This window comes from Acinetobacter sp. 1294243 (assembly GCF_000588015.1).
GTDB classification, from domain to species: Bacteria; Pseudomonadota; Gammaproteobacteria; order Pseudomonadales; family Moraxellaceae; genus Acinetobacter; species Acinetobacter pittii.
In genome coordinates, this window is the sequence record NZ_JFXG01000009.1 from 1 (window position 1) to 57,671 (window position 57,671).

Here is a 57,671-nt window from a genome sequence, read left to right on the forward strand (position 1 = left end):
AGAGAATTGAAGAACAACTTGTGTGGATTTTTACTGGTTGATTAATCGAAATAATTTTCATTGATTGATTGGTTTAAATTACTCGAAGTTTATTTGAGCGAAATTTAAGTCAGTAATTGATGAGCCAGAATTGGTACCTTGTCTTTAAATAAGGTACAAAATGATTTTAACTGAAGAGTTTGATCATGGCTCAGATTGAACGCTGGCGGCAGGCTTAACACATGCAAGTCGAGCGGAGAGAGGTAGCTTGCTACTGATCTTAGCGGCGGACGGGTGAGTAATGCTTAGGAATCTGCCTATTAGTGGGGGACAACATTTCGAAAGGAATGCTAATACCGCATACGTCCTACGGGAGAAAGCAGGGGATCTTCGGACCTTGCGCTAATAGATGAGCCTAAGTCGGATTAGCTAGTTGGTGGGGTAAAGGCCTACCAAGGCGACGATCTGTAGCGGGTCTGAGAGGATGATCCGCCACACTGGGACTGAGACACGGCCCAGACTCCTACGGGAGGCAGCAGTGGGGAATATTGGACAATGGGCGCAAGCCTGATCCAGCCATGCCGCGTGTGTGAAGAAGGCCTTATGGTTGTAAAGCACTTTAAGCGAGGAGGAGGCTACTTTAGTTAATACCTAGAGATAGTGGACGTTACTCGCAGAATAAGCACCGGCTAACTCTGTGCCAGCAGCCGCGGTAATACAGAGGGTGCAAGCGTTAATCGGATTTACTGGGCGTAAAGCGCGCGTAGGCGGCTAATTAAGTCAAATGTGAAATCCCCGAGCTTAACTTGGGAATTGCATTCGATACTGGTTAGCTAGAGTGTGGGAGAGGATGGTAGAATTCCAGGTGTAGCGGTGAAATGCGTAGAGATCTGGAGGAATACCGATGGCGAAGGCAGCCATCTGGCCTAACACTGACGCTGAGGTGCGAAAGCATGGGGAGCAAACAGGATTAGATACCCTGGTAGTCCATGCCGTAAACGATGTCTACTAGCCGTTGGGGCCTTTGAGGCTTTAGTGGCGCAGCTAACGCGATAAGTAGACCGCCTGGGGAGTACGGTCGCAAGACTAAAACTCAAATGAATTGACGGGGGCCCGCACAAGCGGTGGAGCATGTGGTTTAATTCGATGCAACGCGAAGAACCTTACCTGGCCTTGACATAGTAAGAACTTTCCAGAGATGGATTGGTGCCTTCGGGAACTTACATACAGGTGCTGCATGGCTGTCGTCAGCTCGTGTCGTGAGATGTTGGGTTAAGTCCCGCAACGAGCGCAACCCTTTTCCTTATTTGCCAGCGAGTAATGTCGGGAACTTTAAGGATACTGCCAGTGACAAACTGGAGGAAGGCGGGGACGACGTCAAGTCATCATGGCCCTTACGGCCAGGGCTACACACGTGCTACAATGGTCGGTACAAAGGGTTGCTACCTAGCGATAGGATGCTAATCTCAAAAAGCCGATCGTAGTCCGGATTGGAGTCTGCAACTCGACTCCATGAAGTCGGAATCGCTAGTAATCGCGGATCAGAATGCCGCGGTGAATACGTTCCCGGGCCTTGTACACACCGCCCGTCACACCATGGGAGTTTGTTGCACCAGAAGTAGCTAGCCTAACTGCAAAGAGGGCGGTTACCACGGTGTGGCCGATGACTGGGGTGAAGTCGTAACAAGGTAGCCGTAGGGGAACCTGCGGCTGGATCACCTCCTTAACGAAAGATTGACGATTGGTAAGAATCCACAACAAGTTGTTCTTCATAGATGTATCTGAGGGTCTGTAGCTCAGTTGGTTAGAGCACACGCTTGATAAGCGTGGGGTCACAAGTTCAAGTCTTGTCAGACCCACCATGACTTTGACTGGTTGAAGTTATAGATAAAAGATACATGACTGATGATGTAAGCTGGGGACTTAGCTTAGTTGGTAGAGCGCCTGCTTTGCACGCAGGAGGTCAGGAGTTCGACTCTCCTAGTCTCCACCAGAACTTAAGAGAAGTTCGGATTACAGAAATTAGTAAATAGAGATTTCGGTCTTGGTTTATTAACTTCTGTGATTTAAGTATCACGGTATTAAGCATGACCTGACGAAGGCGTGTTTATTCATTAACAGATTGGCAAAATTGAGTCTGAAATAAATTGTTCACTCAAGAGTTTAGATTAAGCAATTAATCTAGATGAATTGAGAACTAGCAAATTAACTGAATCAAGCGTTTTGGTATATGAATTTAGATTGAAGCTGTACAGTGTTTAAGTACACAAACAACAGATAGTAGCGATGAAGAATCGCACGGACAACACTCACTTGTAGGTGTTGACGACTGTTTGGGGTTGTATAGTCAAGTAATTAAGTGCATGTGGTGGATGCCTTGGCAGTCAGAGGCGATGAAAGACGTGATAGCCTGCGAAAAGCTCCGGGGAGGCGGCAAATATCCTTTGATCCGGAGATTTCTGAATGGGGGAACCCACCTACTTTAAGGTAGGTATTGCAACATGAATACATAGTGTTGCAAGGCGAACGAGGGGAAGTGAAACATCTCAGTACCCTTAGGAAAAGAAATCAATTGAGATTCCCTCAGTAGCGGCGAGCGAACGGGGATCAGCCCATTAAGTTATGTGTGTTTTAGTGGAACGCTCTGGGAAGTGCGAACGTAGAGGGTGATATTCCCGTACACGAAAGGGCACACATAATGATGACGAGTAGGGCGAGGCACGTGAAACCTTGTCTGAATATGGGGGGACCATCCTCCAAGGCTAAATACTCCTGACTGACCGATAGTGAACCAGTACCGTGAGGGAAAGGCGAAAAGAACCCCTGTGAGGGGAGTGAAATAGATCCTGAAACCGCATGCATACAAGCAGTGGGAGCACCTTCGTGGTGTGACTGCGTACCTTTTGTATAATGGGTCAGCGACTTATATTCAGTAGCGAGGTTAACCGTATAGGGGAGCCGTAGAGAAATCGAGTCTTAATAGGGCGTTTAGTTGCTGGGTATAGACCCGAAACCAGGCGATCTATCCATGAGCAGGTTGAAGGTTGGGTAACACTAACTGGAGGACCGAACCCACTGTCGTTGAAAAGCCAGGGGATGACTTGTGGATAGGGGTGAAAGGCTAATCAAGCCTGGTGATAGCTGGTTCTCCCCGAAAGCTATTTAGGTAGCGCCTCGGACGAATACCATAGGGGGTAGAGCACTGTTTCGGCTAGGGGGTCATCCCGACTTACCAAACCGATGCAAACTCCGAATACCTATGAGTACTATCCGGGAGACAGACTGCGGGTGCTAACGTCCGTAGTCAAGAGGAAAACAATCCAGACCGCCAGCTAAGGCCCCAAAATCATAGTTAAGTGGGAAACGATGTGGGAAGGCATAGACAGCTAGGAGGTTGGCTTAGAAGCAGCCACCCTTTAAAGAAAGCGTAATAGCTCACTAGTCGAGTCGGCCTGCGCGGAAGATGTAACGGGGCTAAAACTATGTGCCGAAGCTGCGGATTTGACATTAGTCAAGTGGTAGGGGAGCGTTCTGTAAGCCGATGAAGGTGTATTGAGAAGTATGCTGGAGGTATCAGAAGTGCGAATGCTGACGTGAGTAACGACAAAACGGGTGAAAAACCCGTTCGCCGAAAGACCAAGGGTTCCAGTCCAACGTTAATCGGGGCTGGGTGAGTCGACCCCTAAGGCGAGGCCGAAAGGCGTAGTCGATGGGAAATTGGTTAATATTCCAATACTTCTGTGTAATGCGATGAGAGGACGGAGAAGGTTAAGTCAGCCTGGCGTTGGTTGTCCAGGTGGAAGGATGTAGGTATGTATCTTAGGCAAATCCGGGGTACTCTATACTGAGATCCGATAGCAAGCTGTACTTGTACAGTGAAGTGGCTGATACCATGCTTCCAGGAAAAGTCTCTAAGCTTCAGTTACACAGGAATCGTACCCGAAACCGACACAGGTGGTCAGGTCGAGTAGACCAAGGCGCTTGAGAGAACTCTGCTGAAGGAACTAGGCAAAATGGTACCGTAACTTCGGGAGAAGGTACGCTGTTGTTGGTGATGGAACTTGCTTCCTGAGCTGACGACAGCCGCAGAAACCAGGCCGCTGCAACTGTTTATTAAAAACATAGCACTCTGCAAACACGAAAGTGGACGTATAGGGTGTGATGCCTGCCCGGTGCTGGAAGGTTAATTGATGGGGTTAGCGTAAGCGAAGCTCTTGATCGAAGCCCCAGTAAACGGCGGCCGTAACTATAACGGTCCTAAGGTAGCGAAATTCCTTGTCGGGTAAGTTCCGACCTGCACGAATGGCATAATGATGGCGGCGCTGTCTCCAGCAGAGGCTCAGTGAAATCGAAATCGCTGTGAAGATGCAGTGTACCCGCGGCTAGACGGAAAGACCCCGTGAACCTTTACTGCAGCTTGACACTGAACTTTGACCTTACTTGTGTAGGATAGGTGGGAGGCTTTGAAGTTGGAACGCTAGTTCCAATGGAGCCGTCCTTGAAATACCACCCTGGTAATGTTGAGGTTCTAACTCTGTCCCGTTATCCGGGACGAGGACCGTGTCTGGTGGGTAGTTTGACTGGGGCGGTCTCCTCCTAAAGAGTAACGGAGGAGTACGAAGGTGCGCTCAGCGTGGTCGGAAATCACGCGTAGAGTATAAAGGCAAAAGCGCGCTTAACTGCGAGACCCACAAGTCGAGCAGGTACGAAAGTAGGTCTTAGTGATCCGGTGGTTCTGTATGGAAGGGCCATCGCTCAACGGATAAAAGGTACTCTGGGGATAACAGGCTGATACCGCCCAAGAGTTCATATCGACGGCGGTGTTTGGCACCTCGATGTCGGCTCATCTCATCCTGGGGCTGAAGCAGGTCCCAAGGGTATGGCTGTTCGCCATTTAAAGAGGTACGCGAGCTGGGTTTAGAACGTCGTGAGACAGTTCGGTCCCTATCTACCGTGGGCGCTGGAAATTTGAGAGGATCTGCTCCTAGTACGAGAGGACCAGAGTGGACGAACCTCTGGTGTACCGGTTGTGACGCCAGTCGCATCGCCGGGTAGCTATGTTCGGAAGGGATAACCGCTGAAAGCATCTAAGCGGGAAGCCTACCTCAAGATAAGATTTCCCTAGGAATTTATTCCTCTAAAGAGCCGTTCGAGACTAGGACGTTGATAGGTTGGATGTGGAAGCATAGTGATATGTGAAGCTGACCAATACTAATTGCTCGTGAGGCTTGACTATACAACACCCAAGCAGTTGTATATGAAGCATCAATCGATTCATAAACATGCAAAGCAACTTGATTTAGTTATACTACTAGCTAAAATGAACAACGAAAAATCAGACCAATCAGCCCATCTGTAAAGATTTGGAAAACGCAACGTATCACACAGTGAATAAAACGAAGCAAGTATCCATACCAGTTGTGCTGGCGACCATAGCAAGAGTGAACCACCTGATCCCTTCCCGAACTCAGAAGTGAAACCTCTTAGCGCTGATGGTAGTGTGGGGTTACCCATGTGAGAGTAAGTCATCGCCAGCTCATTATTCTAAACACCCCCGTTCTAATGAATGGGGGTGTTTTTTATTGTGATAAAAAAACTAAATCCCCGAGTAACTTTAGAATGAATTATGATATAAATCACATTATTTAAAATGATAATAAGAGTATTAATCATGAAATTTTCAGAATTTAAAATATTTTCCTTCATATTGTTTACAATACTCAGTTGTAGTTCTATATATGCTAATGAAACTGTGAAAAGTTTGTATAGTACAAAAGCCTTTTTAAATATTTGTGTAAGTTCTAGAGGAAACCCTGAATTAATAAATAAACAAGCAAAAAATATGGGATTTATCCAAATGCCTGATGAATATGCTGCACATTTTTTAAAAGATTATAATGGTCATGCATGGATGATAAGTTCCTCTGAAGGAAAATTTGTTATTACTCAACTCGATAATGGCGTATGTTCATTATTTATAAATAAAGGAAATTCAACTGAAATTCAGAAGAATTTAGAAAGCTGGTTACCTCCAGAATCTACGGGCCTAACTTACAAAAAAGAAGTATTTAAAGGTAAGAATTTGACCACGACAAATTATATTATTTCTAAAAATGGGAAGCCTTTAGAGACATGGATATATACTAGTTCATCTGAAAAGAATGCTTCATTAGTTGCGGTTATTTCCCATCAAATGAATTAATGAAAGCAAGTGGAAGTAGAGAAGAGCCAATTTAATTAATAAAGGGCTCTTCTAAAATTGATTATTTCAGTTGTCTACGCGCATGCTTTAGAGCAGTTCGAAGACCTTCTTCTAAAGTCGGGTGATAAAAGGGTTTCTCTAGAATATCATTTAGCGTTAATTCTTCACTGATTATCCAGCTTAATAAATGAGCCATATGTTCAGTTGCTTCTGTAAATAGCTCAGCACCGAGAAGCATTTGGCTTTCCCGTTCAATATAAACTTCAATAGCACCTTTATTTTTTCCAAGAACTATAGCTCTTCCTTGTCGTTCATAGGAGGCTTCGCCTGTAATAAAATCTATACTTTCATCTTTTAATTGCTTATAACTTTGACCTACGATCGCCATTTCAGGATGACTAAAGACAATTCCTAATGGAGTAAGCGTCTTAACTGAGTTTACCTGTGGATAATTTAAACAGTTATAAACAACTTTTTTACCTTCATGTGCTGCTTCATGTTGTAGTGGCGTTGAGGTGTAAGCGTCACCGACAACAAAAATTGGATATGTATCTAGCTGCTTAGTTTTAGCATTTACAGGTAATAACTTAATATCTTTGAATGAATTATCGATATTTTCTAGTTTTAAAGTATCAATTAAACTTGTACGGCCGGTTGCAGCTAAAACATATTCAACTTCGAGAGTTTTCTCTGTTTCATCAAGCTGGTAAGTTAATACAGCGTTTTCCTGACTGCATTTAACTTCACTCGGTAAAGTCTCGAATAGAATTGTTAATTCTTTTCCTAGCTCTTTTTGAGCAAGCTGTTGAAGTCTAGAACTAGTTAGAATTCCAATTCGTTTACTGCGAGCGAAGATAGTTGTTTCTACACCTAGGCGATGCATAGCTTGTGCGATCTCAAGAGCGATTACACCGCTACCAATTACAGCAATAGATTTAGGAAGTGTTTTTAACTCAAATATTTGGTCTGTTGTTATAAGCCGGTTTCCTAATTCTTGCTTCCAAGTTTGATCATAATTAGGGGTTGAACCAACCGCCAGAATAAAACTTTTTGATTTGTAATGTTTTCCGTTAACTTCTACAGTTTGTGCATCAATAAAATGTGCTTTGCCAGAAATTTTATGCTCAGTCGGCCATTGATCTACATCTTTTAAAGTTGCTTGTGTAAATCTGTCACGTAAAGTTTGTACATGCTGCATTACTTGATCAGTATTAATATTTGCAGATACATCTAAAGCAACCTCTTGAGCATTTTGAATGTCAAACATACGGTTTGCTGTAGAGATGAGAACTTTACTTGGCATACAGCCTACCCGGGCACAAGTAGTATCCCATGGTCCATCATTTATAATTAAAATATTGTTGGTATGTTTAACGGCTTCTTTGTATGCGCTAATACCAGCAGTACCTGCGCCAATGATAATAATATCGAACATTGTCATTAAGCTATTTTAATAGATATTTAGAATATATAGAAAAACCCTCTTAAACAGAGGGTTTCGTCCTAATTATTTAGCTTTAAAATGTAAATTTTTGCATAAAAGGTGTTTTTAGGGTTGTTGAAACAGTCCCATTTTGATTAATAGATTGACCTTCAATGCTTATCCCATTAATAACATGCTTAAAGTCTAATGTAGTTCCATTCAAGCTTTGTTTGAAAGTAAAAATATTTTGTCCTTCTAAATAAATACTACCATTAAATTTCTGTGCATTCGTTGTTGGTGATTCATTTTCAACTCGGCTTCCTTCAAGGCTAGTAATACTTGGTAGGCTCAATATTTGGTGATTATTAGCCATTACTTTATACGTCGCATTGTTCGTATTACCAGGAGTTGAGTTCACAACAAATGAAATTGGCTCTGCAAAAGGGACATTAGGATTGTCATTAATGAGTACGTTGAAACCAGAACCACCTTGAACTACACAGAGATCACCATCAATTGATGTATTATCTTTATAGACACTCATTGCACCCGTGGTTACTTCTTTTTCAGTTGGTTGGCCAGTCTCTGGATCTTGAACTAGAGCGGTTGTCGTAATTTTATAATCACTTGTGGCAGCATTAATTAATACGAATCTTTTTTGCTTGGTTTGTTCAAGTCCCCATGACTGTTGGAAAGGATAAGCAAACGCACCTGTAATAGTTACATCTTGAAAGTTTTTATCATTATTTTCATTTTCAAAAATATAAATTCTGGTATTTGATTGATAGTCCTGTAAGTTCGGAGATATATTGTCGTTTGCCAGTTTAATATTTTTTAAATCATCTGCTGTAATATCAAAATCCCAATCATTATATCCAGTGAGTAAAGTTTTTATTTCTTCCCCTTTAAATACATAGCAGGCGCGGTAGTCTGTAGTACTCTTGATAAAACATTTATCTCGATAGTGATCGGAGTACTTAGTTAGATCTACTTTTCGAATGTCTAAGGTTAACTTAAGTGGTCCTTGAGCGAAGGTATCTAGTGCATGATCAATATAACCTTTTGATAGCTTTTCATCATTAAGATCATAGGCACCAAATAGATATTTACCTTCTTGTTTTACATTATTTAAAACTAAGGTTGCTAACTCCTGATCTGGTGATGGAGTGGTTGGTGTTGTTGTAGAACCAGAATTTGAATTTTGATTATAGTAGCCATCATTGCCCCCCCCACCACAAGCTGTCAAAAAAGCAGCCAAAGTAACTCCACATACTCCTTGAGTAAGTTTCATGATTATCCCCATTAAAATGATAAGTTATTTAAAATAATTTTTTAGATTTATAAAATAACATATATTTCATGAGGTTGCTCATGATATTTATAGGCAGAGTAACTGATTAAATGCGTGTACCCATCGTTACTCCGACAGTAGGTTTTACCTGCATTGAGGAGCATGCGCTAATGATTAAACAGCTTAAAAGAATGAAAATAAATTTATTCATAGAAAATTAATAAATGAATCAAAAGATATAAATACTCTAAATTAATATTATTTTTAGTTCTGTTGAGTTCGTGCAGAGATATGCAAAATAATTTATCAAAAAACCCTACTTTAAAAAAGAAAATAGGGTTTTAAAGAGTGCCAATTTCTTAAACTTAGTCGTCTAATAAATCCATTTGTTTTGCTAATTGATATAGATTATTTGAACGGTTTCCTGTACGGCAGAACATGAGTACAGGTTTTGGCAATTCATTATAATGATTAGCAAAAGTACGTACATCTAGCTCAGTAATCTGTCCAGCTACAACAGGTTGATAAACATAGTCTAAGCCTACTTGACGTGCTGCTTCTTCAATCTGAGCGCTTGTAGGTTGTTCTGGGCCGCCTTCCATATCTGGTCGGTTATTAATAATAGATTTAAATCCTTTTTCTACAACTTGGCCAACGTGTTCTGGACCAATTTGACCTGCGAAACCAACATTATCTGACATTTCGTCACTCCAAAATTTAACAAAACCTCTTATGCTGTATCATAGCATTAAGCTTAACCTGAGATACAAGACACTAAAACGTTGTTCCTACATAGATAAAACTTATGTCATAGAACAGCTCTAGATTTTTAAAAGGCGATCAGGATGTTTTTTGTAAATTCATTACTTCGACCATAATGCCACGGAGCACATATGCACGCTTATACGGTTGAGCCTTTATATGTTCCATGTGATCAGGAAATGATCGCAGCTGACTTTTATATTCCAAAAACAAATAATAAATCTGCGGTAATTATCATGGCGCATGGTTTTGCCGGATTGCGTCAATTTAAACTTATTCAGTATGCCCAGCGATTTGCTCAAGCAGGTTACGCTGTTATTTTATTTGATTACAGATATTGGGGTGGCAGTACTGGCAAGCCTAGAGAAATGGTCTCCATCAATTCACAATTAGAAGATTGGAAGACAGTGATTCAGTATGCTTCGACTTGTAAACTCGTAGATAACCGAAGGATTGTGCTTTGGGGAACTTCTTTAAGTGGGGGATATGCACTAAGCCTGGCTTCTGAGTTAAAGAATATTCAAGCGGTTTTAGTACAAATTCCTTATGTAGATGGCGCTGAAACTGCCAAGCTCTATCCTTTGCAGCGCTATCCCCAAGCATTAAAGCTATCGAGTCAGGATTATATGGGATCAAAGATGGGGCTTAATCCAAAGAGATTACCTGTTGTTGATCAACATAACCTATGCTTTATGCCTACGGCTGATAGTTATTACGGCTATTTATCGATTGTAAATCCTGATTATTATTGGAGTGGGGAAGTTCCTGCTCGTGTCTTTTTTAATCTGATGCGATACCGTCCAATCCAAGTTGTGCGCCAGATTAATATTCCTGTTTTATTTATTGCTGCTCAAAAAGATTCGCTTATTCCTATTGAGTCAAGCCGTGAAGCTGCGACAAATATTGCGCCTTTTGTGAGTTATCATGAATGGGATATGAAACATTTTGATATCTATCACGGTTCATGGTTTGAAAAAGCAGTGACAACCCAATTAGAATTTTTACATCAGCATATAGGAGTGATGTAAATGATTATTGTATGTGCATCGTGTGGTGCTAAAAACCGAGTTCCGGAAGAAAAACTTCCAGAGCAACCAAGCTGTGGGCAATGTCATCAGCCATTACTACCGCTTGCACCTATTGAGCTAAATGAGCAAAATTTTAGTAACTACATCACGAATAGTGATTTACCTATTCTTATAGACTTATGGGCAGAATGGTGCGGACCTTGTAAAATGATGGCTCCACATTTTGCGCAGGTCGCAAAACAAAATCCAGGCGTTATCTTTGCCAAGATTAATACCGAAGAATCTCCTCGCTTGAGCCAAGCTTTTCATGTGAGAAGTATTCCGACACTTGTCTTAATGAATAAAACGACAGAGGTCGCGCGTATTAGCGGTGCATTACGTGCGCCTGAATTGCAACAGTGGCTCGATCAACAACTTCAAACGAATTTCGGGAGCTAAGGGGTCAGAAGCTTATACCAAACCAGAAGGAATTTTATCCTTACAAACGATTGCCATGCCAGCAGATACAAACTGGAGTGGTGATGTATTTGGTGGATGGATTGTGTCACAAATGGACTTAGCTGGAGCAATTCACGCAGAACGTTTCAGTCGTGGTCGCTGTGCTACGATTTCTATTAATCAAATGACCTTTTTGGTTCCGGTAAAAGTTGGCTTTGTCATTAGCTGCTATACCAAGATCTTAAAAGTTGGAAATACTTCTATTCAGATGCAAATTGAAGTTTGGGATAGTCATGATGACTCTCGTGAACCAATACGCATTACTGAAGGAGTCTTTACCTTTGTAGCAGTAGATGTAAAAGGTAATAAGCGTCAAATACCTGAAGAAGCGAGACAAAAGTTTTTGGAAACTCAATAAGAATCAGAAAGCCTGAATATCCGTATTCAGGCTTTAATCTTTATTCAAAAGAAAAATGAGTTTTTAGAAATTAAAACATCGTATTTGTATTTTTGCTTTGCTCAGGAATATTTTGTATCACATCCCAATGCTCTACGATTTTTCCATTTTCAACACGGAATATATCAACAATCGCTCTTCCTCGATCTTTTTCGTTTTCAGTGGAATGAACATGTAAAACGACAAGATTACCTTCAGCAATCGCACGTTTAATCTCATTTTTAGCTTGAGGATTCTTTTGGAATTTTTCAGTGAAGAAATTAACGAAAGGTGCTTTACCATCTGGCACATTAGGATTGTGCTGAATGTATTGTTGACCAATATAGCGGTCTGCATATTCTTTGACTTTATGTTTTAAAAACACACCTTCATAAAAGTCGGTCACTATTCTTTTGTTTTGAGCACTTACTTTATCAATAGCTTCTGATTTAGCTGAAGTTACTTTACTGGTTTTAATGCTGGGTTCAGTCGCGTGAGAACTTACAGTTGTAAATATTAAACTGGTAAATAAAGAGGAAAGAATTAATATTTTTTTCATTTTTAACCTCAAGATACAAAATATTAGTTTTATATCTTGAGGTAAATAACCGTCTAAAAATACTTTAGATTAGTTATTATTTCTTACGTTTAGGTAACCATGCCCAGAGCATTTGGCATTGAATTGGTTCATTGCCTGCATCATCAATCACAGTAACAGGAATCACAAGTTCGCCTTTCTCATTATCTGCAATAAACTTTTGTTGTTCAACAGACAATGTTGCTGTAGCAGTCAAACCGCCTTCAACCACTTTTAAATAATCTACATGTAATGATTTGATTAATAAAATTCGATTATCGGGAATATGTAAACCGGTTAGAAAACCTGTTGCAGTTTCTGCTAAAAGAGCCATAGCCGCAGCGTGGACGCCTTTAATATGATTCTGCATATTTTTTTGGTTATCTAAACGGACAGTAACGTGGTTTGAGTCTACTTCCAGATAGCGGATATTTGCTGTACCCACCATTGGTACGATACGACCAAACGCCTTGCTCCAAAGCGTGCTCCGAATGCCTTTAGGGAATTTTGAAGTTGCTTTTACCAGTTTTGATAGACGGTTGGATTGAGACATGGGATTACCTTAGCTTTAAATGGCCGACAAGATATTAATCTTTAAAGTTATTAAACTGTAATGGCACACCGAATTGTTGTTCACGTAAAAAAGTCATGACTTGTTGTAAGGTGTCACGCTTTTTATCAGTCACACGAATTTTGTCGCCTTGAATAGAAGATTGCACTTTAACGCCACTTTCTTTAATGGCTTTATTAATTTTTTTTGCAGTATCAGAGTCAAGACCATCTTTAAGTTTAATGACTTGTACAAAGTTTTTGCCTGAAGCCGCAGCTTTTTGTGGATCAAGTGCTTGAACATCAATTTTACGTTTATAAAAATGATTTTCTAACATGTTATAAACTTGTTCACACTGGAAATCACTTTCGGTACTGATTTTGATTTCTTTATTTTTTTCATTTAATTCGATAGAAACATCGTGACCACGGAAGTCAAAGCGTGTTGCAATCTCTTTTTGTGTGTTTTGTACAGCATGATTAACTTCAAATAACTCTAATTCAGAGACAATATCGAAAGAAGGCATAGTTTAGACCTTTACAAAGTGAAAGAATATTTGAGATGCTAAGAGGGTTTTCTTCATTTGCCAAGTGTTGTTTACATCAAAGGAGTGCACAATGATCCGTAAACAAGAAATTACAACATTTGAATTCCCAGAAAATGCTGTTATCTGGGATGTCCGTGATACTAATGCTTATGCAGAAGGGCATGTTAAAGGTGCGGTGAATCGCCCAATTAATGATTTGAATGCTGATATTTTGAACCAGGTCTCTGCGGGTCAGCCGATTTATATTTTATGTGGTGGTGGTAGCAAAGCTCCTCGTGCAGCTGAGAAACTAGAAGGATTGGATGCCTCGCGTGAATATGTCGTGCTGATGGGCGGGACACGTGCAGCTCGTGATGCTGGCTTGCCTCTAGAGCAGGGCGCATAAAAAAAGCACCTTCGGGTGCTTTTTTATTGAAATGAATTATTGCGGTTTAAAATAAGGCTTTTTAGGTTTCACTTTCTTTTGGAACCGTTGAGGATTCAATTTTTGTAATAGGCGGTCTGGTACTGGACAAGCTTCTCCTAATATTTGAGCAACTAAGATTTCACTGCATAGCGGGGCAAATAAGAAGCCTTTAGAGCCAAGCCCAGCAAAAGTAGCAATTCGGCTATTATCCTGCATTTTTCCAACTAGAGGAAAATAATCCAAGCTTTGTGCCCGTATAGATGCACGCCCTTGCCATGCCGAAGTTGATGGTAACTTTTCAGCATATTCAGGGAATACACTGTGGATTAATTCAAAGTTATGCACATGGTCTTCGGGAAGTACATCTTGATCTTCACGATTTGGGTAGAAAGACGCGCCTAAAATCATCTGTGAGGCGTCAAGTTGCATGCAATAGCCGCCATAGCTATAAGCTTCATTTAAAGGCAGAGGAGCAAACGTATTATCAACCCAGCTCACTTGTCCACGTATTGGTTTTAACTGCGGATAGCTGTCAAATAAGGCAGCACTTTCTCGAGCACAGCACACAACGACATGATCTGCTTCTGCAATAATTTGATTATTGGTTTGCAATTGAACTTTATTTTCAGAAGAAACAAGTGCTGTGACATGGGCAATTTTGAGATTGATATATGGATGCTGCAAAATTTCATCACGTAATTGATGTGGTGAAACGGAACCAGCCTCAGTTAGTAATATGCTTGAGTAATCAGTTTCAAGTGAGTTCGCTGAGTTAGTAACAACTTGAGCTGGATACTGATTTACCAAATCGAGAAGTTCATCTGCATTTTTCAATGCAATTTGTTGAATTTGAAGTGGACGGAATGCTTTGAAATTTTTATAAAAATTTAAAGCATGTTGCCAACTTAAGGTCATGAGATGTTCATGACTTTGTTCAATTGGGCATAGTTTCGGATTAAGTAATGCCAAAGGGTTTCCAGAGGCACCCGATAATGCATTGTTTTGCTCGTATAAGGTCACTTGGTGGCCACGTGTTGCAAATGCCCACGCCGTGCTTAAACCTGCTACACCAGCCCCTATAATCGCAATATGCTGTTGCTCTGTAGCCAATGCGTGAGTTTGATCTAATTCTAAGGAATCTTCATCAGATTCAGGTAGACTCCAGACCGCTTTGAGCATTTCTCGTTTATGCCCAAAACCACGTGGACGAGAAATATCTATACCATGTGCTTTTAGTCCACGTTTTAGAATGCCAGCAACACTAAAAGAGGCAAATGTGGTGCCATAATCTGAAAGACGGACAATATTGTTTAAAACATTTTGTTCCCACATGTCTGGGTTGCAAGACGGTGCAAAGCCATCTAAAAACCAGGCATTCACAGCTTTAGTTTTAGCCATGCTTGGAAAAATTTCTTGCGCATCTCCAAGCCATAAATCGATGCTAAAACGTTCTTTAGGGAAAGTTAAACGATGACATCCTGCAATAGGCAGGGGATATTGTTCAATTAACTGCTCTGCAAGCGGTTTAAGTTCATCCCAGACATTTAAAGCGCGAATAAGATCAGCTTTACTTAATGGAAATTTTTCTATGCTAATTGCATGTAAATGGCTTTGATTATCAGGACGAACTTGCTGCCAAAGTTGCCAGAGTGCAAGAATATTTAAACCTGTACCAAAACCAGTTTCTCCTACACTGAAATATTCAAAATCTTTTAAATTGGCTAATCGTTCTGATAAGTCATTACCATTTAGAAAAACATGTCGTGTTTCAAGTAGGCCATTATCTTTAGAAAAGTAGACATCACCAAATTGTTTAGAAATGGGAATCTCGATACCATCGACAAATTCCCAGTCCAGCTCTGCTGTTTGGATACGGTTTGATACGTTCATTGAATTTAATAGATCGCTTGGTATTACCACTGGCGTCGACGTTTTGTATGAATATAACTAGCAATAAAGAAACCTAGCAATACACCACCCGCTAAGGTAACAGCGCCATATAAAAACATTTGCGCACTTCGTTCGCTTTGTAAGACTTGAACCTGAACAGAGAGATTATCATTTTTTAGCTGTAACTCTTGGTTCTGGGCTAGCGCTTCAAGGTTGGCATGTTCTAGCTGTTTTAAGCGAGATGCTTGATCTTGGACTAAGGCTTTGATTTTTGCGTCTTGCTGTTGCTTGTTCTTTGCGAGCTGTTCTGCTGTAAGTGGTTGTGTTGCAGTTGGTGCCGTCGTCGCTACTGTTTTGACTCCAGTTGTAGATGTTGGAGCTGGTTTAGCGGCTTGAGTTGAAGGCGCACTTGGGGAAGGAGTTGCTGGTGTCGCAGCAGGTTCAACTGCTCCAGCAGTTGAACATATCAAACACAAGCCAAGAAAGCTTTTGATTGCAAGCTGCATGCGATTACCCTTTTGGAAATGCTTTATTAAACGGTTTTACATCAACGTGAGCATAAATACCTTCTTTAAGAAATGGTTCTTCTTTTAACCATTCATCTAATGCTTCGCGACTGTCGAATTCAACAATCATGGTGCTACCATAGAAGCCTGCTTGCGGATCATTAGGATCTTTTGGCATAGCACCCGCTGTAACAAGGCGGCCTTCATCATCGAGTTTTTGTAAGCGTTCGATATGCTGAGGGCGTACTGCCAAGCGTTTTTCTAAAGTTCCTTCGTTATCGGTACAGCTTAGAACAAAAAAAGGCATGTAATCGTATCTCTATAATCAATCTGGAAGCACTTTAAGCGTCTGGTGACTTAAAATGTTTGCGTAAAATAATGAACTGAATAATGATAAATGAAAACATCACGATCATGTCACCAAATGCAGTAAATTCGCCCCAATATTTTCCACCGTGAAATAAAAATGCGAAGAATACATGCAGACAAGACATCACAACAAACATCGCAGCCCAAGCAAAATTGAGGTTTTTCCAACCTTTTTCACTCAAATCTAAAATAGGGTCAAATAAGCGTTGAATGAGTGGTTTACGGTCTTTACCAAACCAAGGTGAAACCAAGAATGCGCCTGCAAAAACTAAATTTAAAATCGCAGCTTTAAGACGAATATAGAAATCGTCACTTAACATGAGGGTGATACCACCAAAAATGACAGTCATAAACAATACAAACCACTGTTGTTTGTCAAGACGGAATTTTTGGAAAACGAATAGGGCACCATATACCACAAGCATTGAAATAATTAAGCCAGTCGTCGCTACAAGAATATTATTATTATCGGCACCACCAGCAGACCCGATCAGTTTCAGTAAAGGATGCTGGGTGTCAGTTGGATCAACTGTTTTATATAAATAGAAGAAAATAATTAATGGAACAAAGTCCAGAAGTGCTTTCATGTTAGAGTATCTGATCAGGTTTGGCGAATGGCATAGTATAAAAGATGCAAGGCATAGATTTACATACACATAGCAATATTTCTGATGGAACTTTGTCTCCGGAATTGCTGGTGCAAGCTGCTATTGATGTGAACTTGCATACGTTGGCTTTGACTGACCACGATACAATGGATGGGTTGCAGCGTGCAAAAATTGCTGCACAAGGCCATGATTTAAATATTATTTCTGGCGCAGAGATTTCTAGTCAATGGTCGCGCCCAACCACTAAGAAGAGTTATGGTGTACATATTGTTGCTTTAAATATGCAAGATGAAGCACCAATTTTAGAAGCATTAGAACAACAAAAAAGAATTAGAGCGCAAAGAGCTAAAGTGATTTGTGAGCTATTAGAAAAATGTATTGGTTTTCAGATTTATGATGATGTTCTTGCCAAAGTAGAAAATCAGGCGGATAGGGTAACAAGAACTCATATTGCTAAAACATTGGTCGAGAAAAATGTCGTGACTCGTCCTCAACAAGCATTTGATCGTTTCTTAAAAGAAGGAAAACGTGCTTTTGTAAAGTTTGAAGGACTAGGCTTAAAAGAAACCATTGATGTGATTCATCAAAGTAAAGGCTTCGCAGTATTAGCACATCCGACGCGTTATGATTTATCTGCAACCAACGTTCGTTATTTAATCGAATTGTTCGCAACTTCAGGTGGAGACGCAATTGAGTTACCTCCACCGATGGAACCTCTATCTACTCGCCAGATGATTGATCGAATGATTGAACAATATCAGTTGGCAGTTTCAATTGGCAGTGATTTTCATGGTGAAAATATGCCATGGATTAAACTCGGAAATACGCCTAAACTCACTGATAAGCAGTATGGGATTTGGGAACGTTTTGTTTAAACTCTTTACAGTAAGTTGTTATCTTGAGCCTGAATGGGTGGTGGAGTAGGTTTACCGAGCGTCCCTAATAGCTCAATCTCGATACTACGCACCATAGCATCTAGCGGTAAGTCATTACTTTGCGTACCGAAAGGCTCTTCAATTTCAGAGCTTAGAGCATCCAGACCCAAAAATGTGTATGCCAAAATTCCGACGAGTAAAGGTGTTGCTAATCCAAGCAATGACCCCAGACTAAACGGCAACATAAAACAGAAAAAATAGACTGTGCGGTTAAGCAAAACTGAATAGGCAAATGGAATGGGTGTATTGGCAATTCGGTCACAGCCAGTTTGTACGACGCTTAAGTCGGCAACATTTTTATTCATTTGTGCATAAATGATGTCAGAAATTTCACCTTCTTTAAGTGCCTGCAACAATTCCCAGTGAATGAGGCTGAGCGTGTACTGAGGGGCATTATTTTGTTGGTAGAGTTGAGTGAGTGCTTGCTGACTCATACCACTGGTTTGAATTAACTCAGTTGGGTTCGCCGTCTGACGACGTAAACGGTCACGCAATACATTAGCAAAAACAATCACATGTTGAATAACACGCTCACGGCGAGCTTGAGTTAAAATACGGCAGTCACGGTCAAAATGGCGTGACGTTGCAATCAAAACGCCCCATAATTTTCGAGCTTCCCACCAACGGTCATAACACGCAGTATTTTTAAATCCTAAAAAAATAGAAAGTACGACACCAATGAGCGTGAAGCCAACCAAAGGAATCTCTGGAAAGCGATAAAGATTGATGTATTCGACTCCACCAATGATTGCCGAGATCAGCATCACAACGCCTAGGGATGGCAAAATTTTAGGTAAAATTGTGCCTCGCCAAGAGAATAATACTTTGAAAATACTAGGCTGTTCCCGAACAATCATTTTATTTTAAACGTCGCTATTTTTGTTTTGATCTTCTAGGCTTAGTAGTACTTTGTCAATATCATTGAACTGATATTGTTGCTGGGTTGAGCAGTTGTTGTTCAGCAAAGGAAAAGCTCCCTTCTGGTGAGATAATAAAATGGTCAAGCAAACGAATTTCGACAAGCTGACAAGCCTGTTCAAGTTGCTGAGTTAAGGCAATATCTTCGGAAGACGGTTGTGGAGAACCAAAGGGATGATTGTGTGCAATAACGAGCTGGCAAGCATGTTGCTGTAAGGCATAGCGTAAGGTTTGATTGACCGAAACTGCGCAATGCTGAACTGAACCAAAGAATAGCTTTTTAAAATGAAGCTTTCTTAATTCGGGATCTAGGCACAAAACAGCAAAGACTTCTTGTTTTTCGCCTTTTAATTCATAGCGCAGATAATCCAACACTAAATCTGATGAATGGAGGCTGAGATTATTTGTCTGGAAGTGATGATCGAGATAACGCCGCCCCAGTTCTTTGACTGCCAGTAATTGTGAATATTTCGTTGCCCCAATGCCATTAAATTGAGTTAACTCACTAAATGAGGCATCAAACACGGCATTAAGATTACCGAAGTGCTGAATGAGTAAACGAGATAACTCGACTGCTGAATATTGCCGTGAACCTGAGCGAAGAAAAATCGCGAGTAGCTCAGCATCTGATAAACTTTGTGGACCTTGTTGTAATAACCGTTCTCTTGGCCGTTCTTGTTCAGGCCAATTTTTAATAGAAGTATTCATATTCCCCAACATTATTCGCTTAAAATTTTATTTTGTTTGCCCAATCAATCTTGGGTCTGCGCGTATTTAATGCTATTGTGAGCGCCACTGCAACAGAAAGGTATCCTGTTCGTGAGCTTTGATCTAAGCGTTATTCCTCATAAAAACATTGTTTTAGCTGTTACTGGCGGAATTGCTGCCTATAAAAGTGCCATCTTAGTCCGCCGCCTCAAAGATTATGGCTTTGACGTGCGAGTGGTGATGACACATGGTGCTCAGGCATTTATTACACCACTAACTTTTCAGGCTCTTTCTGGTAATCCTGTTCATACTGAACTTCTAGATCCTGCGGCTGAAGCGGGTATGGGTCATATTGAATTAGCACGTTGGGCTGATTTATTACTAGTTGCACCTGCAAGCTGTGACACATTGGCTAAATTTGCGAATGGTTTGGCAGATGATTTACTCAGTACAGTCTTTTTGGCAACAAAATCTGCTGTTTGGGTAGCTCCAGCGATGAACCAGCAAATGTGGGCTGCTAAAGCTACACAACGTAATTTGCAAACCTTGGTCGAAGATGGCGTACATGTAATTATGCCGGATGCGGGTGAGCAGGCATGTGGTGATGTTGGCTTAGGCCGTATGCCTGAGCCAGAAGAAATTGCTCGCCAAGTCGCTGGCTATTTCCATCAAGCTCAACGTGCCATCGCTGAGAAATTTGGGCTGTTGGCAGGTAAGCGTGTAGTTATTACTGCTGGGCCGACACGTGAAGCGATTGACCCTGTCCGTTATATATCAAACCATAGTACTGGAAAAATGGGTTTTGCTTTAGCCGCTGCTTGTTATGCTGCTGGTGCGCAAGTGACTCTGATTGCTGGACCTGTAAGTTTAGACACGCCAAATGGTGTTCAACGTGTAAATGTCGCCTCAGCACGACAAATGCTCGATGTCAGTATGAGTTCTCTAGAAACAGGCTGTGATATTTTTATTGCGACTGCAGCAGTTGCAGACTATCGCGTAGCAGAAGTTGCTGAGCATAAGATTAAGAAAGCAGGGGATGAGTTGAACGTTTCCCTGGTTAAAAATCCAGATATTGTGGCGACAATCGCAGATCAGGAAAAACGTCCATTTATGGTGGGCTTTGCAGCCGAAACGCAAAATGTTGAAGAATATGCGGCAGGTAAACTCGTTGCTAAAAAATTAGACATGATTGCCTGCAATGATGTATCACGTGCAGATATTGGATTTGCTTCTGATGAGAATGCGATGACAGTTTTCTTTGCTGAAAGCTATCACATGAAAAAGCGTGAGTTGGAGAAAGCATCTAAACAGGAAATTTCTCAACAATTGGTTGAAGCTATTTCGGATGCATTACGCCGTAAATAATTTTTGAATCAAATAAAAAAACCGCGAATGAATCGCGGTTTTTTATTTGTCTTGTTTTAGACAACTTAAGGAATTTCATCCTCAAATTCAGGCTTAACCTGAACAATGAAGTCTTGACGGTTAAGACCACGCCATAATGCAAATGCAGTACCGATATAAATCGAAGAATAAGTACCGACAAATACACCAACAAACATTGCCACAGAGAACCAGTGTAGACCATCACCACCTAAGAACATCATAGCTAGAACAACCAGCAATAAAGTCATTGAGGTATGAATGGTACGACGTAAAGTCTCAGTTAACGCAATATCGACGATTTCACGAGGAGTCGCACCGCGAATCTTACGGAAATTTTCACGAATACGGTCTGACACTACAATGTTATCGTTAAGCGAGAAACCAATAACAGCAAGTACCGCAGCTAACACTGTAAGGTCAAATGGCCATTGGAATAATGCAAAAGCACCAATAATAATGATGATGTCGTGGAATAAAGACATTACGGCACCCATCGCGAGTTTGAACTCAAAGCGGATGGTTACGTAGATCAACATTAAGATAAGTGCAAGTGCAACCGCGCCAGCAGAACGAACATAGAGCTCGTTACCAACCTGACCACCTACAGAGTCCACTTTATGAACTTCGGCAGCATTATTTGGTAATTGTACAGCCTTAGTGATTGCGTTATTAAGGTCTTCAACCTTAACTTCTTGTACTGGCATGCGCACAAGTAAGTCTTTATTACTACCTAAGGTTTGTACTACAGCATCTTTAAAACCAGCTTTATCGAGTGCCTGAATAACTTCAGACTGATTGGCTGGTTGAGCATAGTTAAGCTCAGCTGAAACACCACCTGTAAAGTCCAAACCGAGGTTAAGGCCTTTAGTCGCAATAAAGAAAATACTTGCCAAAGTAATAAGGATCGAGAAGATTGCTGCAGGTTTAGCAATCTTCATGAACGGGATGATTTTTGCATCATCCGGACGACCATATTGTTTTGAATCTTGTTGAGTCACTTTAGTCATCATCGATCTCCTTAAATGCTCAACTTTTTCAAATTACGGCGTTTACCATAAATGATTTGTACGATTGCACGAGTTACTGTAATTGCAGTAAACATCGAACAAATAATACCTATCATTAATGTCACGGCGAAACCTTTGATTGGGCCTGTACCAATTGCAAACAGAATGAATGCAACGAGGAACGTGGTTAAGTTCGAGTCAAAAATGGTGTTATAGGCTCGATCATAACCGGCCACAATGGCCTGTTTGGGTGAGGCCCCCCAGAGCATTTCTTCTCGGATACGCTCACATATCAATACGTTCGCATCGACCGCCATACCAATGGTAATAACGATACCGGCAATACCCGGTAAGGTGAGGGAAGCTCCAATCCATGACATCACGGTTAAAATCATTGCCAAGTTAAACACAAGAGCAAAGTTCGCGATTAAACCGAATACACGGAAGAAAACCACCATCCAGATTGCAACAAGCAAGAAGCCGATTTGAGTAGACAATACACCTTTATCAATGTTTTCTTGACCAAGGCTTGGACCTACTACACGCTCTTCAACAAAGTACATTGGCGCAGCCAAAGCACCAGCACGAAGCATTAATGCAAGTTCAGATGCTTCTTGAGGAGAACTTAAACCGGTAATACGGAAAGTCGAACCTAAAACAGCTTGAACTGTTGCAGCGTTAATGACTACAGACTCAGTGTATGGCGTACGAACTTCTGTTTGTGCACCAGTTTTTGGATCTGTGACATAGTTAATTTTTTGCTTGTTCTCGATGAACAATACCGCCATGCGTTTACCAACTGCATTACGGGTTGCATCGGACATCAGCTTACCGCCAGCGCTGTCGAGCGTGATATTTACTTCGGCACCGCCAGAGTCCTGACTAAAGCCAGAGCTTGCATTTTGAACACGCTCACCAGTCAAGATTCGGTTACGTTGCAACAAGAGCTGACGACCGCTATCTAAAGACTCATAAGCAAATACTTCTGTACCCGGAGGTAAAGGTTGACCATTATATTTACCCGTATATGGATCGATATATTGATCATTTAAGTCAGAAACTAAACGGAATTCGAGGTTCGCAGTACGCCCTAAAACACGTTTAGCTTCAGCTGTATCTTGTACACCCGGTAATTCAACAACAATACGGTTGCTACCCTGACTTTGTACCAATGCTTCTGCAACACCAAGTTCGTTAATACGATTACGTAATGTTGTTAAGTTCTGATTTACCGCATATGACTGAATTTCTTGGCGACGTACATCGGTATAAGTAAGCTTTAAAGTAGAACCTGTAGAGCTTGCTAATGCCTGTTGGGTATATTCATTCCCATTACGACGTAAAAAATCCATTGCTGCATCACGGTCAGCATTGTCAGCAAATTGAACAGTGATCACATTATTTGTTAATGCAAGACTGTTAAATTTGATCTTGTTTTCACGGAACTGACGACGCAAATCGGTGGCAGAGGTTTCCATACGTTGGGCAACGGCTTTGTCCATATCTACTTCAAGCAAGAAGTGGACACCACCACGTAAGTCCAAACCAAGTTTCATTGGTTTTGCCCCAATCTTTTGCAGCCATTCCGGTGTGGTTGGTGCAAGGTTTAGGGCGACAACATATTCATCACCTAAGTCACGACGTAATACTTCTTTTGCCTTTAACTGTGCTTCAGATGAACTGACACGCAATAGGGCAGCATTATTTGTAAAAGTATTGTCATGGCTCGCAATATTTGCTGTTTTTAAAATTTGCTCTGCTTTTTTCACCACACTTTGATCAATTTGGGTACCAGCTTTGGCACCGGAAATTTGAACAGCGGGCTCATCCGGATATAGACTAGGCAGTGCGTATAATGTACTGATTACCAGAACAACCAGAATCAGTAAATATTTCCATGCAGGGTAACGCATTCGCTTTCTTCTTAAATGAAAAAGCCGTGCTAAAGCACGACTGTTTTATGATTAAAGGTTATTTAGAGTGCCTTCAGGTAATACTGAAATTACGCTGGCACGCTGAATTTTTACTTCTACACCACGGCTCAGTTCAACAACTGCATAGTCACCTTCAATTTTGGTTACTTTGCCCATTAAACCGCCAGCGAAAACAACTTCACTACCAACACCTAAGCTCTCGATTAAAGAACGGTGTTCTTTAGCACGTTTTGCTTGAGGGCGCCAAATTAAGAAATAAAAGATTGCAACGAATACGACAATCATCAAGATGTTTGGCAAAATACCATTAGTTGGGCCAGCTGCCGGTGCTGCATGAGCAGCAGAAATTAAAAAGCTCATTTTGATTTCCTAAAGTTAAAAATATGAGTCAGATAACTGACATAATCCTAATTCGTTTTGCAATTTACCTTGTCTTGAGGTTGAGCGCAAATCTGGCTTATTCATCAACCGGACATGGTGGAACTTCTAAACCACGACGGGCATAAAAGTCCTGAACAAATTCATCAAATGTGCCATTGTCTAATGCATCACGCATACTTTCAGTCAAACGTTGGTAATAACGTAAGTTATGAATAGTACCGAGCATAGATGCCAACATTTCTCCACATTTTTCAAGGTGGAATAGATAAGCACGGGTAAAGTTCTTACAAGTGTAGCAATCGCAATGTGGATCGAGCGGGCTCTGGTCATGGCGATATTTGCTATTACGAATACGTACCAGACCATCAGTGACAAAATAATGACCGTTTCGAGCATTACGAGTCGGCATTACACAGTCGAACATATCGACACCGCGGCGCACCGCTTCAACGATATCTTCTGGTTTACCAACGCCCATCAAATAACGCGGTTTGTCATGTGGCATTTTATTTGGTAGATAATCTAAAACTTTGATCATCTCTTCTTTAGGTTCACCTACAGATAAACCGCCAATTGCGTAACCGTCAAAGCCGATTTCTAAAAGGCCATTTAAAGACTCATCGCGTAAGTCTTCATACATGCCACCTTGAATAATGCCAAATAACGCATTGTGATTTTTGAGCTCATCATGATGATGGGTTTTACAACGTTTTGCCCAGCGTAAAGAAAGCTGCAATGATTTTTGAGCTTCTTCATGTGTCGCAGGGTAAGGCGTACACTCATCAAAAATCATCACGATGTCAGAGTTCAAGACCTGCTGAATTTCCATAGAAATTTCAGGCGATAAAAACACTTTTGAACCATCAATCGGTGAGCGGAAAGTAACACCTTCCTCTTTGATTTTGCGCATTGCGCCAAGACTAAAAACCTGGAAACCGCCAGAGTCAGTCAAAATTGGCTTATTCCATTTAATAAAGTCATGCAAACCACCGTGTTCTTTAATCACTTCAAGACCCGGACGCAAATATAAATGGAACGTATTTCCTAAAATAATTTGTGCCTGAATGTCTTCGATGTCACGAGGTAACATGCCTTTGACTGTGCCGTAAGTCCCCACTGGCATAAAAACAGGTGTTTCAACAACACCATGTTCTAAAGTTAAACGACCACGACGGGCACGACCCGACTGACCTAATTTTTCAAACTTCATTTAAAAATCCTGAACAATAGCAAGCAATGCCTTAGGGCAGTGCAAGGGCGAAAAAACAGTTCGCTGCTAAAAAGAGGGCTATTTTCCTTGATTCTGCGACGCAGTTCTACTACTAAATGTAGCCGTTATATAAAAAGGTGGGAGAAACTAAGGATAGATTTTATGGCATAGATATTTTAATGAAGGAAATATCTAAAATTCAGACTTATAAAAATTATAATCGGCTTGGTAAAGCTAATCGATATTGCTAAATATATACGTTCTTTCATAGAGAACGTATATAGATGATTAACAATATCGATCAGAATTTAATTTTTAAACTTCTAGCTTATCAATCAGCATTGCATCGCCATAGCTAAAGAAACGATAGCGGCTTTTAACTGCATGTTCATAGGCAGCCAAAATGTTGTCTCGATTTGATAGTGCAGATACCAACATGAGCAGGGTAGACTCTGGTAAATGGAAGTTAGTAATTAAACGGTCTACGATGCAGAACTCATAACCTGGATAGATAAAGATTTGTGTGTCGCCCGTCCAAGCTGCAATTTTACCGCCATGAGCTTGAGCTGCACTTTCTAAAGCACGTGTCGCGGTTGTACCCACAGCAATCACTTTATTGCCACGTGCTTTAGTCGCCAAAATTAAATCAATAGTTTCTTGAGGAACATCACACCATTCACTGTGCATGACATGATTGGTAATGTCATCAGTACGAACAGGCATGAAGGTGCCAGCACCGACATGTAAAGTCACAAAAGATTTTTGAACATTTTTTTGCTCTAACTTTGCAAGTAACTCTTCGTCAAAGTGCAAGCTTGCAGTAGGAGCGGCAACACTGGCAATTTTTTCGGGATTATGGAAAACCGTTTGATAGCGTTCAGTATCAATTTCTTCTGCTTCACGGTTAAAGTAAGGCGGAATAGGTAACTGACCATATTGCTCAAGTACAGGCAAGATGGGCTGTGAAAACTCAACCACAAATAAATTTTCGTGACGACCACGAACAATCACAGGAATGTTATCTGCACCAACAAAAAGCTCAGCATCTGCTTTAGGTGAGTTGCTCGATTTAATATGACAATACGCTGTAGTGTGGTTCAGCATGCGCTCAACCAAAATCTCAATAGCACCGCCTGTAGAACGCTTTCCTTTAAGTCGAGCTTTCATGACCTTGGTGTCATTAAGCACCAACAAATCACCTTCTTCGAACAGATCGATAATGTCTGTGAACATGTGATCGTGATATTGACCCTTTGAATCTAGGTGCAACAACCGCGAAGCACTACGTGATTCGAGAGGGTAACGGGCAATAAGTTCATCAGGTAATTCAAAGGAAAAGTCAGACAGTTGCATATTTAGAAAAAACACCGCAAAAATTGGGCCTAGTATAAACTTTTTCGCTTTTTTATGGCTGTGCTTCTGACCTAAATCATGAAAAATGTTTAAATGATCTAAAAGTGAACGATAATATTCACTTAGGGTTTGACAAGTTTTACAAACGCGCTAATATACGCAACACAAACATACTTCCTCTCCCGAGGTGGTGAAATTGGTAGACGCGGCGGACTCAAAATCCGCTGTCAGAGATGACGTGTCGGTTCGAGTCCGACCCTCGGGACCATATTCAGAATCGTAAGATTCTACGAAAACCCCTAAGTTAACGGCTTAGGGGGTTTTTGTTGGGTATAAAAAAGTGGATAGAGCTTAAGAAATTATTATTTGATCCCGAGGGTCGGACTCGAATTTCTAGCTATAAATTTAGAGCTTATAAAAATCTTTCATTTTTTAAGCTCAAGAAGTTCTTCTTTAAATACCAAACATGTTTGATAAAAGCGAAACTGAGTAAGAATCTAAGCTCTTATTCAAAATAATATTTTTTGACCATCTCTTACGAGTATTCCGAACTCGTATTTCTAACATCTTACAACTCTTTACCTTCAAACATTTGTTGTATTTTCCTCAAGCATACCCACTTTATGTATCTGAAAACCTTTAATTGAAACTTCACATTTCTATTTTGAAAAGAACGTTGCTCTTTTAATGTACTGTGTTAAAGTTTGTAGTAGATCATAATGATTATAAGTACATTTCTTGAGAGCGGTTCCGACCAAAAACGACATAATCTGTGAGGCGGGCAATGACATTCCAACGTTTAGAACTAAATCAGGTTGAGCAGTTAAGTGCTTGTAGGATATCTCTGTTGCTTGGATTAAATGCCGAGCAGAACTACATCGAGCAATTTTTCCGGTTTAGTCTTCGTCTTTTGAATTGTAAAAAAGCCTTATTGACTTTTAATCAGGAACCCTACTTTTGGCACCGTTGCCCTGAAGGCATGACCGCCATTTCATTTAAACCATCAAAGCATTTAAAACAGTGCTTCGCCAAACAACAGATTATTAATCACTTACATCCCTCATATCAAAATTTAATCAACTATTTAAAAGAATTAAATATTGAGTGCAGCAGGGCACTGGCCGTGCATCTTTTACACCCTGATAAAACCTCGATGGGTTTTGCTGTCTTTTTTGATGACGATGCGGCAACATTTGAAGATGACGATATTCAATTACTGCTCGATTATTGTTCTACTTTTATGCAGCAAGTCGAATTGAAGTTTAACTATGAAGAGCTAAATGAACTTTATGAACAACAAGTTGCGATTAATTCGAGTAAGACAAAATTTTTCTCGATTATCTCACATGACTTACGGGCACCCTTTCATGGCTTGCTTGGATTTTCTGAAGTACTTGCCAAAGAGCGTGAAACCTTAGATGAATCTAGTATTCAAAATATTGCAGATTATTTATACGACACCTCACAATCGACCTATAACTTACTTGAGAGCTTACTGACATGGGCGATGGCAGAGGGTGGGCGTTTTGTCTATCACCCGATTAACTTTAAACTTAGACAAGTCAGCAATATCGTTTGCGATGTATTGCACACATTAGCTTTAAAGAAAAATATTGAACTAGTTAATGGTGTTCCAGATGATTTAAACATCTACGCCGATATCAATATGATGACCTCTGTAATTCAGAACTTGGTGTCAAATGCTCTGAAATTTACCGACGTTGATGGATCAGGCAAAGTCTTTATTGAAGCTCAACAAGCGGATGCAAATGTAGAAATTACTGTTCGAGACACAGGTCTGGGTATGACCGAGCAACAAATGGCAAATTTATTCCATCCACGTATTACTGCAAGCTTTAAAGGCACTGCAGGGGAAAAAGGTGCTGGTTTAGGTTTGAGTCTTTGCAAGCGTTTTGTCGAGATTAATCAGGGGCAAATTACTGTTAGCTCCAAAGAAGGGGTAGGAACGACATTTAAGGTTCTATTACCTTCAGCTCAAGAAAGTCATGAGGTGCATACCGAACATCATTCTTCATCAGAAGCAAAATTAGTCTAATCCCTTTTCCTAATACTACTCGAACTGCTATAACTAAAAACAGAGTACGAGGAAAAGAGCTTTTTATATGAATGCGGAGCAGTTACAAAAAACATTGCGTGCCAGCCAGTACGCAGAACAAGTTTTAGGTTTGCATCAAGCTGTTTTAGAACAAGATTATCAAATAGATCAATTTACTGCACCGCTCTCGACCGAACAGATTTACCAATTTGTACAGACCACGCTAGATGGGATTGGTGATGAAACGCTTTGGATGCGCGGAATGCGCATTTTACGTAGCCGTTTAATGTTCCGCTGGATTTGGCAGGATGCCAATCAGCTTACCGATGTTGTCACACTTACTCGCGAACTTTCTGATTTTGCAGATGCCAGTATCTGTGCTGCAAAAGATTTTGCACGTGTAGCACTTGTGGCGAAACACGGTGAACCTGTGAGTTACTCTGGCAAAGTTCAAGATTTGATTGTTGTTGCCATGGGTAAACTTGGTGCTCAAGAGCTTAACTTGTCGAGTGATATCGACTTAATTTTTGCCTTTGATGAGCAAGGTGAAACCAACGGTCGCAAATGTATTGATGTACAGCAGTTCTGTATTTTGTGGGGACAAAAACTCATTTATTTGCTTGAACACATTACTGCCGAAGGTTTTGTGTTTAGAGTTGATATGCGTTTACGTCCTTGGGGGGATGGCTCGGCATTAGCGATTAGTCATGCCGCTTTAGAAAAATATTTAAGTCAACATGGCCGTGAGTGGGAACGTTATGCGTGGATTAAAGCCCGTTTAGTGACTGGAGGTAAAGAAGGGCAGGATTTGTTAGAAATGACACGTCCTTTTGTATTCCGCCGTTATGTCGATTACACCGCTTTTGCTGCTATGCGTGACATGAAAGCGATGATCGAGCGTGAAGTGTTACGTCGTCATATTGAGGATGATATTAAACTTGGGGCGGGTGGTATTCGCGAAATTGAGTTTATTGTTCAGGTCTTTCAGCTTATTTACGGCGGTTCTAAACGTGAGTTACAAGACCGTCAATGTTTAGTCAGTCTTGAGCACATTGGGGAAGCTGGCTTATTAGAAAGACAAGCTGTATTAGAGCTTGAAGATGCTTACCTATTCTTACGCCGTGTTGAACATGCAATTCAAGCTCTCAACGATCAGCAAACCCAATTATTACCAGAAGAATTGGACTTAAGACAACGCATTATAGATACCTTAGGTTTTACGAGCTGGAATGAGTTTCTCTGTGTTCTTAATGAAAAACGTCAAAAGGTAAAAGTTCAATTTAAGCAACTGATTGAAGATACCAGTTCTAATGCCGCAACTGAAAATTTTGGGCAGTTAGAGCAGCAATTAGATGAAGTGCTGGATGACAATGCGAAAAATCTGATTCATGAGTTTTGGCATGGTCATGCACTTAAAAAACTTCCTTCAAATGCTGTGCAGCGTTTAAAAACGTTTTGGCCTCATTTAATTGAAGCGATCTTACAGTCTGAACAACCACAAACTGCATTATTGCGTTTAATGCCACTGATTGAATCAGTCATGCGTCGAACCGTGTATTTGGTGATGTTGATTGAAAGTAAAGGCGCATTGCAACGCTTAGTGAAAATGGCGACGGTGAGTCCGTGGATTTGTGAAGAGCTAACGCAATATCCAGTACTGCTGGATGAGTTCTTATCGATGGATTTCGAGTTGCCAAAGCGTAAGGACTTAGAAGACTCATTACGTCAGCAGTTACTTCGTATTGAGATTGATCAGGTCGAAGACCAAATGCGAGCACTTCGCCTGTTTAAAAAGAGCAATGTGTTAACTGTTGCTGCAAGTGATGTGTTAGCTGAAAGTCCATTAATGAAAGTCTCTGATGCATTGACTGATATTGCTGAAGTCAGTGTAAACGCAACTCTCCATTTAGCTTATCAGACCGTGGCGAAGCGTCATGGTTACCCATGTGATGTTGATGGGAAACGCTGTTCACTCGATTATAAAGCTTTTGCTGTTATTGGTTATGGCAAGGTGGGTGGCATTGAGCTGGGCTATGGTTCTGACTTAGACCTCGTCTTTATTCATTACTTAGATGAACAAGCTGATACGGATGGAACCAAGTCAATTAGTGGCTTTGAATTCGCTATGCGTGTTGCCCAAAAGTTTATGTCTTTGATGACTACGCAAACGCTAGATGGTCGTGTCTATGAAATTGATACACGCTTAAGACCTTCAGGTGAAGCAGGTTTATTGGTAACAAGCCTGAAAGCCTATGAACACTATCAGTTGAAAAGTGCATGGCTTTGGGAACATCAGGCATTAGTACGTGCCCGCTCTATTGCAGGTGATGAGGTGCTTTGCCAGAAATTTGAAATATTTCGACGCGAGATATTGACTCAATCTAGAGATGAGGCTTATGTTCGTGAAGAAGTGTTGAAAATGCGTCAGAAAATGAAAGACCACCTAGGTTCGTCTTCTGAACAAAAAAAACATGGTATTTTTCATTTAAAACAGGACGCAGGTGGTATCGTCGATATCGAATTTATGGCACAGTATGCTGTACTTGCATGGAGCGGGACGAAACCCGATCTCGCCCATTATTCTGATAATGTAAGAATATTAGAAGATGCTGCTAAAGCAGACTGCTTATCCAGTGAAGATGCCACAGCATTAATTCGAGCCTATCTTAGTGAACGTGCCGAAAGCCACCGTTTAGCCCTTGCAAATCAATCCATGCAAGTCAGCGCAGCGGACTGGCGTAGTACCCGTGCGGTCGTTTGCAATTTATGGCAAAGATTAATAGACCCAACCGCTTCGGTTGAGTTGGATAGTGAATGATTTTATAACAATTTGGAGTGTTCCATGAATTTGGCTGATCGTGATGGTTTTATTTGGCAAGATGGAAAATTAATTGATTGGCGTGATGCAAAGATTCACGTTTTAACCCATACTTTACACTACAGTATGGGCGTATTTGAGGGTGTTCGTGCTTATGAAACGCCTAAAGGTACAGCCATTTTCCGTCTTCAAGACCACACAAAACGTTTGTTAAATTCAGCAAAAATTTATCAAATGAAAGTGCCGTATGATCAAGCAACGCTTGAACAAGCACAAATCGATGTTGTTCGTGAAAATAAATTAGCTTCTTGCTATTTACGCCCTTTGATCTGGATCGGTTCAGAGAAACTAGGTATTGCAGCAACAAATAACACAATTCATGCTGCTGTTGCTGCGTGGGCGTGGGGTGCATACCTTGGTGATGAAGCGATGGCGAAAGGTATTCGCGTAAAAACTTCATCATTTACTCACCATCATCCAAACGTGACCATGTGTAAAGCAAAAGCATCTGGTAACTACACGTTGTCAATTCTTGCTCACCAAGAAGTTGCACACTCAGGTTACGATGAAGCAATGCTCATGGACCCACAAGGTTATGTATGCCAAGGTTCAGGTGAAAACGTATTCTTGATTAAAGATGGCGTTTTACACACTCCAGATATCGCTGGCGGTGCACTTGACGGTATTACACGTCAAACTGTGATGACAATCGCTAGAGATCTTGGTTACCAAGTTGTTGAGCGCCGTATTACACGTGACGAATTCTATATTGCAGACGAAGCATTCTTCACAGGTACTGCTGCTGAAGTAACACCAATTCGTGAATACGATGACCGTCCAATCGGTTCGGGTACTCGTGGCCCAATTACCACTGAAATCCAAAAAACTTACTTTGATGCGGTTCAAGGTAGAAATCCGAAATATGAACACTGGTTAACTTACGTAAAATAAGTTAATCCGTTAACATAAAAAGGCGAACTTCGGTTTCGCCTTTTTTATTTTTTGGCTTAGGGAGCTTCTATGCATATTGTCTATGTGTCTGATGGTAAGGCAGGGCACCGCTCACAAGCATTAGGCTTGTTTCAGGCAATGCAAAGACAACAGCCAGAAACAACTTTTGAAGAGGTCCTAATTTCTGATTTACCTATTATTTCCTTAATTCAGGCACTCTTCTCTTCGAAAAATTCCTTATTTAAACAAGCGCCTGATTTTGTATTTGGCGTGGGAAGCCACACACATTTTCGTGTTTTGTTGCTCGGTAGAATTTTTAAAAAGGCTAAAACGATTATTTTAATGAAGCCGAGTTTACCTATTGGTTGCTTTGATTATGCTGTTATTCCGGAGCATGATGGTATTCACGCCGATAACCATGTGATTGTCACGCGTGGTGCATTAAATCCTATCCGTAATGAAAATCGTCATCAAACCGCGAGAGTTTTAATCGCTTTAGGTGGTTCATCTAAACGACATCAATGGAACCAAAATAAAGTATTAACCAGTGTTCAAAAAATTGTTGAGAATAATCCAGACGCTGAAATTATTCTGACCACTTCACGTCGAACCCCAGCAGAGTTTGTCGATATTTTAAGGCAACAAAGTTTTGCCCAGCATTTACACATATTTCCAGTTGATCAAACACCCCAAGGCTGGATTTTCGAAGAAATGCAAAAAGCAGAAGCAGTTTGGGTGACAGAAGACAGCGTCTCTATGATTTTTGAGGCGCTTACCGCGGGTTGTCGAGTCGGGGTGATGGCAATGGACCGTTTGAAAGACGACCGGATTACGCACTCAGTTGACCAAATGTTAGAATCAAAATTAATCTCACAGCAGACTTATGTTGTACAGTTACCACAACCTTATGCTTTTAAAGAAGCAGACCGTGTGGCAACATATCTTTTAGCAAAATAATGAGTTTGAGATTGTGCTATATATACTGATTTTATTGGTTCTGCTTATCTTCGTATTAAGTTATAAGTATGCTTGGTGGAAGCCGAAAATAAGTTGGAATCAGCCTCGTATATTGATGTATCACATGGTCAGAAACCATATTGATGGTGCTAAATTTAATAAACTTCGTGTGAAACCCGCTGAATTTGAAAAGCAGATTGCCTGGATGAAATCACAAGGATTCCATTTTGTAACTATGCAAGAGTTACAAAATGGTTGGGGGGAACACCCTGCTAAAACAATAGCAATTACATTTGATGATGGTTATTTAGATAACTTACAAAATGCCTATCCAATTTTAGAAAAATATCAAGCAAAAGCAACAGTTTATGTGGTGGTTGACCGTCATGATAGAGATTGGTCAACTTATAAAAAAGAACATCACAATAGTGGTGAACTTATGCGTGAAGCTAAGTTGAATGATGCCCAAGTCAAGCAACTCGCAGACAGTGGGCTGATTGAAATTGGTTCACATACATTGACGCATGCCAATTTAAATAAACTCAGTGATGCCGATTGTTTAAGAGAATTGACTGACTCAAAGCAACAACTTGAGCAATTAATTTGCAAACCCGTGACCAGTTTTGCATATCCATTTGGGATTTATTCAGACCGCGATGTCAAACTGGTAAAACAGTCAGGGTATAGCAATGCTGTAACGACTGTAGAAGGAATTGAAGGCGAACAGCCAGACTTTTTTCAACTACAACGTATTAAAATCAGTGGTAAAGATTCATTATTTGCTGTCAAGCTCCGTTTAAAGCTTGGTAAGCGTGAGGGATAAGCATGAAAATTACTCTTGTAATGGCGAGTGATGAGGAAGGGGGACTAGAAAAGCATGTACTTGAGTTGGCTGCTGGTTTGTCACAATCACATGAAGTATCTTTAATTGCACATCAGAAATATAAAAGTCAGGTGAAAAGTGCGGTGAACTTTGTGGCTTTCGACATGAGTGGTAGCCGTTATAACCCATGGACAAAATATCGGCTTAAAAAATTAATATTGGCGACAGAGCCACAAGTGCTACATGCTCATGCTTCGAAAACAGCAAAACTTTTACAAGGTATATTGAATAGTTTGAATTTTCCATGTGTTGTAACCATGCATGGTGCAAAAAAGAATATTAAAACCTATTTGGCATTTGATCATATTATTTGTGTAAGTAAACGTCTTGCACAAATAGTAGGGCAACCACATAAAGTAAGTGTGGTTTATAATGGGATTTCCTTAAATATAACTGCTCAACCATTTGTAAAGAATAGAAAATTTATTGCAATAGGCCGTTTAAATGAAGTGAAAGGTTTTAATCTTTTATTAGCCGCTTGGCAGAACATTCCTTGTGAATTAACTATTATTGGTGATGGTGAAGAACGGGACAGACTGGAAAAATTGATTAAAGAATATCAGTTAGCTGATCGTGTTAAGCTATATGGTTATAGTAATAATATTCATCCATTGATTGCGGAACATGAAGCCTTAATTGTTTCATCTTTACGTGAAGGCGGTCCTTATACACTTGCTGAGACCTTGTTGCTTGAGCGACCAGTTATTGGTACAAATGTCGGGATGATGTCTGAATTTATTCCCACAGAATTTTTATGTGAACCTAATAATATATTGGCTTTACAGCAGCTCATCCAAAATTATTTAAAAATATCTGATCCAGAGAGTAGTTTTAAAACTGCTTATGTACTAGCACAAGAACAACTTACTTTCACGAAAATGATTGATCATACAGTACAAGTATATCAGTCACTGTTTTCAGTATAGGATTATGTATTGATGACACAACAAAAGGATTTTATTCTTGCATTGACAGATGGTAAACCTGGTCACGAAACTCAAACTCAGGGAATGGTTCAGCTATTGAATCAACAGAAAAACTATCAAGTGGAATGGATTCAACTAAATTTACCTAAGAAATGGTTATACCGTGTTCTTAAGTTTCTGTCCAATTTTTCAATAAATACTCATTGGTTATGCTATTTCCTTGATATGAAAACTATCAAGTCGTTAGAACAGAAACAAGTTGCATATATTGTATCAGCGGGGGGAAATACCTTGCTCGCCAATTTGTTGTTAAAACAACATTTACGCAATAATCAAGCCATTAAAAATTTAGTAGCGAGTTCATTACGAGGAATTCGTGCTGATTTATTCGATGTGGTATTTACCATTCATGATCAACAAGCTACATTGCCACATTACTTTTACTACCCAGTTGCACCTAATAAAATGTGTGCTTTGCCTTTGACACGTGATCAGGCACGTGAGCATTTAGGAATTCACAGTGCTGAATTAGTGATAGCAGTTCTAATTGGTGCGAATACCAAAACAGTCAAAATCGGTGATGCTGTACAATGGGCAACTGTTTTACAACAGATTCGGTTGCAATATCCAACAGCGAGATTATTAGTTACGACATCGCGTAGAACGTCAGTTAATTTCGAAAAAGAGTTACAAGAGCTTACTGAACAGTACGATATTTTTCAGGCAAATGACTTGCTAACATGGGTTGCACAAGGGCAAAGTTGTGATATTAAAGACTACATTAAAGCAGCTGATTGGATTTTAGCGAGCCCAGACTCAACCTCGATGGTTGCAGAGGTTATTATGTCCGGAAGCAAATTGCTAGTACTTTATGATGAAGTTGCAGTACAGGATGTGGCTATCAAACAACAATTAAACTCCTTAGCTCAACAGCGGTGGTTATATTTATTAAATTTTTTAGATGCTCATCAAATTGTTGAGGTTGTCCAAAAATTAAAAGTACAAGACCATACGGGAGAGATGACTCGAAAATTGAATAATATTTTGGGAAAATAAACTAAATATTTAGATTTTATTTTTTAATAATCGCCAACTTGATCATTCAATATATCAAATTCTAGATAAATTTAAAAAATAAAAAGAGCAGGAATCTCCTCTTTTTTATTTTGTTTGCTTTAATAATGCTTTATAAGGAGCAACGAAGCAAATTGATAAAATAAGTTGTATAAGTAGTTTTAGAATATAAATAGGTACAATGTAGAAAGGTAAAGTCTCCAGCGCTGTTATACAGGTTGGCATAATCCGATTATAATAACGACGACGAATAGCTAAAGAAGCATTTTTTCTTAATTCTTTTGATAGACATCTTTGGTTAATTTGATAAGCCTTATTCGCTTCTGGATGTTGATGGGAATAGGCTTTTAAAAACTGTGACATGCTTTGGCGGAACAAAATGACTTGACGTCTAACTTCAAAATGATCTTTTTTCTTTTTTGCCTGCGCAATAACGCTTGTATTATGATAACGAAAATAGTTTAAACATTCATGAGTAAAAAAAATATCGCCTTGTGTTACGATCTTTGCCCAAATTTCCCAATCGCCAATGAAGCGTAAGCTCGGGTTAGCCCCTCCCACATCAAAGTAAGTTTGTTTTTTGAAAATAACCCCACTCGCATTAGGAATAGTATTTTGAGTATTTAAAAATTTTTCTATATATTCAAGCCCTTTCATTTCAAAGTTGTTTTCGAAAAGTTTTGGGTCTACTTGATCTGTAAAATCTTTCCAAGAACCAGTTATTTCTCCTTTAGCGTTCATTCGATATGATTGGCTATACGCCAGTACTAAATTGTGGTTTTTCTCAAACTGTGGTACTAATTTTTCTAAAAAACGAGGATCTGCTATATCATCGGATTCAGCAATCCAGATCAGCTCTCCTTTCGCTAAATGCATCCCTTTGTTCCATTGGTAGAAGGTGGAGCCTGAATTTTTTTCATTGATAATGCAATGAGAAACTTTAGGATGTTTTCGGTATTTTTCTAAAATTTTAGCGCTATGATCTGGTGACAAATCATCTAAAAGGATTAATTCAAATTGTGAATAGCTTTGATTAAGAATACTATTAATTCTTTCTTCTAAATATTGAGCATGATTATAACTTGGGACAATGATACTAACAAACACTGAGTAGAACCTATAACATGAATACTGGTAACGATACTCTTAAAGCAATAGGTCAACAATCGTATCTATCCTATTTTTATAGGTATGATCTCGTTGAACCTTGTCCATTGCTAGTAAGGGATTAATAGAATTTTCTTTGAGTTTGCTTTGCAGTTCGGAAGGGTCTGAAAAAGTTATAATTTCATTTTCTATGCTGAATGCAAATTCAAGATCTTTTACATATTCACTGACTAAAATGCAACCGCAAGCAGGTGCTTCAAAACAACGCATATTCATGCCTTGTCGTATATTTACTTTATTAATGAGGTTAAGAACATACTTATGTTTACGGTAAAGTTCAGCGACATTGGGTAGACTAATATTATGTGGATGAATAATACTGTCATTTTTTACAAGATTATTCCAGCCTTTACCATAAATAGTAATTGGGAGCGGAATTCGTTCAATTAGTTCTTGTCTGTCAGGAGACCAAGCTCCTACAAATAAAAGTCTGTCATTTTTTTGTTCATCCTTCGGAAAAAAGATTTCAGGATTGTAAGCTAGTGGAAGGTAGATTGAATGATCTAATCCTATATCTTTAGCATCTTTAATAAAACTGAAGTCGGTAAAGCAGTATAAGTCAATAATTTCTTTTGTTTTTTTTAGCCTTGAATCAAAAAAATCTCCGATCCAATGAGCTTTTTTGCATGGAAAGTCAGCTAAAACTTCTAGTAGATAATCATTAAAATAAAAGAGATCGGCAATCAATATTAGATCGGGCTGAAATGTTTGTAACTTTTTCTTTAGTAAATTAGCTGTATATATATCTTTATTTGGTAAAATTTTCTTAAGAAATCGTTCACAGGTATTATTGTGATTTAAAGCAAAGCCTTGAATCACATAATTAGGGTGTCGGTGAGAAGTGGCAAGAATATTTTCGAACCATTGCAATATACCCCCACGTTTACCAAGAATGAGTAATTTCTTTTGCATTACTCTTTGTCCGCATTTCCTTTTAAAACCATATAAATCAATGCAACAAAAATGAGCAATGCACCAACCAAGCTACTTACACAGAAAAATAAAATACGTTGATTTGTAGTCATGTTAAATAATTCATTTGCAAGAATATAGCGCATGAAAAACCATTGTGCGAGGGAGAATACAATCACGACTAAAGCATGTCGACGTACATCAGGGCGCATAGCCATAAAGCTGACCTCTTAATTAAAAGCAGCCTATTATGCCACTGACGTGCTTTTTCGCAAAGCATAGCTTATGAAAATTGAATGTTTGTTTAATACTGTCTAATAAGAAACCCTGCATAAGCAGGGTTTCTTATTGAGAAAATCTAAAAATTATTTAGATTCTTCAGTTTTTGGCTTTTCACGTAGGCGGATACCCAAGTCACGAAGCTGGTTTGCTTCAACAGGAGCAGGTGCTTGAGTAAGTGGACATTCAGCAGTCTTAGTTTTCGGGAACGCAATAACGTCACGAATTGAAGTCGCGCCAGTCATAAGCATAACTAAACGGTCAAGACCAAATGCCAAACCACCGTGAGGAGGAGCACCATAACGAAGCGCGTTAAGTAAGAAGCTGAATTTCTCTTCTGCTTCTTCATCAGAAATACCAAGCGCTTCAAAAATCGCTTTTTGCATTTCTAATGTGTAAATACGAAGTGAACCACCGCCAACTTCAGTACCATTCAATACCATGTCGTAAGCAACAGAAAGTGCTTCACCTGGATTGCTCTTCACGTCTTCTACGCTAGATTTAGGTAGTGTGAATGGGTGGTGAACAGAAGTCCATTTACCATCGTCAGTTTCTTCAAACATTGGGAAGTCAACAACCCAAAGTGGAGCCCACTCACAAGTTGAAAGATTCAAATCGTGACCAATCTTGACACGAAGCGCACCCATTGCGTCATTTACAACTTTAGCTTTATCAGCACCGAAGAATACGATATCGCCATCTTGTGCGCCAACACGTTCCAACAGTTCAAGTACAATCGGTTCAATGAATTTCACGATTGGAGATTGAAGACCTTCAATTCCTTTAGCGAGTTCATTAACTTTAATGTACGCTAAACCTTTAGCACCATAGATGCCAACGAATTTGGTGTATTCATCGATTGCACTACGTGGCAATGAAGCTGCACCAGGAACACGTAAAGCAACAATACGACCTTTAGGATCTTTTGCAGGGCCAGCAAATACTTTGAACTCTACTTCTTGCATTAAGTCTGCAACGTCAACGAGTTTCAACGGAATACGCAAATCTGGTTTGTCAGATGCATAGTCACGCATTGCTTCGCTATATGGCATACGGCGGAATTTTTCAAATTTTACGCCAAGCAAGTCGTTAAATAATTTAACAGTCATGCCTTCCATCAAATCCATGATTTCATCGTCGTTTAAGAACGATGTTTCAATGTCGATTTGAGTGAATTCTGGCTGACGGTCAGCACGTAAGTCTTCATCACGGAAACATTTCGCGATTTGGTAGTAACGATCAATACCACCCACCATCAATAATTGTTTAAACAATTGCGGTGATTGTGGAAGTGCGTAGAAGCTACCATTTTGTACACGACTTGGTACTAAATAGTCACGCGCGCCTTCAGGAGTTGCACGAGTTAAAATCGGAGTTTCAACGTCTAAGAAACCGTGATCGTCTAAATAATTACGGATCAAGTTAGTTACTTTAGAACGGAAACGTAAGCGATCTAACATTTCTGGACGACGGATGTCCAAGAAACGATATTTTAAACGGTGTTCTTCTGACACGTTAATCGTGTCATCATTTAACGGGAATGGCGGAGTTTCAGAAGCAGCAAGAACTTCGATTTCTTTGCCTAAAACTTCGATTTGACCACTCACCATATTTTGGTTTTCAGTACCTTCATAACGGCGACGAACACGACCTGTAATTTTTAATACATATTCAGAACGTGCTTTATCTGCTGTTGCAAATGCTTCTGGAGTATCTGGGTCAATAACCACTTGAACGAGACCATCACGGTCACGCATATCAAGGAAAATAACACCGCCATGGTCACGGCGACGATGTACCCAACCGCATAGTGTAACGGTCTGGTCGATTTGGGCTTCAGTTAAAGAGCCACAGTAATGAGTTCGCATCATGATGAAGATTATCCAAACTATATTGGCTGAAAGGACGGATGCGTAAACCGCGCACCGTCAAAAAAGTAAGTTTTCGATTATGCCTTGTTGGATGGTTTGTCACAAGAACTAGATCAAAAAACCGCAGAAATTAACCTGAAAATGAGCAATTTGGCAGCGATTTTAGTTATTCATCCCATTCTTTGTTGTCGATCTAAAATCAAGAATAGTAAGCATCCTAAGCTAAAAGTACTTAACCAACCTTGCATAAATTCATTAATGGAGCGGCCCGTGAAATAATAGGTATCGGCATGCCAAACTTCATGAGGAATGTAGCGGGCATAATCCCAAAAAGAAAATAGGCCTAACACTGTAGATAAAAACAACAGACACCATGCAAAAATTTTAATTTTTTTACTTACTTTCCAGTGTTGTTTATAGCGCTGATAATAGTGAACACACATCCAAACAATAAAAGGTAAGGCAAGAGCAGAGGAGCCTAACTGCAAAAGACGATGTAAGGGATAGGGGTGTCCTAAAAGGTGAATATTTGTTGCTAATACATCTTTAAATACAAAAGTCCGAAAGTCTGAGTGTGTTAGACCATCCCATATTAAATGTGTTGCAATTCCTAAAGTAAGTGCGAGTAATGTTCCAACCAAAAATAAAAAAATACGTTTTAAAGAGTTGAGGCCAAGATCATGCTGAATGCCGAAAAAACGGTAAATTACAGGTCGATATAGAAAGTACCAAATAGCACAAAAAATGAAGCCTAAGGCAAGGTTGGGATAAATCAGGCCTTTCCATTGATGTGTCAACATACCTGATTGCATTGTAAATAAGCGGTAAAGATCGGGTGTCATACTTCCAATTGCTAGAGCTGCAACTGGTAAAGTATTTCGGCTAAGCTTTGAAAGAGGAGGAGCTATAACGGCATGAGAGATTGTAAAAGGCATTATAAAACAGAGATTACTCACATCATTTAATTGCCCAGTCTAACGAATCAGCCGATTGGAAATGTTTTTTATTGCAAAAAGACTGAAATGTTATAATATAACAAAACAAAAGGCGTAGCGATCAGAGAATCACCTCATGTTGTTCTATAAAAATATTTTGACCTTATCCATTTTAGCTGTCATATCGGTACCTTCGTTTGCAGCAGAAAGTGAAAATGTTGAAAAGCTAGAAACCATTCGAATTAAGGCTCATCCACTTGAGCAAACTTCACAAGATTTTGCTGTGGCAGATACTGTTGTTGATCAAAAGCATCTGTCGCAAGGCGCTGCTACCATTGGGGATGCACTCAGTAGTGAAGTCGGAATTTACGCGAATCAGTTTGGGGCTGGTTCGAGTCGTCCAGTCATCCGTGGACAAGATGGGCCACGCGTTAAAGTACTGCAAAATTCATCAGAAAATATTGATGTCTCGACCTTGTCTCCTGACCACGCTGTCACTGTAGATCCTGTGCTTGCGAAACAAGTCGAAGTAATTCGCGGCCCTTCAACTTTACTGTTTGGTGCGGGGACTGTCGGTGGTTTAGTCAACGTCATTGATAACAAGATCCCTACGCAAATGCCTGAAAATGGTTATGAAGGACAAGTTGGCTTACGTTACAACACTGGAAGTGATGAAAAACTGGTGAGCGCTGGCGTAACTGTTGGCTTGGGCAGCCAAGTTGCTTTACGTGTTGAGGGGTTAACTCGTGATGCGAATAATTATATTGCTCCCAATTATATTCATGAAGGTGAAAAAGAGCGCCGTGTAGACAATACTTTTGCGCAGGGAGACTCGGTTAATGTTGGTCTATCTTGGATTTATGACCGTGGTTATACGGGTATTTCTTATAGCAACCGTCGTGATCAATATGGCTTACCGGGGCATAGCCATGAATACGAAAGTTGTAGCGCTCATCTAGGTGGAAGACCGCATTTGCATTGTGGAGACCATGAACATGAAGAGGGTGAAGAAGGTCACGATCATGAGCATGAAGAACATGAACACGAACATGGCGGCCCATGGATTGATTTAAAATCTGAGCGTTACGATTTTAAAACCGAGTTAAATGATCCATTTGCAGGCTTCCAAAAGTTACGTGCGCAAGCAAGCTATACTGACTATCAGCATGATGAAATTGAAGAGGGAACAATTGCGACCCGATTCCAAAACAAAGGCTATGATGGTCGTATTGAGTTAGTACATAACCCGATTGCAAGTTGGGAAGGCGTAATTGGCGCACAGTTAGGTCAACAGAAATTAGATTTAACTGGCGAAGAAGCATTTATGGCTCCGACCACTACCAAAAAGTGGAGCGTATTTGCTTTAGAACATAAACAATGGAAAGACGTACATTTTGAGCTTTCTGCCCGTGCAGATCAGCAAGAAATTGATGTAGACGACAACTCTAAACAGGATTTTGATGGTTCGGCATTCTCTTACGCAGGTGCTGCGAATTGGGAGTTTGCACCGAACTATAAACTTTCTTTTGTCGCTTCACATCAAGAGCGTTTGCCTTTAGCTCAAGAGTTATATGCAAATGGTGGACATTTTGCGACGAATACTTATGAGTTAGGAAATGATCAACTCAGTAAGGAAAAATCGAATAATGTTGAGTTAGGTTTGCATTTTGATAATGACAAACTTGATTATCATCTTCATGTGTACCATAACTGGTTTGATGACTACATCTATGCGCAAACCCTTGACCGTTATAAAGACTTCCGTTTAGTTCAATACACTCAAGATAAAGCACGCTTCTATGGTGCAGAGGGTGAAATTGGTTATCAAATTACCCCAATGTACAAGATCAGTGCTTTTGGTGATTATGTGCGCGGTAAAATTGATGCAGAAGGTAATGCTCCACGTATTCCAGCAGGACGTTTAGGTACTAAAGTCGATGCAGATTTTGGTGATGGTTTTAGTGGTTCTGCCGAGTACTACCATGTCTTTAACCAAGATAAGATTGCAGCTTACGAGACCGAAACTGAAGGCTACAACATGCTTAATCTTGGCATAGCATACTCTGGACAATATGGTGCAAAAACTGATTACCGTGTTTATATGAAAGCAAATAACTTGTTAGATGACACGGTTTATCAACATGCTTCATTCTTATCAAATATTCCACAAGTTGGACGTAATTTTACTGTAGGTGTTGATTTTAGTTTCTAAGGTTTTAACACGAAACTAAACTTGAAAAATCAATCCAAAAGGCCTAATTTGAAAGCATCAAGTTAGGTCTTTTTTATGCGTATTTTTCAACGAATTCATCAAAAAATAAATTGGTCAGGGCGTCGTTATATGGCGGTATTACTTTGCGTTGTTGCTATTGCATATCTTGCATCAGCGATTTACCACACAGTAAAACCATTACCACAAGGGATTAACTTTAGTGGCAAGCTTAGACATGCCGATGTCAAATTTTTAGCTGATAAAACCTATCTAGATACGAAAGGACACCAGCAGGTTGACCAGCATATTTTTGATGAAATTTTGAAAATGATTGATGAGGCAAAAACCACGATTGTGGTGGATATGTTCTTGTTTAATTCAGAAGTGGGTGACTCAAAACTCAAGCAAAGACCATTAATGCAAGAGCTAACCGATGCATTAGTAAGTAAGAAAAGACAGAACCGCCAAATTCAGATCGTTATGATTACCGACCCGATTAACTCGGTATACGGTGGTATCAGCCCTGAACACTACCGTCAGTTACGTCAGGCAGGTGTTGATGTGATTGAAACGAATTTAGTCCCTTTGCGTGCTTCTAACCCGTTTTGGTCTGGCTTCTGGTACATCTGCTGTCAAAATATTGGCAATAACCCTGAAATGGGCTGGTTACCGAATCCATTCGGTGATGAAAAAATTACACTGCGCAGCTATCTAAACTTATTTAATTTTAAGGCCAATCACCGTAAGACTGTTGTGGTCGATACCGATGCTGGTTGGAAGTCATTGGTGACCTCAGCAAATCCACATGATGGCAGCTCTAGACATTCTAATGTCGCGTTAGTTGTAACCGGGGCGACAGCTGCTGATGTTCTCCAAACTGAAGCTGCCGTTGCACAAATATCAGGCAGTAGCTCTCCATCGCTCATTTTAGGTGACTTTGAAAAAGACGTTAGCAAGCCTCAAGTGCAGGTGTTAACTGAAGGCGCAATTTATCAATCTGTATTGAAATTGATTAATTCAGCGAAGCCGAAAGAGCATCTTGATTTAAGTATGTTCTATTTGTCTGAACGTAAGATTATTAAAGCTCTAAAAAGTGCTCAAGAACGAGGTGTTATTGTTCGTGTTTTACTCGATCCAAATAAAGATGCATTTGGTCGACAAAAGAATGGTATTCCAAACCGTCAGGTGGCTTCAGAGTTGCATGCTGTCGGTATTCCAATCCGTTGGTGTGATACTCATGGCGAGCAGAACCATAGCAAAATGATTTTGAAATATAACACCCAACAAGCTGAGTTGATTGTAGGATCTGCCAACTTTACGGCCCGTAATTTAAAAAATTATAACCTTGAAACGGATATGTTGGTCATTGGCAAAGTTCAAGATCAAGTTTTTAAAGATGCGCAAGATTACTTCAATACCTCGTGGTCAAACCTAAAAGATAAACAGATGAGCGTGGACTATGCGAAGTATGCAGATGAGTCTAAAGTGAAGTATTGGATTTACCGTTTTATGGAATGGTCAGGGTTATCGACTTTTTAATCACTATCTTTGGAGTTTCCTAAAAAATGGCTGTGCCTAGAGTCATCCACAACCTGCCCAAAATCTGCGATTAAATTGTTTTTGCAATAAAATTAGATAAACGAAAACAGTGAACAGGTTTTGTGGATGACAAATGCTTTTGGTTACTTTGGGCGAAACCAAAGTAACGAATTAGCTACTACAAGTGGAACTTAAAGCGGTAAGACCCCGTCGTGCTAATTAAAAATAGAGAGTAAAACTTTGAATATTTTAAGGCGCTGGCGGAATCAATTGATCCAACGCTTTATCATCAAGTTTTTCGATTTCACTCAAATCCGTCTTAATTTTCCACTGTGACTCGTCGTCAACAGGATTTGGCAAACGCGCTTCAAGCCAATCACAGACCACATCGGGAGAAAATTCAGGATGGTTACATTGAATAATCCATGATAAAAAATCTTTGGCTTCACCATTCATGTAAGGTGGCGGTGAAACAGGGAAGAATAATGTGGGTAGGCGTTCATTTGTCGATAGATAATTTAAAACATGACCTAATTCTTGAACTGTTTGCCATGCAAGTGCATGCTCTACGTCAATACTGAACTTAAACCACCAAGCATGTTCGCCATCTGCTCCATGAGCCATAATACGGGCTTCTTGTACACTTGGAACTTTGCAAAAAAATTGATGAAGACGCTCAAAACTGATTTCAGACACAGCAATTGACCTAGTTTGAAAAATGCTAATGGTAGCACAGATACAGATTCTTCATATTTTCTTTATAGTCATTACAAAGTTTAGCAATCAAAGCGGTTTTATTCATGGTTTCTCCTTGAGTCTCTTTTAATCTAGCTTCATATCAAGATTAAAAGGAAATAGGCCATGAAAAAGCCAATCGTTCTTGTACTTTCGACATTAATGTTAGGTATATCAGCTACCGCGATGGCCGATTCTGGACACCGTTGGAACAATGACCATGGTAAAAACTATGATCGATATGAGCATCGTGATGACCGTCGTCATGATTATCGTAATGATCACCGCGCTCCACAGTGGTCAAATGCTGATCGTGGTAAGCATTATGGTAACTATGTTGCTTTTAAACGTGGTGAACGTATTCCTACCCAATATCGCCATAGCCGTTATTATGTTTCGGACTGGAGAGCGCACCGTTTATACGCGCCACCACGTGGATACCACTGGGTTAAAACACCTAATCAATACTTATTAGTAGACTCAAGACACAACATTTACCGAGTTCGTTAAACGTAAAAATAAAAAGGCCTCAATATTGAGGCCTTTTTCTATGCTAATTCGTCATCTTGCGGTTGAGGGGTTTTCAAATTATTAGAAGTTTTTGCATGTTTCTCTTTCATCACTGATGGGTAGTGCCATGAAGCAAATCGGACGACTAAAATAGATAAAGCTAAAATCAAAATTGAGCCCGTAATAATGACTTGATCAATATCCGCTTTGTGGTCATGTTGAATATCTGAAATGAGTAGACGGGTTAAGGCTGTAATCGCGACATAAATAAGAAAACGTACAGGCATATGGTTGGTTTTAAAGTAAATTCCAACCATTGCTCCAAGCTCTAAGTAAATAAATAATAATAAAATATCATCAATTGAAGCATACTTTTTGACGGTCAGAATTTCAAAAACCGTATTGGCTGCCGACCATGCCACCATACACCCGATAATGAATAAGGCTAAATAATGGAAGGCTTCTACGGCGTAATGTCCGAAACGGTCGAGTATTCGTTCGTATTTTTTAGGATCAGGCATAATAAGATCTTTTGTTTACTTCGTAATGTTTAGAAATTAAACAAATTTTGTGCCAATGGAAATAGTAAATACAAAATAAAAACGCCTGATTATTCAGGCGTTTTTATGAAGATTTAATTCAACTCAGGTAGTAAGGTGATATCCACTATAAATACAAAGTCTATTTCAAGTTTTTATATTGTTGAATGACATCTTCAAATCCAATATGACCTAAAAAGTTGCTTATACTCTTTGTTGACTGTTCTTGTTCAATTGCATGTGCAAATTTAACTGCTGCCTCATTCTGTAATTGTTCATAAAGTCGTTTGCAGTTTGGAAATTGATCAATATCAATAACATTATGATATTTCAACCATCGTGCGATACCTGCGTAGTATCCGTCCACAAAAGACAATTGATCGCCCATTAACCAAGTTTGATTTATCAGGCTATTCTCTAAAGCTGTAAATGCTCTTTTAACTTGGGCTGCTCCATATTCACGTAATGCTTGTTTATTACTTTCTGAGGACGAGTGTTCAAGGCTATACCAGAGTGGGCTAAATGCATTGAATAAAGTCGTATTCAAAAAAGCTAGTTTCTGATTAAACATATTAAATTGTTCTGTTCCTTGTTCATAATGAAAAGCCGCATTCAGGCTTTTTGCCATGACATGGTTCAAGATAGCTATGCTTTCCGTTAAAACTTTACCATTATCGTAGAGCAGTGCAGGCGTTTCACCGACTGGATTAATTTGGCGGTATTCCTCGGTGTTGCATTGAGCTGGCATCTCGATTCTACAGAGTTGATATGGTAAACCTGACCATTCCAATGCAACTATTGAACCAAATGAACATCCAGAAGGTACGCCATAAAATAAAGTGAAAGTTGACATGATGATTACTCTTTTTTGATGTGTAAAATCATCATAAGTCGACAGAAAAGTTTCTAGTAGTCAGGTATTATGAAACTTATTGTCTACATATATGGACATTGAAGAATGCTACTTAGACAAAACTTGAATGATGTTTATCTCTTTGTTGTTGCTGTAGAGCATCAAGGATTTTCTGCCGCAGCTAAACAGCTCAATTTACCTAAATCAACTATTAGTAAGCGTGTTGCAATATTAGAAAATAAGCTGGGCTTAACGTTAATTCATCGTAGTTCACGTAGTTTTGTCTTAAGCGAATCAGGAAAACTGTTTTATCAACATGCCAAAAATGCAGTAGATGAGTTTCGTTACGCAGAAGAAAATTTATTAATACAACAACAAGAGCCAAGTGGTGTAGTCAGGCTCAGTGCTTCTGTACCCATTGCTCAGTATCTTCTATCTGATTGTTTGCCTGAACTTGCAGAACGTTATCCTAAGCTGTTATTACAAGTAGAGGTAACTGATCGTTACGTTGATGTTATGAGTGAAAACTTTGATATTGTGATCCTTAGTCATTTTCAACCATTGCCGGATTCTGGATTAATTCAACGTGTGCTTAAAAATGATAAAATCATTGCTGTTGTAGCGCCTACCTACTTAATGAAATCGGCTCCTATACATACACCAGAAGATTTGCTTAAACACGAAGGCTTATGGCCTGAATTGCAAATGAATCCATGGCATTTTCAAAATATAAATGGTCAGAAAGAGATAGTACGTCCAAACATCCGCTTTGTAGCAAATGAGTCGGAGATCTTAAAGGGGGCTGCAAAAAGGGGATTGGGTATTACGCTTTTACCTGAAACTTTTTGTATGAATGAACTATCTGAGGGTAGCTTAATTCATGTTTTGCCAGACTGGTCTTCTGGTAGCGTAACGACAAGTTTATTGATGTTGACAAGACGAGGGCTTTTACCCAGTGTCAATATTACTGCTGACTTCTTGGTCGAGAAATTAAAAACTTAAAAGCTATCTATCTTTTATGATTAGAAATAAAAAAACGCCTGATTATTCAGGCGTTTTTTATAAAGAGCTTAATTAAGCTTGATTTGTAAAGTAATCTTCACTAAAGCCCATAATTAAGTCAGAACCAGCTTTGATTTTAGCAATACGCGCATCAATATCCGGCAAGATACGTTCAACAAAGTACTGAGCCAAAGCAAGTTTGTTCTGATAGAAATCACCAGACTTATCTTTAGCAGCGGCAGCAATTTTTGCAAACATATATGAGAAGCTGAGTAAACCAACCGCATGTAAATAATCAACCGCAGCTGAGTTCGGGAACTCTACATTTTCAGCAGCTTGCTCAATAATAAACTGAGTGATTGCTTCAATTTCAGTTGCAGCATCTAAAGTTGCATCTTTAATGAAGTTCAAGTCAGTGTCTAGGTCATTTGCAAAGTCACGGATTTCAGTGATGTATTCAGCAATGAAAGCGCCGCCACACTTAATGGTTTTACGACCAATTAAATCTTGAGACTGAACGCCGTTGGTTCCTTCGTAGATTTGAGCAATACGAAGGTCACGAATACATTGTTCCATACCCCATTCACGGATGTAACCGTGACCACCAAAAACCATTTGAGCATCTAAAGTTGCTTGGAATGCGGTATCTGTGAGGTAAGCTTTTGCAATTGGAGTTAAAAGCGCAACACGGTCATTGGCTTTTTTCACTGCTGCTGCATCAGTTGAGAATTTAGTAATATCGAGTTGTTGACCTACATAGACAGCAAATGCACGAGATGCTTCATTATTGGCACGTACATTTAACAACATACGACGTACATCACCATGCACTAAAATGCTGTCAGCAGGTTTGTTTGGTGATTGAACACCAGCTGCACTACGACCTTGTAAACGGTCAGTCGCGTATTGAGCAGCATTTTGATAAGCAAATTCAGATGCACCTAAACCTTGAATACCCATTGATAAACGTTCGTAGTTCATCATAACGAACATTGCAGCAAGGCCTTCGTTTTCTTTACCAACGAGGTAACCTTTAGCTCCATCAAAGTTCATCACACAAGTTGCAGATGCCTTGATACCCATTTTATGTTCAATAGAACCTGGACCAACATGGTTACGGTCGCCTAAAGAACCATCTTCATTTACAAGGTATTTCGGTACGATAAATAACGAGATACCACGTGAACCAGCAGGGGCATCTGGAGTTTTAGCAAGTACCAAGTGAATGATGTTTTCTGCTAAATCGTTGTCACCGCCAGTAATGAAAATTTTAGTACCTGTAATGTTATAAGTACCGTCTTCATTACGTTCTGCTTTAGTTTTGATAATCCCTAAGTCAGTACCTGCATGTGGCTCGGTTAAGCACATGGTACCTGACCATTCACCTGAATAAATCTTAGGTAAATAAGTTTCTTTTTGTTCTTGAGATGCGTAGCTGCTTAAAGCCATACCAGCACCTACTGAAAGAAGCGGGTAAAGCATGAAAGATGGGTTAGTCGCAAATAACATTTCATCAGAAAGAACGGTGAGCATTTTTGGCATGCCTTGACCGCCCCATTCCTCATCGGCACCTAAGCCAATCCAACCACCTTCTGCATATTGACGAAATGCATCTTTAAAACCAGCTGGTGTGAATACTTCGCCGTTTTCATAGCGAGCACCTTCTTCATCACCAGTACGGTTTAATGGATGAGTCACGTTCTGAGCAAATTTAGCCATTTCTTCTAAAATTGCTTCAGCTATTGCAGCATCTACATGAGCGAGTTTCTCATTAGACTGCCAAAATTGTTCTGCTTTAAATACATCATTTAAGATGAATTTCATATCAGCTAAAGGAGCATTGTAAATTGGCATAATCGTTCACCTTTTTTGTGCACATTGGCCTGTGCTAGATATCCTGTAAAACGAAATGGATATGGAATTTAAAGTGTAAATTTATCATTGATTTTATAAAAAAAGGACCGTCAAAACTGAGCAGTCCTTTTTTGTTTTTTAACATTGCATATCGCAACTAACTATGGTTAGAAAGCGAAATGTTCAGCGTCTAATGACATTAATGGATCTAGACCACCAGCGATCACATCTACGTGAGAACGTACACGTGGCAAGATTTTCTTGAAGTAGAAACGAGCAGTAGTTACTTTCGCATTGTAGAAGTCAACATCGGTTGTACCTTCTGCTAATTTCTCTTGTGCTACAAGCGCCATACGAGCCCATAGGTAAGCTAAAGTGATATAACCTGCGAAGTATAGGTAATCTACAGCAGCAGCACCGACTTCATCTGGGTTTTGCATCGCACGCATACCGATTTGCATAGTAAGATCGCCCCATTCTTTGTTAAGCGCCGCAAGCGGTTCAACAAATTCTTTTATAGCAGCGTTGTCTTTGTTTGCTTCTACGAATTTATGGATGATCTTAGTGAAGTCACGTAGCATTGCACCTTGAGTTTGCAATACTTTACGACCTAACAAATCAAGTGCTTGAATTTCAGTTGTACCTTCGTATAAGCAAGCAATACGTGTATCACGTACGATTTGCTCCATGCCATGCTCAGAAATAAAGCCATGACCACCGAAGACTTGTACACCGTGCTTAGCAGATTCAGAACCTGTTTCAGTTAAGAATGCTTTTGCAATTGGAGTCAATAAAGACAAGATGTTGTCAGCAAACTTACGCTCTTCTTCAGTTTCGCCCTTTTCAACGATATCTGCGTATTGAGCAAGTAAGTAAACAAGAGCACGACCACCTTCAGCAAACGCTTTTTGAGTTAAAAGCATGTTACGAACAGCAGGGTGAACGATAATAGGGTCTGCTTCTTTTTCTGGAGCTTTAGGACCAGAAAGTGAACGCATTGCTAAACGTTCTTTCGCGTAAGTCAACGCACCTTGGAAAGATGATTCAGACGCTGCTAAACCTTGAACAGCAGTACCAATACGTGCTGTGTTCATGAAGGTGAACATACAGTTCAAACCACGGTTTTCAGGTCCAATCAAGTAACCTTTAGCTTGGTCAAAGTTAATGACACAAGTCGCGTTACCATGAATACCCATTTTGTGTTCGATAGAACCACAACGTACCGCATTACGTTCGCCAATAGATCCATCTGCATTTACATTGAATTTAGGAACGATGAATAATGAGATACCTTTAGTACCTTTTGGTGCACCAGGTAGGCGAGCAAGAACGATATGGATGATGTTCTCAGCCATGTCATGTTCACCAGCAGAGATAAAGATTTTCTCGCCAGAGATTGCATAGCTACCATCAGCATTTGGTTCTGCTTTAGAACGGATAATACCCAAGTCTGAACCTGCGTGAGACTCAGTTAAGCACATCGTACCCGTCCAAACACCTGAAACAAGGTTTGGTAAGTAAGTATTTTTTTGTTCATCAGAACCGTGATGCTCTAATGTACGTACAGCTCCGTGAGACAAACCTGGGTACATGCCCCATGCCCAGTTAGAGCTACCTACCATTTCAGAAATTGCGATACCTAAAGAGTTAGGTAATGCCTGACCACCGTATTGTTCTTCTGCTGATAAAGACGGAAAGCCAAGTTCAATATACTTTTGATAAGCTTCTTTAAAACCTGTTGGAGTGGTAACTACGCCATCATTCCAAGTACAACCTTCGCGGTCGCCAACTTGGTTTAAAGGAGAAAGCTCATTTTCACAGAAGTCCGCCGCAGCTTCTAAATATTGATCAACCAATTCACGGCTTACGTTACCTTGGAAATCAGGTAATTTTGCATAGTGTTCTTCAGCATTTAATAATTCATGCAAAACGAATTGCATATCACGTAAGGGCGCTTTGTATTGTGGCATATCGGGTTCCTCAATACTGGTGAAACCAGAGTTATAATCTTAATCTATGATAATGTGCCATGAGGCACCTTGGACTATTACATCGTGCAACAACTTGCATAACTGTACAAGCACCTCAGGACCTTTACTTTGTGACTGCAAAGTCAAGAAAAAAATGCTGAAACTATGTAAGTGCTTTGAGTGTAAATACTTTTGGTTATGTTTATATGATACAAATAGTCAAAATCGTAAACACTTATGTATAAACAAAAGGCGCCTATAGGCGCCTTTTGTTTTATGATTTTTAGAATTATTTTGCTTGAACTGGTGCAGGAGCAGGAGCGTTAACTGGTGGTTGAGGACGCTTTGGTTCAAAACGAAGGTTACAAGTACCTTCAAGTGTCTTATCTCCAACTTGAACATTTACTGTTTGTCCATTCGCTTTACCATCACATGCTTTTTGAATTTGTTCAAAGCGAGCTTGACGTTCTGCTCGATGCTGTTCCCATGCAGCTTTTTGTTCTGGAGTGAACTCACGGTGCTTCATACGGTGGTGACCCTCACGTGGGCCATCTTGCATCATTCCATGCTCTGGTTTAGGTGGTTGAGTTGTCGATTGACACGCAGCCAAACTTCCCATTGTTACAATTGCCGCACTGAATAATGCAATTTTTGCCGTCATTTTCATATTTAAAGACCTTTAATGTTGTGTTTTCTGATGTCTTAAAGATTAGATAATAAAGATGTAGAAACAATGGAGAGTTTTTCTTTTCGTTGTTGGTTACAATGCAAAATATAGGGTAAAAATGAGAGAGTGCTTTTGAACGTTCTACGTGTTCCCATTGCATTACGGTTATTTTTGACAGTCTTGCTCACCACATTGCTTATTGCGACTGCAAGCTTGAGCGTTTTGCACTGGACAATGCAAAAGAACTTTGCCAAATATGTAGCTGACGTTGAAATGCAGAAACTAGACCGCCTCATTACCAATCTTGGCGATGTCTATACGGTGTACCATGATTGGGGGAATGCGATTCAGGCACAGATTTTACAAATCGAAGGAACCGCGGCTCCCGATGACTATGACCGTCTCTCGCAGTGGTGGCTCCGTCGCCAATATGACATTGCCATACAGCAGCATTCTTTTGATGAACACGCGCTCATCAATATTTCGCCTCAAGTTGCGCCGACAAATAAAAATACTATTTTTAGTGATGAGGAATTAAGAGCACTCGAGCAAAATTTACCTTCACAGTATCAACCCTTTGAAGGATTACGTTTCCCTTTAAGCGCAAATCAGTTTCGCCCAAGTGATGATAAAAATAAATCAAAGAAGGGAAGCTTAAAAGATATTGAAACCCAAAATGGGAAGAAGCGTTTTATCGCTTTGCCAGACCGTTTAGGGTTGAGTTCGCGTTTATCTCTATATGACGCGCAGCACCAGTTTGTAGTAGGTGAACCGCCTTCTTCAGATCAAATGTCATTTCGCCCAATTATTTTAAATAATAAAGTCGTGGGATATTTAGGTTTAAAGCCTGTTTTAGATAAAGAAGACGCTTTGAGTATTAATTTCTTTAGTAATCAAAAGCGTTATTTACTCTTAATCTATGCTTTAACCTTACTATCAAGTTTAGTTGCAGCACTGTTAATGGCGACTTATTTTAAAAAGCCAATTCAGCGTTTATTAAATGCAACCAATGAATTAACCAAAGGAAATTATCAACACCAAGTAGTTATTAAGCGAAATGATGAGTTAGGTGATTTATCAACTCAATTGAACCATTTGGCAGAGATTTTACATCAGCATGAAGAGTCACGACGTCAATGGGTGGCAGATACGTCCCATGAATTAAAAACGCCTTTGGCTGTATTGCAAGCACAAATTGAAGCCATGCAAGACGGGATTCGAAAAGCCACACCTGAACATTTAGATGCAATGATGCGTCAGGTTTCAAGCTTGAAAAAATTGACCCAAGACCTTGCAGACTTGGCGCAGGCAGATGCTCAGCAGCTTAAGTGTTATTTGAGCTCTGTAAATCCATGGGAAGTGGTACTACAAGAAGTTGAAAACTTTAAACCCAAACTTGAGCAGGCTGGTCTCGAAATTCAAGTTGAAGGAACAAGTTCTCCGCTATTATTAGACCGTGACCGTTTTAAACAGATTATTGTTAATTTAATTAGTAATAGTATTCGTTACACAGAAACAGGTGGCAAAATTCATATTCATACAAGTCAGAATCCTCAAGAGTGGACTTTGTATGTCGATGATAGTCCTTATGGTTTAAGTGATGAGCAGTTATCCCGTTTAGGTGAACGTTTCTATCGCGTAGATGATTCGCGTACGCGTAGTACAGGTGGAACAGGGCTGGGTTTAGCTTTGTCTTGTAAGATTGCGCAGGCGCTTGGTGGTACACTCAGTTTTGAACATTCACCATTAGGTGGTTTACGTTGTGTACTTACTTTTAAAAAGCAGAGTTAAATATAAAAGGAAAAATATCTCATGAAACATGTGATGTTGGTTGAAGATGAAGTCGAATTGGCGCATTTGGTGCGTGATTATCTTGAAGCTGCCGGTTTTGAAGTAAGTATGTTTCATGATGGTCAAGATGCCTATGCGAGTTTCCAGCAACGTAAACCAAATTTGATGATTCTGGACTTAATGGTTCCACGAATGGATGGTTTAACGATTTGCCGTAAAGTTCGTGAACAATCAGATTTACCGATTATTATGGTCACTGCCCGTACCGAAGAAATTGACAGAGTATTAGGTCTTAACATGGGCGCTGATGATTACGTATGTAAACCATTTAGTCCCAAAGAGTTAGTTGCTCGTGTACAAGCTGTTTTACGTCGTTTAGAGCGTAAGGCAGAGCCTGAGCAAAATGATTCTTTCAGAATTGATAAAGCACAACAAAGAATTTGGTATCAACAAAAATCATTGAGCTTAACGCCAACCGAATTTCGCTTACTTGAGCTATTTTTAGAGCATGTAGGGCAAGTATATTCACGTGCACAATTATTAGATCATATTAATCCAGATAGTTTTGACGTTGCCGACCGTGTAATTGACAGCCATATCAAAAACTTGCGCCGAAAAATTAGTGAAGCGGCTGAAACTGGTAACCGTCATGAATGGATTCAAGCCGTTTATGGTGTAGGTTATCGCTTCGAATATCCTGAAGAGTAAGTCTTCATAAAAGTTATTCTGTGGATAACCACAATGTTATCCACAGAAAATGTGGATAGTTTTAAAGATTTTATGGATAAATTATAATCTTGGTATGATTGGGTACTAATTGCCAAATCTCATCTATATCTACATTTCTAACCGCGATACATCCTAACGTCCAATCCTTATGGGGCATATAAGTCGAGCTAAAAGGTATCGAGAGTAATGATTTCGGAACAGATCCATGAATCATGATATCTCCTCCTGTTGGTTGATTATGTTGCTTGGCATAAGCAATATCTTTCGCATCGGGATAGGAAATATGCAAAGATTTATAGTAAGCACTTTGTGAGTTTCGCCAATCTATAGAATAAATCCCTTCAGGTGTTCTACCATCATTTTCAAAGTGTTTATGTCCATTGGGATTAAAGCCGAGACGAATCGGATATTGCCGAATCACGCCCTGATTACTCTTGAGCAGAAGTAGGCGTTGGTTTTTAAACACTTCAATTGAGGTAACTGGCTTGGTCTTTATGAGTTCTAATATTTCTTCTTTTGAGAGCGCTTGATGGCTTGACGTAAAAGTCGGTAAATATCTTTCATAATTATAAAAAGCGATTCCCAGTGGAATGATAAGAAGTGTGCAAATAATGAACGGTCTAATTTTCATATATTATTTTTTATACTCAATGAACTCTCTTAAGTGTCTCAAATTAACTTAAGAGAGTTTTAGTTTTTTAATATTAAGATGAACAGCTCACTGCTACATCTGGAACATCACTTGGTAATGGCCCTAAGTCTTGTGGTTGCTCAAGCTCTGGTTGTTTTGTGTATGGGTGATTAAGTAGCTTAAATAAACGATCTACCTCACTAAAATCATCTCGTTCAGCTGCTTCAATAGCACGCTGCGCCATGTGATTACGTAAAATATAAACTGGATTTGCTTTTTGCATATTTGCATCAAGTTCATCAATATCTTGATGTTCACGAATGCTTTCATATTGGCTAAGAAACTCATCAAACTGTCGAATATCAAGACAATCATCTCGTAAAGCTTTGTATTCTTTATTTTGAAGACGAATAAAACTTTGAGTGTAATCGAGTTGTTCAGTTTGTAAGATTCTTAAAAATGCAAAACTACAATCAAGGCTGTCTTTATGGAAATGAGGAAGTCCCATTTTTTGACATAAACCTTGTCCATAGTGTTCTAAAAAGATTGGTTCAAATTGTTCTAAGCAACGTGCTAACTCTTCTTTAAACTTATCTTTTTGTTCAGGTTCAGCGAGAGGAATTAAGTTGTTTAGCCACGTCCATAAGTTCCAATGGCCTATACTCGGTTGATTTTGATAAGTATAACGACCTTGGTAGTCCGAGTGATTGTTGATCCAGTTCGGGCGGAAACGCTCCATAAAACCATATGGGCCAAAATCGAGTGTTGAACCTGTAATATTTAAGTTATCTGTATTCATCACGCCGTGAGCAAACCCAACCAATTGCCATTTCGCAATCATGATTGCAGTACGCTCAACCACCTTTTTAGCAAAGGATAAAATTGGATTTTCGGTTTCTAGACATTCTGGATAATGCCATTCAATACATTTTTGAGTGAATTCTGACAGCAACTCAGGCGCATATT

At 39.8% G+C, this 57,671-nt stretch carries 50 protein-coding genes, 3 tRNA genes and 3 rRNA genes (1 of these 56 running past the window's edge); 26 read left to right on the forward strand and 30 right to left on the reverse strand.

Annotated elements, in window-relative coordinates; all coding sequences use genetic code 11:
- The first annotated feature begins 167 nt into the window (after positions 1-167).
- From J655_RS16010 to J655_RS25760, 6 genes are all read left to right on the forward strand, one after another.
- Positions 168-1,705 (forward strand): 16S ribosomal RNA (locus J655_RS16010).
- Between the two features lie 59 nt (positions 1,706-1,764).
- Positions 1,765-1,841, forward strand: a tRNA-Ile gene (locus J655_RS16015).
- A 55-nt stretch (positions 1,842-1,896) separates the two neighbouring features.
- Positions 1,897-1,972 (forward strand) — tRNA-Ala (locus tag J655_RS16020).
- 352 nt (positions 1,973-2,324) lie between these two features.
- Positions 2,325-5,215 (forward strand): 23S ribosomal RNA (locus J655_RS16025).
- Positions 5,216-5,401: 186 nt separating this feature from the next.
- Positions 5,402-5,516: ribosomal RNA gene (gene rrf / locus J655_RS16030) — 5S ribosomal RNA — on the forward strand.
- The 16S, 23S and 5S rRNA genes sit together here with 2 tRNA genes alongside, the layout of an rRNA operon.
- A 134-nt stretch (positions 5,517-5,650) precedes the next feature.
- Positions 5,651-6,181, forward strand: a complete 531-nt coding sequence (locus tag J655_RS25760; RefSeq protein ID WP_017482217.1) for an NMCC_0638 family (lipo)protein — start codon at positions 5,651-5,653, stop codon at positions 6,179-6,181.
- Positions 6,182-6,242: 61 nt separating this feature from the next.
- Here J655_RS25760 and J655_RS16040 read toward each other — a convergent pair whose 3' ends face one another.
- From J655_RS16040 to J655_RS16050, 3 genes are all read right to left on the reverse strand, one after another.
- On the reverse strand, positions 6,243-7,616 hold the full coding sequence (locus J655_RS16040; protein ID WP_017482216.1) for a dihydrolipoyl dehydrogenase: 1,374 nt from the start codon (positions 7,614-7,616) through the stop codon (positions 6,243-6,245).
- A gap of 82 nt (positions 7,617-7,698) precedes the next feature.
- The gene (locus tag J655_RS16045; RefSeq protein WP_017482215.1) at positions 7,699-8,895 is read right to left on the reverse strand and encodes a hypothetical protein; all 1,197 of its coding nucleotides are present in this window, start codon (positions 8,893-8,895) and stop codon (positions 7,699-7,701) included.
- 365 nt (positions 8,896-9,260) lie between these two features.
- Entirely contained in the window at positions 9,261-9,596 is a 336-nt protein-coding gene (locus J655_RS16050; RefSeq protein ID WP_002116083.1) for a TIGR01244 family sulfur transferase, read from the reverse strand.
- Between the two features lie 192 nt (positions 9,597-9,788).
- Here J655_RS16050 and J655_RS16055 point away from each other — a divergent pair, with 192 nt between their 5' ends.
- From J655_RS16055 to J655_RS16065, 3 genes are read left to right on the forward strand one after another with little or no spacing between them, the layout of a single operon-like run.
- The gene (locus J655_RS16055) at positions 9,789-10,685 is read left to right on the forward strand and encodes an alpha/beta hydrolase (RefSeq protein WP_005064153.1); all 897 of its coding nucleotides are present in this window, start codon (positions 9,789-9,791) and stop codon (positions 10,683-10,685) included.
- Positions 10,686-11,123, forward strand: a complete 438-nt coding sequence (trxC, locus tag J655_RS16060; RefSeq protein WP_005050212.1) for a thioredoxin TrxC — start codon at positions 10,686-10,688, stop codon at positions 11,121-11,123.
- A 55-nt stretch (positions 11,124-11,178) separates the two neighbouring features.
- Positions 11,179-11,541 (forward strand): acyl-CoA thioesterase, encoded by a 363-nt coding sequence (locus J655_RS16065; protein ID WP_050675388.1) that lies wholly within the window; start codon positions 11,179-11,181, stop codon positions 11,539-11,541.
- Between the two features lie 70 nt (positions 11,542-11,611).
- Here J655_RS16065 and J655_RS16070 read toward each other — a convergent pair whose 3' ends face one another.
- The 3 genes from J655_RS16070 to J655_RS16080 all read right to left on the reverse strand — a co-directional run bounded on the left by J655_RS16070 (position 11,612) and on the right by J655_RS16080 (position 13,212).
- Positions 11,612-12,118 (reverse strand): ester cyclase, encoded by a 507-nt coding sequence (locus tag J655_RS16070; protein ID WP_032007401.1) that lies wholly within the window; start codon positions 12,116-12,118, stop codon positions 11,612-11,614.
- A gap of 76 nt (positions 12,119-12,194) precedes the next feature.
- Entirely contained in the window at positions 12,195-12,689 is a 495-nt protein-coding gene (locus J655_RS16075; RefSeq protein WP_014207651.1) for a DUF4442 domain-containing protein, read from the reverse strand.
- Between the two features lie 34 nt (positions 12,690-12,723).
- On the reverse strand, positions 12,724-13,212 hold the full coding sequence (locus tag J655_RS16080) for a YajQ family cyclic di-GMP-binding protein (protein ID WP_002051423.1): 489 nt from the start codon (positions 13,210-13,212) through the stop codon (positions 12,724-12,726).
- Between the two features lie 91 nt (positions 13,213-13,303).
- Between J655_RS16080 and J655_RS16085 the strand changes: the two genes are divergently transcribed.
- On the forward strand, positions 13,304-13,618 hold the full coding sequence (locus J655_RS16085; protein ID WP_002116171.1) for a rhodanese-like domain-containing protein: 315 nt from the start codon (positions 13,304-13,306) through the stop codon (positions 13,616-13,618).
- 36 nt (positions 13,619-13,654) lie between these two features.
- Here the strand turns inward: J655_RS16085 and mnmC are convergent, their stop codons facing one another.
- Genes mnmC through J655_RS16105 form a run of 4 tightly spaced genes read right to left on the reverse strand, consistent with a single transcriptional unit; the run spans position 13,655 to position 16,991 of the window.
- On the reverse strand, positions 13,655-15,529 hold the full coding sequence (mnmC, locus tag J655_RS16090) for an FAD-dependent 5-carboxymethylaminomethyl-2-thiouridine(34) oxidoreductase MnmC (protein WP_014207650.1): 1,875 nt from the start codon (positions 15,527-15,529) through the stop codon (positions 13,655-13,657).
- Positions 15,530-15,552: 23 nt separating this feature from the next.
- Positions 15,553-16,035: a hypothetical protein gene (locus J655_RS16095; protein ID WP_005064163.1), complete on the reverse strand. Its 483-nt coding sequence runs from the start codon at positions 16,033-16,035 to the stop codon at positions 15,553-15,555.
- Positions 16,036-16,039: 4 nt separating this feature from the next.
- Complete coding sequence (locus tag J655_RS16100; RefSeq protein ID WP_002116400.1) at positions 16,040-16,342, reverse strand: YciI family protein; 303 nt, start codon at positions 16,340-16,342, stop codon at positions 16,040-16,042.
- A gap of 34 nt (positions 16,343-16,376) precedes the next feature.
- Entirely contained in the window at positions 16,377-16,991 is a 615-nt protein-coding gene (locus J655_RS16105) for a septation protein IspZ (protein WP_005064166.1), read from the reverse strand.
- Between the two features lie 44 nt (positions 16,992-17,035).
- On the opposite strand from J655_RS16105, the gene J655_RS16110 reads away from it, so the two are divergent.
- The gene (locus tag J655_RS16110) at positions 17,036-17,887 is read left to right on the forward strand and encodes a PHP domain-containing protein (protein ID WP_014207649.1); all 852 of its coding nucleotides are present in this window, start codon (positions 17,036-17,038) and stop codon (positions 17,885-17,887) included.
- A gap of 5 nt (positions 17,888-17,892) precedes the next feature.
- Here the strand turns inward: J655_RS16110 and J655_RS16115 are convergent, their stop codons facing one another.
- Both J655_RS16115 and radC read right to left on the reverse strand, forming a co-directional pair.
- Positions 17,893-18,804, reverse strand: a complete 912-nt coding sequence (locus J655_RS16115; protein WP_005064169.1) for a bestrophin family protein — start codon at positions 18,802-18,804, stop codon at positions 17,893-17,895.
- Positions 18,805-18,865: 61 nt separating this feature from the next.
- A complete protein-coding gene (gene radC, locus J655_RS16120) occupies positions 18,866-19,585 on the reverse strand; it encodes a RadC family protein (protein WP_014207648.1) in 720 nt (239 codons plus the stop codon).
- Positions 19,586-19,684: 99 nt separating this feature from the next.
- On the opposite strand from radC, the gene coaBC reads away from it, so the two are divergent.
- The gene (gene coaBC / locus J655_RS16125) at positions 19,685-20,938 is read left to right on the forward strand and encodes a bifunctional phosphopantothenoylcysteine decarboxylase/phosphopantothenate--cysteine ligase CoaBC (RefSeq protein WP_032007397.1); all 1,254 of its coding nucleotides are present in this window, start codon (positions 19,685-19,687) and stop codon (positions 20,936-20,938) included.
- A gap of 65 nt (positions 20,939-21,003) precedes the next feature.
- On the opposite strand, the gene secF is transcribed toward coaBC, so the two are convergent.
- The 5 genes from secF to queA all read right to left on the reverse strand — a co-directional run bounded on the left by secF (position 21,004) and on the right by queA (position 26,844).
- Positions 21,004-21,969: a protein translocase subunit SecF gene (gene secF, locus J655_RS16130; RefSeq protein WP_014207646.1), complete on the reverse strand. Its 966-nt coding sequence runs from the start codon at positions 21,967-21,969 to the stop codon at positions 21,004-21,006.
- A gap of 8 nt (positions 21,970-21,977) precedes the next feature.
- Complete coding sequence (gene secD, locus J655_RS16135; RefSeq protein WP_002116237.1) at positions 21,978-23,879, reverse strand: protein translocase subunit SecD; 1,902 nt, start codon at positions 23,877-23,879, stop codon at positions 21,978-21,980.
- Positions 23,880-23,930: 51 nt separating this feature from the next.
- Entirely contained in the window at positions 23,931-24,260 is a 330-nt protein-coding gene (gene yajC / locus J655_RS16140) for a preprotein translocase subunit YajC (protein ID WP_002116168.1), read from the reverse strand.
- A gap of 97 nt (positions 24,261-24,357) precedes the next feature.
- Entirely contained in the window at positions 24,358-25,491 is a 1,134-nt protein-coding gene (gene tgt, locus J655_RS16145) for a tRNA guanosine(34) transglycosylase Tgt (RefSeq protein ID WP_032007395.1), read from the reverse strand.
- Positions 25,492-25,806: 315 nt separating this feature from the next.
- Positions 25,807-26,844: a tRNA preQ1(34) S-adenosylmethionine ribosyltransferase-isomerase QueA gene (gene queA / locus J655_RS16150; protein WP_014207644.1), complete on the reverse strand. Its 1,038-nt coding sequence runs from the start codon at positions 26,842-26,844 to the stop codon at positions 25,807-25,809.
- 181 nt (positions 26,845-27,025) lie between these two features.
- On the opposite strand from queA, the gene J655_RS16155 reads away from it, so the two are divergent.
- The 8 genes from J655_RS16155 to J655_RS16190 all read left to right on the forward strand — a co-directional run bounded on the left by J655_RS16155 (position 27,026) and on the right by J655_RS16190 (position 36,491).
- Positions 27,026-27,112: transfer RNA gene (locus tag J655_RS16155), tRNA-Leu, on the forward strand.
- A gap of 516 nt (positions 27,113-27,628) precedes the next feature.
- Positions 27,629-28,900 (forward strand): sensor histidine kinase, encoded by a 1,272-nt coding sequence (locus J655_RS16160; protein WP_014207643.1) that lies wholly within the window; start codon positions 27,629-27,631, stop codon positions 28,898-28,900.
- Between the two features lie 67 nt (positions 28,901-28,967).
- Positions 28,968-31,718: a bifunctional [glutamate--ammonia ligase]-adenylyl-L-tyrosine phosphorylase/[glutamate--ammonia-ligase] adenylyltransferase gene (gene glnE / locus J655_RS16165; RefSeq protein WP_032052658.1), complete on the forward strand. Its 2,751-nt coding sequence runs from the start codon at positions 28,968-28,970 to the stop codon at positions 31,716-31,718.
- A gap of 24 nt (positions 31,719-31,742) precedes the next feature.
- Complete coding sequence (locus J655_RS16170) at positions 31,743-32,669, forward strand: branched-chain amino acid transaminase (RefSeq protein WP_004705670.1); 927 nt, start codon at positions 31,743-31,745, stop codon at positions 32,667-32,669.
- A gap of 69 nt (positions 32,670-32,738) precedes the next feature.
- Positions 32,739-33,626, forward strand: coding sequence for a mitochondrial fission ELM1 family protein (locus tag J655_RS16175; protein ID WP_002116427.1), 888 nt, complete (start codon positions 32,739-32,741; stop codon positions 33,624-33,626).
- Between the two features lie 13 nt (positions 33,627-33,639).
- Positions 33,640-34,449, forward strand: coding sequence for a polysaccharide deacetylase family protein (locus J655_RS16180; protein ID WP_005064195.1), 810 nt, complete (start codon positions 33,640-33,642; stop codon positions 34,447-34,449).
- 2 nt (positions 34,450-34,451) lie between these two features.
- On the forward strand, positions 34,452-35,435 hold the full coding sequence (locus tag J655_RS16185; RefSeq protein ID WP_002116302.1) for a glycosyltransferase: 984 nt from the start codon (positions 34,452-34,454) through the stop codon (positions 35,433-35,435).
- Positions 35,436-35,447: 12 nt separating this feature from the next.
- Complete coding sequence (locus J655_RS16190) at positions 35,448-36,491, forward strand: ELM1/GtrOC1 family putative glycosyltransferase (RefSeq protein ID WP_032006085.1); 1,044 nt, start codon at positions 35,448-35,450, stop codon at positions 36,489-36,491.
- Between the two features lie 105 nt (positions 36,492-36,596).
- Here the strand turns inward: J655_RS16190 and J655_RS16195 are convergent, their stop codons facing one another.
- The 5 genes from J655_RS16195 to J655_RS16215 form a co-directional block, all read right to left on the reverse strand.
- Positions 36,597-37,616, reverse strand: a complete 1,020-nt coding sequence (locus J655_RS16195) for a glycosyltransferase (RefSeq protein ID WP_017482205.1) — start codon at positions 37,614-37,616, stop codon at positions 36,597-36,599.
- Between the two features lie 39 nt (positions 37,617-37,655).
- Positions 37,656-38,588: a CgeB family protein gene (locus J655_RS16200; protein WP_002116205.1), complete on the reverse strand. Its 933-nt coding sequence runs from the start codon at positions 38,586-38,588 to the stop codon at positions 37,656-37,658.
- The gene (locus J655_RS16205) at positions 38,588-38,806 is read right to left on the reverse strand and encodes a hypothetical protein (protein ID WP_002116556.1); all 219 of its coding nucleotides are present in this window, start codon (positions 38,804-38,806) and stop codon (positions 38,588-38,590) included. Before J655_RS16205 ends, J655_RS16200 begins: the two co-directional genes overlap by 1 nt.
- A 147-nt stretch (positions 38,807-38,953) precedes the next feature.
- Complete coding sequence (aspS, locus tag J655_RS16210) at positions 38,954-40,738, reverse strand: aspartate--tRNA ligase (RefSeq protein WP_002116046.1); 1,785 nt, start codon at positions 40,736-40,738, stop codon at positions 38,954-38,956.
- Between the two features lie 170 nt (positions 40,739-40,908).
- Positions 40,909-41,673: a DUF4184 family protein gene (locus tag J655_RS16215; protein WP_017482204.1), complete on the reverse strand. Its 765-nt coding sequence runs from the start codon at positions 41,671-41,673 to the stop codon at positions 40,909-40,911.
- Positions 41,674-41,809: 136 nt separating this feature from the next.
- Here J655_RS16215 and znuD point away from each other — a divergent pair, with 136 nt between their 5' ends.
- Both znuD and J655_RS16225 read left to right on the forward strand, forming a co-directional pair.
- The gene (gene znuD, locus J655_RS16220; protein ID WP_017482203.1) at positions 41,810-43,885 is read left to right on the forward strand and encodes a zinc piracy TonB-dependent receptor ZnuD; all 2,076 of its coding nucleotides are present in this window, start codon (positions 41,810-41,812) and stop codon (positions 43,883-43,885) included.
- Between the two features lie 75 nt (positions 43,886-43,960).
- On the forward strand, positions 43,961-45,424 hold the full coding sequence (locus J655_RS16225; RefSeq protein ID WP_017482202.1) for a phospholipase D family protein: 1,464 nt from the start codon (positions 43,961-43,963) through the stop codon (positions 45,422-45,424).
- A gap of 249 nt (positions 45,425-45,673) precedes the next feature.
- On the opposite strand, the gene J655_RS16230 is transcribed toward J655_RS16225, so the two are convergent.
- Positions 45,674-46,120, reverse strand: coding sequence for a hypothetical protein (locus J655_RS16230; RefSeq protein WP_002116392.1), 447 nt, complete (start codon positions 46,118-46,120; stop codon positions 45,674-45,676).
- 165 nt (positions 46,121-46,285) lie between these two features.
- Here J655_RS16230 and J655_RS16235 point away from each other — a divergent pair, with 165 nt between their 5' ends.
- Positions 46,286-46,669, forward strand: a complete 384-nt coding sequence (locus J655_RS16235; protein ID WP_032006076.1) for an RcnB family protein — start codon at positions 46,286-46,288, stop codon at positions 46,667-46,669.
- Between the two features lie 38 nt (positions 46,670-46,707).
- On the opposite strand, the gene J655_RS16240 is transcribed toward J655_RS16235, so the two are convergent.
- Together J655_RS16240 and J655_RS16245 are read right to left on the reverse strand one after the other, a co-directional pair.
- Positions 46,708-47,190 (reverse strand): phosphate-starvation-inducible protein PsiE, encoded by a 483-nt coding sequence (locus tag J655_RS16240; protein ID WP_002116490.1) that lies wholly within the window; start codon positions 47,188-47,190, stop codon positions 46,708-46,710.
- 160 nt (positions 47,191-47,350) lie between these two features.
- A complete protein-coding gene (locus J655_RS16245) occupies positions 47,351-48,061 on the reverse strand; it encodes a glutathione S-transferase family protein (RefSeq protein WP_032052659.1) in 711 nt (236 codons plus the stop codon).
- Between the two features lie 123 nt (positions 48,062-48,184).
- Here J655_RS16245 and J655_RS16250 point away from each other — a divergent pair, with 123 nt between their 5' ends.
- Positions 48,185-49,063: a LysR substrate-binding domain-containing protein gene (locus J655_RS16250; protein ID WP_081310876.1), complete on the forward strand. Its 879-nt coding sequence runs from the start codon at positions 48,185-48,187 to the stop codon at positions 49,061-49,063.
- 72 nt (positions 49,064-49,135) lie between these two features.
- Here the strand turns inward: J655_RS16250 and J655_RS16255 are convergent, their stop codons facing one another.
- The 3 genes from J655_RS16255 to J655_RS16265 all read right to left on the reverse strand — a co-directional run bounded on the left by J655_RS16255 (position 49,136) and on the right by J655_RS16265 (position 53,554).
- Positions 49,136-50,917 carry an acyl-CoA dehydrogenase C-terminal domain-containing protein gene (locus tag J655_RS16255; protein ID WP_032006072.1) on the reverse strand — a complete coding sequence of 594 codons (1,782 nt, stop codon included), beginning with the start codon at positions 50,915-50,917 and terminating at the stop codon, positions 49,136-49,138.
- Between the two features lie 167 nt (positions 50,918-51,084).
- Entirely contained in the window at positions 51,085-52,887 is a 1,803-nt protein-coding gene (locus tag J655_RS16260) for an acyl-CoA dehydrogenase C-terminal domain-containing protein (RefSeq protein WP_032006071.1), read from the reverse strand.
- 289 nt (positions 52,888-53,176) lie between these two features.
- Positions 53,177-53,554: a hypothetical protein gene (locus J655_RS16265; RefSeq protein WP_032006070.1), complete on the reverse strand. Its 378-nt coding sequence runs from the start codon at positions 53,552-53,554 to the stop codon at positions 53,177-53,179.
- Positions 53,555-53,686: 132 nt separating this feature from the next.
- Between J655_RS16265 and baeS the strand changes: the two genes are divergently transcribed.
- Both baeS and J655_RS16275 read left to right on the forward strand, forming a co-directional pair.
- A complete protein-coding gene (gene baeS, locus J655_RS16270; RefSeq protein ID WP_032005542.1) occupies positions 53,687-55,345 on the forward strand; it encodes a sensor histidine kinase efflux regulator BaeS in 1,659 nt (552 codons plus the stop codon).
- A gap of 21 nt (positions 55,346-55,366) precedes the next feature.
- The gene (locus tag J655_RS16275) at positions 55,367-56,053 is read left to right on the forward strand and encodes a response regulator (protein ID WP_002116101.1); all 687 of its coding nucleotides are present in this window, start codon (positions 55,367-55,369) and stop codon (positions 56,051-56,053) included.
- 70 nt (positions 56,054-56,123) lie between these two features.
- On the opposite strand, the gene J655_RS16280 is transcribed toward J655_RS16275, so the two are convergent.
- Both J655_RS16280 and J655_RS16285 read right to left on the reverse strand, forming a co-directional pair.
- Positions 56,124-56,705, reverse strand: coding sequence for a L,D-transpeptidase family protein (locus J655_RS16280; RefSeq protein WP_032006066.1), 582 nt, complete (start codon positions 56,703-56,705; stop codon positions 56,124-56,126).
- Between the two features lie 73 nt (positions 56,706-56,778).
- Positions 56,779-57,671 carry the 3' portion of a protein adenylyltransferase SelO gene (locus tag J655_RS16285; RefSeq protein ID WP_032006065.1) on the reverse strand. 550 nt of this gene lie beyond the right edge of the window, so the window shows 893 of its 1,443 coding nt (coding positions 551-1,443); its start codon lies off the right edge, out of view; its stop codon occupies positions 56,779-56,781.

Excerpts from the sequence above, each read along its gene's own strand:
- J655_RS25760 (WP_017482217.1), top strand. The coding sequence starts at position 5,651 with ATGAAATTTTCAGAATTTAAAATATTTTCCTTCATATTGTTTACAATA.
- J655_RS16040 (WP_017482216.1), bottom strand. The coding sequence starts at position 7,616 with ATGTTCGATATTATTATCATTGGCGCAGGTACTGCTGGTATTAGCGCA.
- J655_RS16045 (WP_017482215.1), bottom strand. The coding sequence starts at position 8,895 with ATGAAACTTACTCAAGGAGTATGTGGAGTTACTTTGGCTGCTTTTTTG.
- J655_RS16050 (WP_002116083.1), bottom strand. The coding sequence starts at position 9,596 with ATGTCAGATAATGTTGGTTTCGCAGGTCAAATTGGTCCAGAACACGTT.
- J655_RS16055 (WP_005064153.1), top strand. The coding sequence starts at position 9,789 with ATGCACGCTTATACGGTTGAGCCTTTATATGTTCCATGTGATCAGGAA.
- trxC (WP_005050212.1), top strand. The coding sequence starts at position 10,686 with ATGATTATTGTATGTGCATCGTGTGGTGCTAAAAACCGAGTTCCGGAA.
- J655_RS16065 (WP_050675388.1), top strand. The coding sequence starts at position 11,179 with ATGCCAGCAGATACAAACTGGAGTGGTGATGTATTTGGTGGATGGATT.
- J655_RS16070 (WP_032007401.1), bottom strand. The coding sequence starts at position 12,118 with ATGAAAAAAATATTAATTCTTTCCTCTTTATTTACCAGTTTAATATTT.
- J655_RS16075 (WP_014207651.1), bottom strand. The coding sequence starts at position 12,689 with ATGTCTCAATCCAACCGTCTATCAAAACTGGTAAAAGCAACTTCAAAA.
- J655_RS16080 (WP_002051423.1), bottom strand. The coding sequence starts at position 13,212 with ATGCCTTCTTTCGATATTGTCTCTGAATTAGAGTTATTTGAAGTTAAT.
- J655_RS16085 (WP_002116171.1), top strand. The coding sequence starts at position 13,304 with ATGATCCGTAAACAAGAAATTACAACATTTGAATTCCCAGAAAATGCT.
- mnmC (WP_014207650.1), bottom strand. The coding sequence starts at position 15,529 with ATGAACGTATCAAACCGTATCCAAACAGCAGAGCTGGACTGGGAATTT.
- J655_RS16095 (WP_005064163.1), bottom strand. The coding sequence starts at position 16,035 with ATGCAGCTTGCAATCAAAAGCTTTCTTGGCTTGTGTTTGATATGTTCA.
- J655_RS16100 (WP_002116400.1), bottom strand. The coding sequence starts at position 16,342 with ATGCCTTTTTTTGTTCTAAGCTGTACCGATAACGAAGGAACTTTAGAA.
- J655_RS16105 (WP_005064166.1), bottom strand. The coding sequence starts at position 16,991 with ATGAAAGCACTTCTGGACTTTGTTCCATTAATTATTTTCTTCTATTTA.
- J655_RS16110 (WP_014207649.1), top strand. The coding sequence starts at position 17,036 with ATGCAAGGCATAGATTTACATACACATAGCAATATTTCTGATGGAACT.
- J655_RS16115 (WP_005064169.1), bottom strand. The coding sequence starts at position 18,804 with ATGATTGTTCGGGAACAGCCTAGTATTTTCAAAGTATTATTCTCTTGG.
- radC (WP_014207648.1), bottom strand. The coding sequence starts at position 19,585 with ATGTTGGGGAATATGAATACTTCTATTAAAAATTGGCCTGAACAAGAA.
- secF (WP_014207646.1), bottom strand. The coding sequence starts at position 21,969 with ATGATGACTAAAGTGACTCAACAAGATTCAAAACAATATGGTCGTCCG.
- secD (WP_002116237.1), bottom strand. The coding sequence starts at position 23,879 with ATGCGTTACCCTGCATGGAAATATTTACTGATTCTGGTTGTTCTGGTA.
- yajC (WP_002116168.1), bottom strand. The coding sequence starts at position 24,260 with ATGAGCTTTTTAATTTCTGCTGCTCATGCAGCACCGGCAGCTGGCCCA.
- tgt (WP_032007395.1), bottom strand. The coding sequence starts at position 25,491 with ATGAAGTTTGAAAAATTAGGTCAGTCGGGTCGTGCCCGTCGTGGTCGT.
- queA (WP_014207644.1), bottom strand. The coding sequence starts at position 26,844 with ATGCAACTGTCTGACTTTTCCTTTGAATTACCTGATGAACTTATTGCC.
- J655_RS16160 (WP_014207643.1), top strand. The coding sequence starts at position 27,629 with ATGACATTCCAACGTTTAGAACTAAATCAGGTTGAGCAGTTAAGTGCT.
- glnE (WP_032052658.1), top strand. The coding sequence starts at position 28,968 with ATGAATGCGGAGCAGTTACAAAAAACATTGCGTGCCAGCCAGTACGCA.
- J655_RS16170 (WP_004705670.1), top strand. The coding sequence starts at position 31,743 with ATGAATTTGGCTGATCGTGATGGTTTTATTTGGCAAGATGGAAAATTA.
- J655_RS16175 (WP_002116427.1), top strand. The coding sequence starts at position 32,739 with ATGCATATTGTCTATGTGTCTGATGGTAAGGCAGGGCACCGCTCACAA.
- J655_RS16185 (WP_002116302.1), top strand. The coding sequence starts at position 34,452 with ATGAAAATTACTCTTGTAATGGCGAGTGATGAGGAAGGGGGACTAGAA.
- J655_RS16190 (WP_032006085.1), top strand. The coding sequence starts at position 35,448 with ATGACACAACAAAAGGATTTTATTCTTGCATTGACAGATGGTAAACCT.
- J655_RS16200 (WP_002116205.1), bottom strand. The coding sequence starts at position 38,588 with ATGCAAAAGAAATTACTCATTCTTGGTAAACGTGGGGGTATATTGCAA.
- J655_RS16205 (WP_002116556.1), bottom strand. The coding sequence starts at position 38,806 with ATGGCTATGCGCCCTGATGTACGTCGACATGCTTTAGTCGTGATTGTA.
- aspS (WP_002116046.1), bottom strand. The coding sequence starts at position 40,738 with ATGATGCGAACTCATTACTGTGGCTCTTTAACTGAAGCCCAAATCGAC.
- J655_RS16215 (WP_017482204.1), bottom strand. The coding sequence starts at position 41,673 with ATGCCTTTTACAATCTCTCATGCCGTTATAGCTCCTCCTCTTTCAAAG.
- znuD (WP_017482203.1), top strand. The coding sequence starts at position 41,810 with ATGTTGTTCTATAAAAATATTTTGACCTTATCCATTTTAGCTGTCATA.
- J655_RS16225 (WP_017482202.1), top strand. The coding sequence starts at position 43,961 with ATGCGTATTTTTCAACGAATTCATCAAAAAATAAATTGGTCAGGGCGT.
- J655_RS16235 (WP_032006076.1), top strand. The coding sequence starts at position 46,286 with ATGAAAAAGCCAATCGTTCTTGTACTTTCGACATTAATGTTAGGTATA.
- J655_RS16240 (WP_002116490.1), bottom strand. The coding sequence starts at position 47,190 with ATGCCTGATCCTAAAAAATACGAACGAATACTCGACCGTTTCGGACAT.
- J655_RS16245 (WP_032052659.1), bottom strand. The coding sequence starts at position 48,061 with ATGTCAACTTTCACTTTATTTTATGGCGTACCTTCTGGATGTTCATTT.
- J655_RS16255 (WP_032006072.1), bottom strand. The coding sequence starts at position 50,917 with ATGCCAATTTACAATGCTCCTTTAGCTGATATGAAATTCATCTTAAAT.
- J655_RS16260 (WP_032006071.1), bottom strand. The coding sequence starts at position 52,887 with ATGCCACAATACAAAGCGCCCTTACGTGATATGCAATTCGTTTTGCAT.
- J655_RS16265 (WP_032006070.1), bottom strand. The coding sequence starts at position 53,554 with ATGAAAATGACGGCAAAAATTGCATTATTCAGTGCGGCAATTGTAACA.
- J655_RS16275 (WP_002116101.1), top strand. The coding sequence starts at position 55,367 with ATGAAACATGTGATGTTGGTTGAAGATGAAGTCGAATTGGCGCATTTG.
- J655_RS16280 (WP_032006066.1), bottom strand. The coding sequence starts at position 56,705 with ATGAAAATTAGACCGTTCATTATTTGCACACTTCTTATCATTCCACTG.